Here is a 57,349-nt window from a genome sequence, read left to right on the forward strand (position 1 = left end):
CCGGCATCGGCGCCGCCAGTCACCTGCAGGCGGAGTGTCCGGGCCGGTCGTACGCGATCTTCGAGTCGCGCGGTGCGATCGGCGGCACCTGGGACCTCTTCCGCTATCCGGGCGTGCGCTCGGACTCGGACATGTTCACGCTCGGCTACTCGTTCGAGCCGTGGACCGACGCGAAGGCGATCGCCGACGGCCCGTCGATCCGCGAGTACGTGCAGCGCACCGCGCGCACCCGCGGCATCGACCGCAGGATCCGGTTCCACCACCGCGTGGTGCGGGCCGAGTGGTCCTCCGGCGAAGCACTGTGGACGGTCGAGGCGGAGCGCTCGGACACCGGTGAGCGCGTGCGGATCACCTGTGACTTCCTGTTCGTCAACTCCGGCTACTACCGCTACGACCAGGGCTACGCGCCCCAGTTCCCGGGGCAGGACGAGTTCACCGGGACCGTCGTGCACCCGCAGCACTGGCCGGAGGACCTGGACTACACCGGCAAGCGCGTCGTGGTGATCGGCAGCGGGGCCACGGCCGTGACGCTGCTGCCCGCGATGGCCGGCGACGCGGCGCACGTGACGATGCTGCAGCGCTCGCCCAGCTACGTGCTGTCCCTGCCGGGCACCGATCCGGTCGCCGACAAGCTGCGCGGGGTGCTGCCGGCCAAGGTCGCCTACCCGATCGTGCGGTGGAAGAACGTGGTGTCGGCGATGCTGTTCTTCCAGCTCAGCCGCCGCAGCCCGGGAGTTGTCCGGAAGTTCCTGCGCAAGGCCGTCTCCGCCCAGCTGCCGCGCGGTTTCGACGTGGACCGGCACTTCAACCCCAGCTACGACCCGTGGGACCAGCGGGTGTGCTTCGTCCCGGACGGCGACCTGTTCAAGGCCGTGCGCAGCGGGAAGGCGGACATCGTCACCGACACCATCGAGACGTTCACCGCAGACGGCATCCGGCTGTCCTCGGGGCGGGTGCTGGAGGCCGACATCGTCGTCACCGCCACCGGGCTGAACCTGCTGCCCTTCGGCGGGCTGGAGCTGGTGGTCGACGGCGAGCCGGTGGAGCTCGGCGAACGGCTGGCGTACAAGGGGATGATGCTCTCCGGCGTGCCGAACTACGCGTTCACCATCGGCTACACCAACGCGTCCTGGACGCTGAAGGCCGACCTCGTCGCCGGGTACGTGTGCCGCCTGCTCAACCACCTCGACGAGCACGGCTACACCACCTGCACCCCGGTGCCGCCGCCGTCGGTCACCGCGACCGAGCCGCTGATCGACCTCAAGTCCGGGTACGTGCTGCGCAGCCTGGACAAGCTGCCCAAGCAGGGCCCGGCCGCGCCGTGGCGGCTGTTCCAGAACTACCCGCGCGACGTGCTGCTGATGCGGCACGGGTCGCTGGAGGACGACGCCATGCGGTTCGCGCGCACCGCGAAGCAGGCGAAGGAGCGGGTGGCCTGATGCGGCGCTACACCTTCGACGGCGGCACGGCCGTGGTGACCGGTGCGGCGAGCGGGATCGGTGCGGCGCTCGCGCACGCCCTGGCCGCGCGGGGCTCGAACCTGGTGCTGCTGGACCGCGACGCCGACCGGCTGACCGCGGTGACCAAGGCCGTGGGATCCACTGTGGACGTATCGGCGCACGTGGTCGACCTGGCTTCGGCGGAGGAGACGGCCGCGGCCGCCGAGCGGGTGCTGGCCGAGAACCCGCGCCTGACGCTGCTGATCAACAACGCGGGCGTGGCGCTGGGCGGGCGGTTCGACCAGCTGACGCTGGAGGAGTTCGGCTGGGTCGTGGACGTCAACTTCCGCGCCCCGGTCCAGCTGACCCACGCGTTGCTGCCCGCGCTCAAGGCCGCGCCCGGCTCGCACATCGCCAACGTGTCCAGCCTGTTCGGGCTGATCGCGCCGCCCGGGCAGTCGGCGTACTCGGCGAGCAAGTTCGCCATCCGCGGGTTCACCGAGGCGATCCGGCACGAGCTGGCCGGGCAGGTCGGCGTCACGTCGGTGCATCCGGGCGGCATCCGCACCCGGATCGCGGAGTCGGCGCGCGTCGGCAGCGGCGTGCCCGGCGGGATGGACACCCGGCAGTGGGAACGCGTGCTGCGGATGGACCCGGCCAAGGCGGCGGCGGTCATCGTGGACGCGATCGAGCACCGCAAGCCGCGCGTGCTGATCGGCTGGGACGCGAAGATCCCGGACCTGCTGGTGCGGCTGCTGCCCGGCGCGCACAGCCGTCTGCTGGGAAGGCTTCGCTGACCGTGGACTTCGTGGACGTGCGCGGGCGGCGGGCCCGCTACCGGGTCGCGGGTGACGGGCCGCCGGTCCTGCTGCTGCACGGGATCGGCCGGAGCCTGCGGGACTGGTCGGAGCAGCAGGACCTGCTCGCCGACGAGTACCGCACCTACAGCGTCGACCTCGCCGGCTTCGGGATGTCGGAACCGTTGCCGGGCAAGCACACGCTGGCGGCGCTGGCCGGGTTCGCGGCGGACTTCCTGGACGCGGTGGGGGAGACCGGCCCGGTGCACGTGGCCGGCAACTCCCTCGGCGGCGCGGTCGCGATGCGGTTGTCGGTGGACGCGCCGGAGCGGGTGCGCAGCCTGGCGCTGGTGAACAGCGCCGGTTTCGGCCGCGAGGTGACGATGGCGCTGCGGCGGCTCGCGTTGCGGCCGCTGGGGAAGCTGCTGCTGCGCCCGAGCCGGTCGGCGGCGATGCGGGTGGAGCGGGCGTTGTTCCACGACCGCGCGTTCGCGACGCGGGAGCGGGTCGAGCACGCGCTGGAGATCGCCCGGCAGCCGCACGCGGCGCGGGTGATGCTGGAGACCGCCCGCGGACTGGGCGGTTTCCGCGGCGTGCGGGAGGACTGGCGTGCCGAGCTGATCCAGGCGGTGGCCGCGCGGGCCCTGCCGACGCTCGTCGTGTGGGGTGATCGGGACCTGATCCTGCCCGCCCTGCACCTGGATGCCGCCCGGCGCGCGTTGCCGCACGCGCAGACGCGGTTGTTCACCGGCACCGGGCACATGCCGCAGATCGAGCGGGCCAAGGAGTTCCACGACCTGGTGACGGAGTTCTGGGCGGAGCAGGTCACGACCAGGGCGTGACCTGCCGCGGCACCCGTTCCCCGTCCAGGACCACGCCGTCCAGGCTCAGCTGCAGCGCCATCCGCCCCGCCGAGCGCCGAGTCAACGACCCGGACCTCAGCGGCGCAGCGCCTTGCGCGCCAGCCAGTTGCCGAGGAACTGCGCGCCCTGCACCAGCACGATGATCGTGACGACCGCCAGCCACGTCACCACCCAGTCGAACCGGTGGTAGCCGTAGGTGATGGCGAAGTCGCCGAGCCCGCCGCCGCCGACCGCGCCCGCCACCGCCGTCATGTCGACGATCGCGACGAACACGAACGTGTAGCCCAGCACCAGCGGTCCGAGCGCCTCCGGCACCAGCAGCGTCAGGATGATCCGCAGCGGGCTCGCGCCCATCGCGCGCGCCGCCTCGATCACGCCCGGGTCGATGGTGACCAGGTTCTGCTCGACGATCCGGGAGATCCCGAACGTCGCGGCGAACACCAGCGCGAACGTCGCCGCCGCGGTTCCCAGCTGGGTGCCCACGACGAAGATCGTCACCGGCCCGATCGCGGTGATGAAGATGATGAACGGGATCGGCCGGATGATGTTGACCAGCACGTTGAGCACGGTGAACACGAACCGGTTCGCCAGCAGCCCGCCCGCGCGCGTGGTGTAGAGCAGGATGCCCAGCACCAGCCCGAGCGCGCCGCCGACGACGAGCGTGACCACGGCCATGCCCAGCGTCTGCGCGATCGCCTCCCAGAACACCGGGCCCAGGGTCTCCCAGTCCAGGCTCATGCCGCGATCTCCTCGATCTCGGTGGTGGCGCGCAGGTCCGCGATGAGCGCGTCCACGTCGGCGTCCGCGCCGATCAGCTCCAGCGTGAGACCGCCGAACGACCGGCCGGACAACGCGGTGATGCCGCCGTAGACGATCTCGAACCGCACGTTGTGCTTGCCGACCGCGTCGGACAGGACCGCGCCGAGCCGCCCGTCGTCGTGGACCTTCGCCGTCACCAGCCGCCCGCCGTGCCGCGCGCGGATGCGGTCGAGGTCGGCGCCCTCCGGGGTGTCCCGGACGACCGACCCGACGAACCGCTGCGCCGCGTGTGTCTTCGGCGACGAGAACACCTCGAACACGCTGCCCTGCTCGATGACCCGGCCCGAGTCGAGCACCGCCACCCGGTCGGCGATCTCCCGCACGACCTCCATCTCGTGGGTGATCACCACGATCGTCACGCCCAGCTCGGTGTTGACGCGCTCGAGCAGCCGCAGCACCTCGCCGGTGGTCTCCGGGTCGAGCGCGCTGGTGGACTCGTCGGCCAGCAGGATCTTTGGGTTCGTCGCGAGCGCCCGGGCGATCCCGACGCGCTGCTTCTGCCCGCCGGAGAGCTGGTCCGGGTAGTGCCACGCCTTGTCGGTGATGCCGACGAACTTCAGCAGCTCGGCCACCCGCGCCTTGCGGCGTTCCTTGTCCCACCCGGCGATCTTCAGCGGGTAGGCCACGTTGCCGAACACCGTTCGGGAGCGGAACAGGTTGAACTGCTGGAAGATCATCCCGATCCCGGCCCGCACCCGGCGCAGCTCCCGCTCGTTCAGCGTGGTCAGGTCCACACCGTCGACGAGCACCCGCCCGGAGGTGACCGGTTCGAGCGCGTTGACCAGCCGGACCAGCGTGCTCTTGCCGGCGCCGGAGTAGCCGATGATGCCGAAGACCTCACCCGCGCCGATCGTCAGGTCGACGTCCGCCAGCGCGGTGACGTCACCGAAGCGCTTGGTGACGCCCTGGAACTCGATGAGCGCGTTCACTTCTTCGCGGCCCGCACGGTCTGTTCGAGGCGGTCCAGGATCGCCTGCAGGTCGGTGTTGGGGCGCTCCACCAGCACGGCGGTGTTCTTCGACTCGGCCCGCACCTCGCCGGCCACGCGCGGATCCCGGTAGAGCTGGGCCAGCTTGAGGTAGGTCGGGTTGTCCTTGTCCTGGGCGCGGGTGACGAAGGTGTTGATGTAGGGCTCCGCGGACGGGTTCGCCGGGTCGTCGTTGAACAGCGCCGTCGACGGGTCGAGGTTCGCGTCCAGGGCGAAGTTGTTGTTGACGATCGCGCCGTCGACCGACGGGAGCGCGGCCACGGTCTGCGAGGCGTCCACCGGGGTCACGGTGACCTTCGAGGCGGCCTGGTCGATCTCGGCCGGGGTGGACAGCACGGTCCCGCCGCCGCGCAGCGAGATCAGGCCGGCCGACTGCAGCACCAGCAGGGCACGCGCCTGGTTGGTCGGGTCGTTCGGGATCGCGATCTGCCCGCCGCGCGGGATGTCGGCCACGGTGGCGTGCTTGCGCGAGTACAGGCTCAGCGGCACCACGTAGGTCGAGCCGACCGGGGTGAGGTCCTGGTTCGCGCTGACGTTGTAGTTGGCGAGGAACAGCAGGTGCTGGAACAGGTTCACGTCCAGCTGGCCCTGCGCGAGCGCCGGGTTGGCCTGCGTGTAGTCGGAGAAGTTGACCAGCTCCAGGTCGATCCCGTTCTCGGCGGCGACCTGCCGGAAGGCCTTCCAGTAGTCGGCGCTCGCGTCGGTGACCCCGATCTTCACGGTGGTGTGGCCGGCGCTGGTGCCGGAGTCCGACGTCGTGTTGACGACGATCAGGACCACGGCGACGAGGACGACGACCACGGCGAGGATGACGCCGGCCAGCGGGCCGCGTTTCCGGCGCGGCTTCTCGGGGAGGACGGCGTCGTCGGAGGAGTTTTCGGACATGGCGCCATCCTGCCGCCGGTCACCGGAACGGGGGACAACCGTCCCACATGGTGATCGGCGGCAGGATGGATTTGCCTTCGATCGTCAGGCTGTGCTAGCGGCCCGCCGTCGAATCATCCGCGGTAGCGGCCCTGGGTCTGGACGTTCAGCTCGTCCATCCGCACCGACTTCGCGCTCGCCGTGCGCGGGTCGTGCAGGGCGAACACGTCCAGGCCCTTCTGGATGTCGGAGGAGTAGATGTGGCCGTTGTAGTAGTAGGCCGACCACGACCCGCCGGTGATCAGCTGCTCGTTCGACAGCGGGCCGCGCTCCCAGTAGGCCAGCTCCTTCGGGTGGGCGGAGTCGGTGAAGTCCCACACCGAGATCCCGCCTTGGTACCAGGCCTGGACCATGATGTCGCGGCCCTTGACCGGGATCAGCGAGCCGTTGTGCGCCACGCAGTTCTCGGTCTGCGCCTGCTCCCGCGGGATCTTGAAGTAGCTCGCGAAGCGCAGGCTGCGGTCGTCGCCGCGGCCGGTGATGTCGTAGATCGCGTCCGCGCCGCGGACCGCGCCGATCGCCGCCGTGCACGCCGGCTGGCCGCCGCCGCCCAGCTCGTCGGTGAAGACGACCTTGGTGCCCTGGTTGTTGAACGTCGCCGAGTGCCAGAACGCGAAGTTCGTGTCGTCCTGGACCTGCTCGATGATCCGCGGCCGCTCCCGGTCGGAGATGTCGAACAGCACCCCGTCACCCATGCACGCGCCGGCCGCCAGGTCCTTCTCCGGGTAGGCGGTGATGTCGTGGCAGCCCGAGGTCTCGGTGACGTAGTGGTTCGGGAAGGTGCCCGGGATGCCGCGGTTGCCGCCGGCCTCGCCGAAGACCACCGGCTCGTTGACGACGGCCGCGGCCGCCGGGTTGTGCACCGGGACCTTGACCACCGAGATCAGGTCGTGCGGCGGCCGGCAGTCCGGGAACTCGGCACGCGGGCTGTAGGAGGAGACGTAGAGGTAGACGTCCTTGCCGTTCTTGCCCGGCACCAGCGTGTGGGTGTGCGAACCGCACTTCGTCTCGACCGCGGCCACGTACTTCGGGTTGGCCAGATCGCTGATGTCGAAGACCTTGATGCCCTCCCACGAGTTCTTCTCCGTGGCCGGCTGGCTGGTGCTGGCGCAGGAGTTGTCGCTGCGCGAGGAGTCGGTGGACAGGAACAGCAGGTCGCCGGACACCGAGACGTCGTTCTGCGAGCCGGGGCAGAGCACCTGGCTGACGATCGCCGGCTTGCTGGGCTTGCTGATGTCGTAGATCGTGAAGCCGCTGTAGTTGCCGACGATCGCGTGGTCATCGGTGAACGCGATGTCGGTCCCGAGGGCGTTCACGTTGTCGAACGGGGCCTGCTTCGGGATGTTCGCCAGGTGCTGGATGTTGCGGGACTGCCTGACCTCGTCGACCCCCGGGATGCCGGGCTCGGCCGACGCCGGTGCGGCGCCGAGCGTGGTCAGCGACAGGGCGAGCGCGCCGGTTAGCGCGAACAGCCGGCGTCTGCGTCGGTTCCCCAGAGCCACGTGGCCAACCCCTTTCGGTTCGGAAGAAAAACGAAGTATGACCGAATCTCCCGCCTCGGCGACAGCGCCGAAAGTAGGCTTTTTCCTGCGGTACGGTCGCGGGTACGGACGAGTGCGAGGAGGGCCCGTGCGGGGGTTCGTCGTGGGAACGTTGCTGGCAGCGGCGGTGCTGGGCGCGGCGTGCGCGCCGGAACCGGAGGCGCCGCCGGTCGTGGTGCCGGGCGCGCCCGGGGAGCCGGCCCGGACGCTGCCCGCGGACGAGGCGAGCGCGGCGGTGCCGTCGAACCGGCACAACGACGCCGACGTGTCGTACGTGCAGCGGATGATCATGCACCACCAGCAGGCGATCCGGATGGGCGAGCTGGTGCCGGCGCGGGCCGCGCGGGAGGACGTGAAGGGCCTGGCGGCCCGCATCGCGGCGACGCAGGGGCCGGAGATCACGTCGATGACCGCGTGGTTGCGGCAGCGGGGGCTGGAGGTGCCGGGGGAGCACTCCGGTCACCACGGCTCGCACGCCGAGCACGGCCCGATGCCGGGGATGGCGACCGAGGAGCAGCTGGCCGCGCTGGCGGCCGCGTCCGGGCCCGAGTTCGACCGGCTGTTCCTGCAGCTGATGACCGCGCACCACGAGGGCGCGATCACGATGGCGACCGAGGTGCTGGGCGCCGGGGCGGACGTGTTCGTGGAGGAGATGGCGACCGACGTGATCGCCTCGCAGACCGACGAGGTCCACCGGATGCGCGCGATGGCCGGCTGACGCCGGCCCCGGGAGGGCAGGACTCGCGCCCGCGAGCGTGGGACTCGCGTGCGGGAGGGTGGGACTCGCGTGCGGGAGGGTGGGACTCGCGTGCGCGAGCGTGGGACTCGCGTGCGGGAGCGTGGGACTCGCGTGCGGGAGGGTGGGACTCGCGTGCGGGAGGGTGGGACTCGCGTGCGGGAGGGTGGGACTCGCGTGCGGGAGGGTGGGACTCGCGCGCGGGAGGGTGGGACTCGCGTGCGGGAGGGTGGGACTCGCGTGCTGTCGCGAGTTCCACGTTCATTGCCGCGAGTTCTGCACTCGGTGCTGTGAGTTCTGCACTCGGAGTCGCGAGTTCTGCGGTTGGGGCTGCGAGTTCTGCGGCCGGGGCCCGGCGGGGTGCTCCGTGGAGGTGCGGCGCTCGCGACTCACCCGCGAGGTTGCACTTCGAGGGTGATTCCGCGTCCTCGTGGTGCGGGTGGCGCCGCCGAGGAGGATCGTGGACGTCATGGCGGAGCCGAACGTGTCGGGATGGGCCGCGGCCGGCGGCGTCCTCATCCTGGCGATCATCGCGTCCGCCGCCCTGGGCGACGCGTGGTACTTCCTGGCCGGCGTGATGGCGGGACTCGGCCTGCTGGCCGGCATGCGGTCCAGCACGCCCTCACCCTGAGGAGATCCCCCGCAGGCGGTTCAGCGCGCGGTGCTGCACGAGGCGCACCTGGTTCGCCGACAACCCCAGCGCCGAGGCGGTCTCCTCCGCCGACAGGCCGGCCGCCACGCGCAGCAGCATGATCTCCCGCTCCACGCCGGGCAGCGCCAGCACCGGTGAGTCGGCCTCGGGGGCGCGGGCGCCGGCCACCGTCTGGGCCGTCAGCTCGTACACGAGCGCGGGGAACGGGCCGGCCCAGCCGGGCAGCGCGTGCAGGATCGCCAGGCACGCCTCGTGCGCGACCTCGTCCGCGCCGTGCCGCAGCCGCGCCCGGCAGTACCGCACCACGACGGGCGTCACCGCGGCGACCAGCTCCCGGATCGCCCCCGGATCGCCACCGGCCGCGGACGCGACGAGGTCCGCGCCGGGAAGCCCCGTGCTCACCGCGTGCCGCGCCGCCATCGCGCTCCCCCTCCTCGACAGGTAGTACGCACGAGCCGCCCGGCGGGTTGCCTTCATGGTGGCCCCGGCCGGCCGCGCAACGGGCCGGCGTGGTGCAAGTCGGAGGAGGTTCCGCTCGGCGGCAGGTGGTGTGCGCACGAACCGCCCGGCGGGTTGCCTTCGCCGCTAGGGTGATCATCGTGCGGCTCGCAGTGGTGGTTCTCGCGGCGGTTCTGGCTCTCGGCGCGGCTCCGGCGGCCGCGGCGCACCGGCCGGGGCTCACCGTCGCCAGCTACAACATCCACGCCGGCGCCGGGCAGGACGGCGTCTTCGACCTCGCCCGCACCGCCGCCGCCATCCGGGACCTGCGCGCGGACGTCGTCGGGCTGCAGGAGGTCGACGTCCACTGGGACGCGCGCAGCCAGTACCGCGACGAGGCCACCGAACTCGCGCGCGCCCTGGGAATGCACGTGTTCTTCGCGCCGATCTACGACCTCGACCCGCCCGCGCCCGGTGCGCCACGCCGCCAGTACGGCGTCGCCGTGCTGAGCCGCTACCCGATCCTCGCCGCGCGAAACCTCGAGATCACCCGGTTGTCGACGCTCACCCCGGACGCGGCCCCCGCCCCGGCGCCAGGTTTCGCCGAAGTGACCGTGGCAGCGCACGGCGGGCCGGTCCGCGTCTACGCCACCCACCTGGACTACCGCGCCGATCCCGCCGTGCGGCAGGCGCAGGTCGCCGACATGCTCGCCGTCCTCGACCGGCTGCCCGGACCGGAGATCCTCACCGGCGACCTCAACGCCGAACCCACCGCCCCCGAACTCGCTCCACTGTGGACCAGCCTGGCCGACGCGGACCCGCGCGCGGGCACCTACCCGGCCGCGGAACCGGTGAAGCGCATCGACTTCGTGACCGCGTCCCGGCACTTCGCGGTCCGTTCCGCCTGGACGGTCGCCACGACGGCCTCCGACCACCGTCCGGTGGTAACGCGGCTGGAAAGGGTTCAGTCGATCTCCGTTCGGTCGTAGCATGAGCCGGGCGGGAGGGAGAGCCATGACCAGCAGTCCGCCGGAGCAGCCGAGCGAGTCGAAAACGCGCACCGCCACGGTGAACCTGCCGTTCGTGCGAGCCGAGTTCCGGGCGCCGCACGTGCCCGGCCGCGGCGAGGTCACCGCCGCGCTGCACACCGCACGGTCCTTCCTGCCACCGCCGCGCCAGCTCGCCTACTGGGGAGGTCTGGGCCTGCTCGCCGCGGTCGAGCTGATCGAGTGGCCGGTGGCCGTCGCGATCGGCGTCGGCACCGCGATCGCCGGGCGCGGCAAGGGCGCGGCGCCCCGGCAGGCCGAGGCCGACCCCGCCGAGGCCAAGCCCACCGAGGTCAAGCCCGCCGAGGCCAACCCCACCGAGGTCAAGCCCGCCGAGGCCAACCCCACCGAGGCGAAGCCCGCGAAGGCGCGGGCAGGCACGCAGAAGCGGGGTCCACGCGGCGGCGCCTAGGCCGGGGCGGGCGGACAGCCACCCGCGCTCCGCCCCGGAGTCAGGCCCCGTGGCGGGTGGAGGCTCGCACCACCAGCTCGGGCGTGAACACGACCTGCTGGTGCTCGTGCCCGGGATCCGTCTCCCGCAGCAGCAGCTCCGCCGCCGTCCGGCCGAGCCGGCGCCGTGGCTGCCGCACCGAGGTGAGGGGCACCGCGGCGGCCGCGGCGAAGTCGATGTCGTCGTAGCCCACCATCGCCAGGTCGTCGGGCACCCGCAGGCGCAGGCTGACGCACGTCTGGAGCAACCCGAGTGCCAGCAGGTCGTTCGCGCAGAACGCCGCCGTCGGGCGCAGTGACGACGGCAGCCCGGCCAGGCGCTGCCCCGCCGTCCGGCCCTCGGCCACGGTCAGCGCCGACGTCGTCAGGTCGACCAGGTTCTCCGGCCCCAGCCCGGCCTCCGCCAGCGCCCGCAACGCGCCCTCGCGCCGGTCGCGCACCTGCCCGAGCGTGTCGGGGCCGCCGATGAACGCCACCCGCCGATGTCCCAGCTCCAGCAGGTGCTGCACCGCGAGCCGCCCGCCCAGCACGTCGTCCACCGCCACCGAGCAGTGGTCGCCCGGCTGCCCGGTGCGGTCGACGATCACCAGCGGGATCCCGTGCGCCGCCGTCTCGGCCAGCACCGGTGAGCCCGGATCGACCGGCGTGATCAGGATTCCCTGCACCCGCTGCTGTTCCAGCCGGCTCAGGTAGTCGCGCTCGCGCTCGGCCCGGTTCGCGCTGTTGCACAGGAACAACGACAGGCCGGCCTCGTCCGCCGCGTCCTCCACGCCCTCGGCCACGTCGGTGAAGAACGGGTTGCTCCCGTCGAGCATCACGTAGGCCAGGATCCGGCTGCGGCCCGCCCGCAGCTGCCGCGCCGTCTCGTTGCGCACGAACTTCAGCTCGGCCATCGCCGCCTCGACCTTCGCGCGCGTGCGCGGGCTGACGCGATCGGGCCGGTTCAGCACGTTGGACACGGTCCCCAGTGACACGCCCGCCGCCGCCGCGACGTCCTTGATCCCCGCCGCCCGGGGCTCTCCCGCGGCGGCCCCCTCCGTGGTCGTGCGCGTCACGTGACTCCTCCGGTTGAAACGTGTAACAAGCGCCGATGTTATCGGATCGCGACCGAAAAAACCTCGCTGAACTGGGCTGGAAACTTGTCGTTGACTTCGTGATCCAGCGCATAGTAGCGTCAGCGCGCCAGGTTTGTGAAACCTTTCATTTCGGAGGTCGCGATGGTGCGGCAGGACCCGGGCGCTGTGCCCTTGCTGGAGGTCCGCGGCGTCACGAAGTCGTTCGGCGCGGTGGCCGCCGTGCAGGGGGTGTCGTTCCCCCTCCACTCCGGCGAGGCCCACGCACTGGTGGGCGAGAACGGCGCGGGCAAGTCGACCATCGTCAAGATGCTCGCCGGGGTCCACCGCCCGGACACCGGAACGCTGCTGGTCGACGGGCAGCCCGTCGAGTTCTCCTCGCCGGCCGACGCCAAGGCCGCCGGCATCGCGGTGATCTACCAGGAACCCACGCTGTTCCCCGACCTCACGGTCGAGGAGAACATCGTGATGGGCCGCCACCCGCGCAAGCGGCTGGGCATGATCGACCGCGGCGCCATCCGGGCCGAGGCGGAGAAGCTGTTCGCCCGCCTGGGCGTGCGGATCGACCCGGGCCGCCCGGCGCGTGGCCTGTCGATCGCCGACCAGCAGATCGTCGAGATCGCCAAGGCCCTCTCGGCCGACGCGCGCGTGCTGATCATGGACGAGCCGACCGCGGCGCTGTCGCTGGTCGAGGTCGAGCGCCTGTTCTCGGTGGCGCGCAACCTGCGCGACGAGGGCGCGGCGATCATGTTCATCTCGCACCGCTTCGAGGAGATCACCGAGCTGTGCCAGCGCGTGACGATCATGCGCGACGGCAAGCACGTCTCCACCGATCCGATGGCCGGCCTGACCGTGGACGAGATGGTCCGCCGCATGGTCGGCCGCGAGCTGGACGCGTTGTTCCCCAGGCAGGACGTCACCCCGGGCGAGGTCGTGCTCGAAGTGGACGGTCTCACCCGGGAAGGCGTGTTCCGCGACGTCTCGTTCCAGGTCCGGGCCGGCGAGATCGTCGCATTCGCCGGCCTGGTCGGCAGTGGACGGTCCGAAGTGGTCCAGGCCGTGTTCGGAGTGGACGACCGCGATGCGGGAACCGTGAAGCTGCGCGGGAAGAAGCTCAAGCCGGGCTCGCCGCGCGCCGCAATGGCCGCGGGCATGGCCCTGGTGCCGGAGGACCGGCGTCAGCAGGGCCTGGTCATGGACCTGTCCATCGAGCGGAACGTGACCCTGCCGCGCTCGGGCGCGCTGGCGAAGCTGGGTTTCCTGTTCGGCGGCAGCGAGCGCAAGGAGGCGCTGCGCTGGACCGGGCGCCTCCAGACCAAGTACGGCCGCCTCGGCGACGCCGTGGGCACGTTGTCCGGCGGCAACCAGCAGAAGGTCGTGCTGGCCAAGTGGCTGTCGATGGCGCCGAGCGTCCTGATCGTCGACGAGCCCACGCGCGGCATCGACGTCGGCACGAAGGCCGAGGTGCACCGGCTGATGTCGTCCCTGGCCGCGGAGGGCGTCGCCGTGATCATGGTGTCCTCCGAGCTGCCCGAGGTGCTCGGCATGGCCGACCGCGTGCTGGTGATGCGTGAGGGCCGGATCGTCGCGGAGATCGGCCGCGACGACGCGAGTGAGGACTCGGTGATGTTCGCGGCGATGGGTCAGGGAGCGGCGGCGTGAACGCGACGAAGGTGATGTCTCCCAAGATGAGCGGGCCGGCGCCCGCAGCCCGCAGGTTCTCCCTCGGCGGCCTGTTCCGGGCACGCGAAGCCGGGATCGTCCTCGCGCTGGTCGCGCTGGTCGCGTTCACGGCGACGCAGAACGCGCGCTTCCTGTCCGCGCAGAGCATCCGCGACATCCTGCTCGGCACCGCGATCCTGGCCGTCCTCGCGGTCGGCCAGGCGACGGTGATGATCACCCGCAACATCGACCTGTCGGTGGGCTCGGTGCTCGGCCTGTCCGCGTTCGCGGTCGGCTCGCTGCTGCAGGACAACCAGGGCATGCCGGTGATCGTCGCGCTGGTCGCCGGTCTCGCCGTCGGCGCGGCGTGCGGCCTGGTCAACGGGGTGCTGGTCCGGTTCGGCCAGGTGCCCGCGCTGGTGGTCACCCTCGGCACGCTCTACGCCTTCCGCGGCGCGGCCTACTTCTGGGCCGGTGGCGAGCAGATCAACGCCGACGAGCTGCCCGGCCACTTCCTGCGGTTCGGCAACTCCTCGATCCTGGGCATCCCGTGGCTGGTGCTGATCGCGGTGATCGTGCTGGTCGTCGCCGGGGTCGTGCTGCGCAACTACCGCGCCGGCCGCGAGCTGTACGCGATGGGGTCCAGCCCGCAGGCCGCCGAGCTGGCCGGGATCAAGGTCGGCCGCAACACGATCGCCGCGTTCCTGGTGAGCGGCGCGCTCGCGGGAGTGGCCGGGGTGCTGTTCGCCGCACGGTTCGGCACGATCGATGCGGCCGCGGGCAACGGTTACGAGCTGAACGTGGTCGCCGCCGCGGTGGTCGGCGGGGTCGCGGTGTTCGGCGGCAGCGGCACCGTGTGGGGCGCGGGCCTGGGCGCCTTGCTGCTCACCGTCATCGGCAGCTCACTCGCCGTCCTCGACATCAACCAGTTCTGGCAGCAGGCCATCGTCGGCGCGCTGATCCTGCTCGCGATCGGCGCCGACCGGCTGGTCGCCGTCCGGGTCGCCAAGTCACTGAAGAAGAGGGATTCCCATGTCTGACAAGCGGCCGGCCTGGCTGTCCCGCCTGGCGAGCTGGGACGCCGCCGTCATCGTGATCACGGTGCTGGTGCTGCTCATCGCCTCCGGGGCGGTGGAGAACTTCGGCAGCAGCCGCAACTTCACCTTCCTGCTGCTGGACCTGCTGCCGATCGCGCTGATCGCGCTGCCGATGACGCTGGTGATCGTGACCGGCGAGATCGACCTGTCGGTGGCGAGCACGCTCGGCCTCACCTCGGCCGTGATGGGCGACCTGTGGAACCGCGGCCTGCCCATCGAGACGATCATCCCGCTGTGCCTGGTGCTCGGCGCGGTGCTGGGCGCGCTCAACGGGTTCTTCGTGACCGTGCTGAAGCTGCCGTCGCTGGCGGTCACCATCGGCACGCTGGCGCTCTACCGCGGCCTGGCGTTCGTGGTGCTCGGCGACGGGGCGGTGGCGGACTTCCCGCGCGCCTACACCTCGTGGGTGACCGGGACGATCGGCGGCGGCCCGGTGCCGAACATGCTGATCCCGCTCGTGGTGCTGGCCGTGGTGTTCGGCCTGGTGCTGCACGCGACCCCGGTCGGCCGGTCGGTGTTCGCCGCCGGTGCCGGTGAGCAGGCGGCGCGCTTCGCCGGCATCCGCGTGGGACGGCTGAAGTTCTGGCTCTACGTGGTCAGCGGCTTGGTCGCCGGCCTGGCCGGGGTGCTGTGGACGCTGCGGTACTCCAGTGCCCGCGCCGACAACGGCCTGGGCATGGAACTGGCCGTCGTGGCGGCGGTCCTGCTCGGCGGTGTCTCGATCTTCGGTGGCAAGGGCACCCTGCCGGGGGTGCTCGCCGGGGTGGTCCTGCTGGCCACGCTGCAGAACGCGCTGCGGCTGCAGGACGTGTCGAACGAGGCGCTCAACATCGTCACCGGGGTGCTGCTGATCATCTCGGTGCTCCTGCCCAACATCGTCATCCGCTTCCGGGCTGCGCTGCGGCGCCGGGCGACCACATAGAAAGGCGAAAACGCCCCATGAAGAGACGACTCCTCGCCGGTGCGGTGTCGGCAGCCCTCGTGCTGACGGTGGCCGCGTGCGGTGGCACGACGAAGAACGACAGCAGCTCCGCCGGTGCCGGTGGCGCCCAGCCGACCGCGCAGGCCGACCCGAACGCCCCCACCAAGGAGGGCGTGAAGATGGCCTTCCTGCCCAAGCAGCTCAACAACCCGTACTCGGACATCGAGGTCGGCGGCGGCAAGACCGCCCTGGACGAGCTGAAGGGCGAGTACAAGCTGGTCGGCCCGAACGACGCCAGCGCCTCCTCGCAGGTCAGCTACATCAACACGCTGATCCAGCAGCAGCAGGACGTGATCGGCATCGCCGCGAACGACCCGAACGCGGTGTGCCCGTCGCTGAACCAGGCCCGCAGCTCCGGCATCAAGGTCGTGGCGTTCGACTCCGACGCGGCCAAGGACTGCCGCGACGTGTTCATCAACCAGGCCACCACGCAGGGCATCGGCGAGCAGCTGGCGAAGATGGCGAGCGAGCTGGCCGGCGGCTCGGGTGAGATCGCCATCCTGTCCGCGACCCCGAACGCCACCAACCAGAACGCCTGGATCGAGGTGTTCAAGCAGCAGCTGGCCAAGCCCGAGTACGCGAACCTGAAGCTGGTGAAGGTCGCCTACGGCAACGACGACGACCAGAAGTCGTTCCAGGAGGCCCAGGGCCTGCTGCAGTCGTACCCGAACCTGAAGGCCATCGTCGCGCCGACCACCGTCGGCATCGCCGCGGCCGCGCGCTACATCAGCTCGTCGGCCTACAAGGGCAAGGTCGCGGTGACCGGCCTGGGCACGCCGAACCAGATGCGCGAGTACGTCAAGGACGGCACGGTCACGAAGTTCGCGCTGTGGAACCCGGCCGACATCGGTTACCTGGCCGCCTACGCGGGTGTCGCGCTCGCCTCCGGCCAGATCACCGGTGCCCAGGGCCAGACGTTCAAGGCGGGCAAGCTCGGTGAGTACACCATCGGGGCGGACGGCGAGATCGTCCTCGGCCCGCCGACGGTGTTCGACGCGAGCAACATCGACCAGTACAACTTCTGATGCTCCCCGGCCGGGCCGCACCGGCGGCCCGGCCGGGTCTCCACCAAGGACGAACTGTGGCCCGATACTGCTTCTGCCTGCAGGTGAAACCCGAGCGGATGGCCGAGTACGCGCAGCGGCACCGCGCGGTGTGGCCGGAGATGCGGCAGGCGCTGACCGACACCGGATGGCGCAACTATTCGCTGTTCCTCCGCGACGACGGCCTGCTGATCGGCTACGTCGAGGCCGACGACCTGGACACCGCGCGGGCGGCGATGGCCCGCACCGAGGTCAACGCCCGCTGGCAGGCCGAGATGGCCGAGTTCTTCACCGGCCTGGAAGGGCGCGGCCCCGACGAGGGGTTCCAGTTGCTCACCGAGGTCTTCCACCTGGAAGGAAAGTGATCCCGTTGTCCGACCTGACCGCCGTGAAAGAAGCCCTGCGGGCTCAGCGGATCGAAACGCCTTCGTGGGCCTATGCCAACTCCGGCACGCGGTTCAAGGTGTTCCCGCAGCCCGGGGTGCCGCGGACGCCGGAGGAGAAGATCGCCGACGCGGCGAAGGTGCACGAGCTGACCGGCATCGCGCCGAGCGTGGCCCTGCACATCCCGTGGGACCGGGTCGACGACTACGGCGCTCTCGCCAAGTACGCGCGCGACCTCGGGATCGAGATCGGCGCCATCAACACCAACGTCTTCCAGGACGAGGACTACAAGCTCGGCTCGGTCACCAACCCCGACCCGCGGATCCGCCGCAAGGCCACCGATCACCTGCTCGAGGCGATCGACATCATGGACCCCACGGGCAGCAAGGACCTGAAGTTCTGGTTCTCCGACGGCATCAACTACCCGGGCCAGGACGATCTGCGCACCCGCCAGGACCGGCTGGCCGCTGCCCTGCGCGAGGCGTACGACCGGCTCGGCGACGACCAGCGGATCCTGCTGGAGTACAAGCTGTTCGAGCCCGCGTTCTACGCCACCGACGTGCCGGACTGGGGCACCTCGTACGCGCACTGCGTCGAGCTCGGTCCTAAAGCGACGGTGTGCATCGACACCGGCCACCACGCGCCGGGCACCAACATCGAGTTCATCGTCGCGTTCCTGCTGCGGCAGGGCAAGCTCGGCGCGTTCGACTTCAACTCGCGCTTCTACGCCGACGACGACCTGATGGCCGGCGCCGCCGACCCGTTCCAGCTCTTCCGCATCATGTGGGAGATCGTGCGCGCCGACGCGCTGGACCCGTCCTACGGCATCAACTTCATGCTCGACCAGTGCCACAACATCGAGGCGAAGATCCCGGCGATCATCCGCTCGGTGCTCAACGTGCAGGAGGCCACCGCGAAGGCCCTGCTGGTCGACAAGGCGGCCCTGTTCGCCGCGCAGCAGGCCGGGGACGTGCTCGGCGCCAACGCCGTGCTGATGGACGCCTACAACACCGACGTGCGGCCGCTGCTGGCCGAGCTGCGCGAGGAGTCCGGGCTGGACCCGGACCCGATCGCCGCCTACCACCGCAGCGGTTACCAGGACAAGATCGTCGCCGAACGAGCCGACGGCCGGCAGGCCGGTTGGGGAGCCTGAACCACCATGACGAACAATCCCGCCGCCGAACTCATCCAGCGCAGCAACGCCCTGGGCGCCGACCCGCGCAACACCAACTACGCCGGGGGCAACACCTCGGCCAAGGGCAACGAGACCGACCCGGTCACCGGGCAGCCGACGGAACTGTTGTGGGTCAAGGGTTCCGGGGGTGACCTGGGCACGCTGACCGAGGCCGGGCTGGCCGTGCTGCGGCTGGACCGCCTGCGCGCCCTGGTCGACGTGTACCCGGGGGTCGAGCGCGAGGACGAGATGGTCGCCGCGTTCGACTACTGCCTGCACGGCCGCGGCGGCGCCGCGCCGTCGATCGACACCGCGATGCACGGCCTGGTCGAGGCCACCCACGTGGACCACCTGCACCCGGACTCGGGCATCGCGCTGGCCACCGCCGCCGACGGCCCGGCGCTGACCAAGGAGTGCTTCGGCGACCGCGTGGTGTGGGTCGACTGGCGCCGCCCCGGGTTCCAGCTGGGCCTGGACATCGCCGCGGTCAAGAAGGCCAACCCGCAGGCGATCGGCGTGATCCTGGGCGGGCACGGCATCACCGCCTGGGGCGAGACGTCCGAGGAGTGCCAGAAGAACTCCTTGGAGATCATCCGGACCGCGGAGAAGTTCCTCGCCGAGCGCGGCAGCGCCGAGCCGTTCGGCGCGGTCGTGCCCGGGTTCGAGCCGCTGCCGGAGGCGGAGCGGCATGCCAGGGCCGCCGCACTCGCGCCGGTGATCCGCGGGCTGGCCTCGACCGACCAGCGCCAGGTCGGGCACTACACCGACAGCGACGTGGTGCTGGAGTTCCTGTCCCGGGAGAAGCTGCAGCCGCTGGCCGCGCTCGGCACGTCCTGCCCGGACCACTTCCTGCGCACCAAGGTCCGCCCGCTCGTGGTCGACCTGCCCGCGACCGCACCGCTGGAGGATGTCGTCGCGCGGCTGAAGGAACTGCACGAGGCCTACCGCGCGGATTACCGCGCCTACTACGAGCGGCACGCCACCCCGGACAGCCCGGCGATGCGCGGCGCCGACCCGGCGATCGTGCTCGTCCCGGGTGTCGGCATGTTCTCCTTCGGCAAGGACAAGCAGACCGCGCGCGTGGCCGGCGAGTTCTACGTCAACGCCATCAACGTGATGCGCGGCGCCGAGGCGGTCTCCCGCTACGCGCCGATTCCGGAGAGCGAGAAGTTCCGCATCGAGTACTGGGCGCTGGAGGAGGCCAAGCTCCAGCGCATGCCCAAGCCGAAGCCCCTCGCGGGCCGCGTCGCGCTGGTGACCGGCGCCGGTTCGGGCATCGGCCGGGCCATCGCCGAGCGGCTGGCCGCCGAGGGCGCCTGTGTCGCGATCGCCGACCTCAACGCGGACGCGGCCGAGGAGGTCGCCCGCGGCATCGGCAACACCGACAAGGCGGTTTCCGTGGTCGCGAACGTCGTCGATGCCGAGGCGGTCGCAGCCGCGGTGGACGCGACGGTGCTGGCGTTCGGCGGCATCGACCTGGTCGTCAACAACGCCGGCCTGTCGATCTCCAAGCCGCTGCTGGAGACCACCGAGAAGGACTGGGACCTGCAGCACGACGTGATGGCGAAGGGCTCGTTCCTGGTCTCCCAGGCCGCGGCGAAGGCGATGATCGCGCAGGGCCTCGGCGGGGACATCGTCTACATCTCGTCGAAGAACTCGGTGTTCGCCGGCCCGAACAACGTCGCCTACGGCGCGGCCAAGGCCGACCAGGCGCACCAGGTCCGGCTGCTGGCCGCCGAACTGGGCGAGCACGGCATCCGCGTCAACGGCGTCAACCCCGACGGTGTGGTGCGGGGTTCGGGCATCTTCGCCGGGGGCTGGGGCGCGCAGCGCGCCGCGGTCTACGGGGTGCCGGAGGAGGACCTGGGCAAGTTCTACGCCCAGCGCACCATCCTCAAGCGCGAGGTGCTGCCCGAGCACGTCGCCGCGGCGGTGTTCGCGCTCACCGGCGGCGACCTGACGCACACGACCGGCCTGCACGTGCCCGTGGACGCGGGTGTCGCGGCCGCTTTCCTCCGCTGACGCAGGAAGGACACATTCTGATGACCCTCGAGCGGATCACCCCGCGGCGCACGCGCGTCGGCCTCGTCGCCGGCGGGCTGGGCGCGTACTGGCCGCAGTTCCCGGAGCTGCTGCCGCAATTGCAGGCCTCCGCACGGCGCGTGGCCGAGCGTCTGTCCGCTTTGGACTGCGAGGTGGTGGACGCCGGGTTCGTCTCGGACGAGCGGGAGGGCGCGGCCGCGGCGGAGAAGCTGCGGGTCGCCGACTGCGACCTGATCATCGGCTTCCTCACCACCTACCTCACCTCGAGCATGCTCGCGCCGGTCGCGCAGCGCAGCGGCTCGCCGGTGCTGCTGCTCAACCTGCAGCCCACCGAGGCGATGGACCACGCGAACTTCGACACCGGGGCCTGGCTCGCCTACTGCGGCGCCTGCCCGCTGCCGGAGATGGCCAACGCGTTCCGCCGCGTGGGCGTCGAGTTCCGCTCGGTGTCCGGGTATCTGGAGGACGAGCGGGCCTGGACCCGCGTCGAGCGCTGGATCAAGGCCGCCGGGGTGCGCGCCGCGTTCCGGCACGGGCGGCACGGCCTGCTCGGCCACCTCTACCCGGGCATGATGGACGTCGCCACCGACCCGACCCTGGTGACCGCGCAGTTCGGCGGGCACGTGGAGATCCTGGAGATCGACGACCTGCGGGTGCGGGTCGAGAAGGTCACCGACGACGAGACCAAGGCGCGGATGGACCTCGCGAAGGAGATCTTCGAGCTGGACGACTCGGTCGTCGAGGAGGACTTCGCGTGGGGCGCCCGCGTCTCGGTGGCGCTGGACCGGCTGGTCGAGGACTTCTCCCTGGACACGCTGGCCTACTACCACCGCGGCCTGGACGGGGAGACCCACGAGCGGGTCGGCGCCGGGTTCATCCTCGGCGCGTCGCTGCTGACCGCCCGCGGCATCCCGGCGGCCGGGGAGTTCGAGCTGCGCAACTCGCTGGCGATGCTGGTGATGGACCGGCTCGGCGCGGGCGGTTCGTTCACCGAGCTGCAGGCGCTGAACTTCCGGGACAACGTGGTCGAAATGGGCCACGACGGCCCCGCGCACCTGGCGATCAGCGCGCGACGGCCGCTGCTGCGCGGGCTCGGCGTCTACCACGGCAAGCGCGGCTGGGGCGTGTCCGTCGAGTTCGACGTCAAGCACGGTCCGGTCACCCTGCTCGGCCTCGGCCAGGAACGGGACGGGCGGTTCACGCTCGTCGCGTCCGAGGGCGAGGTGGTGCCCGGGCCGCTGCTGGAGATCGGCAACACCACCTCCCGGGTGGACTTCGGCGGCAACCCGGGGGAGTGGACCGACGCGTGGTCGGCCGCCGGGGTGAACCACCACTGGGCGCTGGGCACCGGGCACCGCGTGCCGGAACTCGAAGCCGTGGCCGACCTGCTCGGCCTCGAACTGCGCCTGGTGCGGGTGTGATGCGCCTGGCGGCCGCCGACCTGGGCGCCTCCAGCGGGCGTGTCATGGCCGGGACGGTGGGGCCGGGCGTGCTCGCGGTCGAGGAGGTGCACCGGTTCCCCAACGGGGGCGTCCGGGTCGCCCGAGCGGGTGGATCGACCCTGTACTGGGACATCCTCGGCCTGTACCGGGAGCTGCTGACCGGCGTGCGGGCCGCGCACAAGGCCGGTGCGCTGGACGGTCTCGGCATAGACTCCTGGGCCGTGGACTACGGGTTGCTCGACGCCTCCGGGGCGCTGCTGGGCAACCCGGTCAACTACCGCGACGCCCGCACCGAAGGCGTGGCCGAGCGGGTGCTGGAGACGGTTCCGGCGCGCGAGCTGTTCGACGTCACCGGCCTGCAGCAGCTGCCGTTCAACACGCTCTACCAGCTGCTGGCCGAGCGTGATCTGAGCGCGGCCGAGACCCTGCTGCTCATCCCGGACCTGCTGAACTACTGGCTGACCGGGGTGCGCGGCGCCGAACGCACCAACGCCTCCACCACGCAGCTCTACGACGTGCGGTCGCGGGAGTGGGCGGTGGGCCTGGCGGAGCGGCTGGGCATCCCGGCCCGGTTGTTGCCGCTGCTGCGCGACCCGGGCACCGTGGTCGGCACGCTGCTGCCGGACCTGGCCGCCGAGCTGGCGTTGCCGGAGCTGCCGGTGGTCGCCGTCGGATCGCACGACACCGCCTCCGCCGTGGTGGGCGTGCCGGCCGAGCCGGGCACGAACTTCGCCTACATCTCGTCGGGCACCTGGTCGCTGGTCGGGCTGGAACTCGGCGAACCGGAGCTGGGCGACGCGGCGCTGGCGGCCAACTTCACCAACGAGGGCGGCGTCGACGGCACGATCCGGTTCCTGCGCAACGTGATGGGCCTGTGGGTGCTGTCCGAGTCGCTGCGGACCTGGGACGCGCAGGGCACGCCGGTGTCGCTGCCGTCGGTGCTGGCGCAGGCCGCGGAGGTGCCCGCGCTGTCGGCGGTCGTGGACATCGACGCGCCGGTCTTCCTGCCGCCGGGGGACATGCCATCCCGGATCCGGCAGGCCTGCGCCGAAACCGGTCAGCGCGTGCCGGAGACGCCCGGCGAGATCGTGCGGTGCGTGCTGGACAGCCTCGCGCTGGCCTATCGTCGGACCGTGCGCCAGGCATCGGAGCTGACCGGCAGGCCGGTCGACGTCGTGCACGTGGTCGGCGGCGGGGTGCGCAACGAGCTGCTGTGCCAGCTCACCGCGGACGCCTGCGGCGTGCCGGTGCTGGCCGGGCCGGTCGAGGCCGCCGCGCTGGGCAACGTGCTCGTGCAGGCCCGGGCGCTGGGCGCGGACCTGCCGGACCTCGCCGCGATGCGGGCGCTGATCCGGGACACGCACGAGCTGCGCCGCTACGAACCGTCCGGCCGCGAGGCCGACTGGGCGCGGGCGGCCGCGCGGATCGATCCGAGGGTGGTGGCATGAAGGTCGCCGTGCAGGTCACCTGCATCAACGACGCGATGTTCCCGGACACCGGCAAGGCGGTGTTCACGCTGCTGCGGCGGCTCGGCGTGGCGGCGGAGTTCCCGGCCGCGCAGACCTGCTGCGCGCAGCCCATGGTCAACACCGGCTACCTGGACGAGGCCGTGCCGGTGGTGCGCAACTTCGTCGGCGCGTTCGCCGGCTACGACGCGATCGTGACCCCGTCCGGGTCGTGCGCGGGCTCGGTGCGCCACCAGCACTCGATCGTGGCGCGCCGCAGCGGGGACGAGCGGTTGCAGGAGGTGGTCGCGGAGACCTCGCCGAAGGTGTACGAGCTGACCGAGTTCCTGGTCGACGTGCTCGGCGTGACCGACGTGGGCGCGTACTTCCCGCACCGCGTCACCTACCACCCGACCTGCCACTCGCTGCGGATGCTGGGCGTCGGCGACCGGCCGCTGCGGTTGCTGCGCGAGGTGCGCGGGCTCGACCTGGTGGAGCTGCCCGCCGCGAACGAATGCTGCGGCTTCGGCGGCACGTTCGCGGTGAAGAACGCCGAGACCTCGACCGCGATGGGCGCGGACAAGGCGCGGCACGTGCTGGACACCGGCGCCGAGGTGCTGGTGGCCGGGGACAACTCGTGCCTGCTGCACATCGGCGGGCTGCTGTCGCGGCAGCGCACCGGCGTGCGGGTGATGCACCTGGCCGAGGTGCTGGCGGGAACGGAGGATCGCTCGTGAGCGCCACTTTCGTGGGAATGCCCGCCTTTCCGAAGGCGGCGCGGGAGGCGTTGTCGGACACGCAGTTGCGCCGCAACCTCGCGCACGCCACCGGCACGATCCGCGCCAAGCGCGCGGCGGTCGTCGGCGAGGTCGGCGAGTGGGAGGAGCTGCGGCTGGCCGGCGCGGCGATCAAGGACAACACGCTGCGCCACCTCGACGAGCACCTGCTGACGCTGGAGAAGGCGCTGACCGGCCGCGGCGCCACCGTGCACTGGGCGCGGGACGCGGCCGAGGCGTGCGAGATCGTCGCGTCCATCGCGCGACAGCACGCCGTCGACGAGGTCGTCAAGGTCAAGTCGATGGCGACGCAGGAGATCGGTCTCAACGAAGCGCTCGCCGCGCAGGGGATCACCGCGTGGGAGACCGACCTGGCCGAGCTGATCGTGCAGCTCGGCGACGACCTGCCCTCGCACATCCTGGTGCCCGCGATCCACCGCAACCGCGCGGAAATCCGGGAAATCTTCCGGGACAAGATGGCCGCCGCCGGGCGCCCGGCACCCGACGACCTGTCGGACCGGCCGGCGGAGCTGGCGGGTGCGGCGCGGCTGCACCTGCGGGAGAAGTTCCTGCGGGCGCGCATGGCCGTGTCGGGTGCCAACTTCGCGGTCGCCGAGACCGGGACGCTGGTCGTGGTCGAGTCCGAGGGCAACGGCCGGATGTGCCTGACGCTGCCCGAGGTGCTGGTGTCGGTGGTCGGGATCGAGAAGATCGTGCCGACCTGGTCCGATCTGGACGTGTTCCTGCAGCTGCTGCCGCGGTCGAGCACGGGGGAGCGGATGAACCCCTACACCTCGACCTGGTCGGGCGCGACCGAGGGCCAGGAGATGCACGTGGTGCTGCTGGACAACGGCCGCACCCGTGCGCTGGCCGACGAGGTGGGGCGGCAGGCGCTGCGTTGCATCCGGTGCTCGGCCTGCCTGAACGTGTGCCCGGTCTACGAGCGCACCGGCGGACACGCCTACGGCTCGGTGTACCCGGGTCCGATCGGGGCGATCCTGAACCCGCTGCTGCGCGGTACCGGTGTGGACGAGCAGATCGATTCGCTGCCGTACGCCTCCAGCCTGTGCGGCGCGTGCTTCGAGGCGTGCCCGGTGCGGATCGACATCCCCGAGGTGCTGGTGCACCTGCGGTCCACAGTGGTCGACGCGCACCGGTCGTCGCCGAAGGCCGAGGCGGTGGCGATGAAGTCGGCGTCCTGGGTGCTCGCCGACGCGCGGCGCCTGGGCTGGGCCGAGTTTGGTCTCGGCGTCGCGGGCCGGGCGCTGAACCGGTTGGGGCGCAAGGTGATGCCCGGCGGGCGGCGCGCCCTGGGACGGCTGCCGTGGCCGGGTTCGCTGTGGAGCAACGCGCGGGACGTGCCGGCGCCGCCGGTGGAGTCGTTCCGGTCGTGGTGGCGGCGGGAGGGACGGCGATGAGCGCGCGCGAGGAAATCCTGGGCCGGGTGCGGTCCGCGCTGGCTTCGGCGGACCCGTCGGAGGCTCCGGTGCCCCGCGGCTACCGGTCGGCGGTGCCGTCAGGTGATGTGGTGGAACTGTTCGCCGAGCGGCTGGTGGACTACCGCGCCGAGCTGACGCGGTGCACTGTGGACACTCTGCCCGCGGCGCTGTCGTCGGCGCTGGGTGACGCGGAAGCGGTGCTGGTGCCGGACGGTTTCCCGTGGGAGGTGCCCGGTGCGGTGCCGGACACCGGGCAGTCCGCGGCGGAGCTGGACCGGCTGGACGCGGTGGTGACCCTGGCGGCGCTGGCGATCGCGACCACCGGCACGATCGTGCTGGACCACGGGCCGGGACAGGGGCGCCGCGCGGTGAGCCTGGTGCCCGACCGGCACGTGTGCGTGCTGCGGACCGACCAGATCGTGCCCGGCGTGCCCCAGGCTGTGGCCGCGTTGTCCCCGGACCGGCCGCAAACCTGGATCAGCGGCCCCAGCGCGACGAGCGACATCGAGCTGAACCGGGTCGAGGGCGTGCACGGGCCGCGGACGCTGCACGTGTTGCTGGTGTCGCCGTGACGACCGCGCAGCGCCCCGCCACGCTGCCCCAGGCGGATCTGGAGTTGCTGGAACTGCTCGCCGACGGCCTCCCGCTGGACGCCATCGCGCGCCGCCTGGACCTGTCGGAACGCACCGTCCGCCGACGGCTGCGTGCCCTCTGCGACCGGCTGGGCTTCGTGGCGCCGATCCAGGCGGTGGTGTGGGCCGCCCGGCGGGGCCTGCTGTGAGTTCCCCGCCGGGCGGGCCCGCTAGCTGACCATCCGGAGTTCGAGCAGCCAGCCGGGGCTGTCGAAGCTGCACCGGTAGTCGACGACGGCGCCGACGCCGATCATGTCCCGGCCCTGCTGCCGGCACTTTTCGTAGGTGGCGTAGACCTTCCACGGAACCCACACGTCCTGGGTCGTCACCGTCCCGGTGTCCGTGGGTGCGGGACTCGCGCCCGCCAGCGCCGTGGTCGCCGTCCAGCCGGTGAACGTCAGCGCGGCCGCCAGCGCCGACACCGTGGCCAGCCGTGTCAAGCTTCGTTGCATGATGAGCCTCCCAGTGGTGAAGGATTCATCGTCGCCCACCGGCTTGGCATGCCCCTGACGCGAACCGGAGCGCGCACGCAGGACGAACCCGTCCCCGCTACTGTTCCGCTACGGGGCGGCGGATCAGTGCGGGTGGCCGGGAATGGCCCGGTTGACCTGGTTTTCGGTGCCGGGCTCGACGATGACGAACTGGCCCATCATCCCGGAGTCCTCGTGCCGCAGGATGTGGCAGTGGTACATGTACGGCGACGTGGGATCGGTGAACTTCCCGAACTGGACCGCGAGCCGGACGACGCTCTTGCCGGGCACGTAGACGGTGTCCTTGTACCCGGTGGCGTAGGACGGCGGCGGGGCGCCGTCGGTGTCGAGGATCTGGAACGCGACCTCGTGGATGTGGAAGTTGTGCGAGTAGACGTTGTTCTCGATCTCCCAGATCTCGACGGCACCGGCCGGCACGACCTCGTCGATCCGGGTCAGGTCCATCTCCTTGCCGTTGATGGCGTCGTGGCCGTTGAGCGTGAACCGCCGCACGGTGGCGCCGGGCGGGGGAGTGACGGGGGCAGCTCGGTGAGCCGCGCGGGCAGTTCGGGTGACGGCGTGAGCCGTCCGGCGGCGACGATCTTCAGCACGTCGAAGTCGCCCGCGCCGATGTCGACACCGTTGTCGGTGTTGCGCAGCACGACCTGCTCGCCCGGCGCGAACGCGACGACGATCTCCGCGCGCTCACCGGGGGTGAGGGAGAACTGCTCGACCTCGACGGGAGCGCCGAGCAGCCCGCCGTCGGTGGCGACGACGTGGAAGCGGCGCCGGTCGCCGAAGCCGAGGGTGTACATGCGGGCGTTGGAGCCGTTGAGCACGCGGAACCGGACCCGCTCGGTGGTCACCTGCAGCACGGGACCGTAGGTGCCGTTCACCAGGACGTGGTCCCCCAGGATCCCGAACGTGCCGTCGAGCGGGTCACCGTCGAAGGAGCCGTCTTCGGCGAAGTTCTTGTCCTGCAGGATCAGCGGGATGTCGTCCACCCCGTAGTCCGAGGGCAGCCCGGGATCGGTCTCGTCGTCGACGATGAACATGCCGGCCAGCCCGCGGTAGACGTGCCGCGCGGTGGCGCCGTGCGGGTGCGGGTGGTACCAGGACGTGGCCGCGGGCTGGTCGATGGTCCACCGCGGGGACCAGAGCGCGCCCGGCTCGATGGGCTGGTGCGGCCCGCCGTCCATGGCGGCGGGCAGGCGCATGCCGTGCCAGTGCACCGTGCTGGTCTCGGGAAGCTCGTTGCGGACCGCCATCTGGACGACGTCGCCGCGCGCGGCGCGCAGGGTCGGTCCGAGGAACGTGCCGTTGAAGCCCCAGGTCGGCGTCTGTTTGCCGGGCAGGATCTGCGTCGTGCCGGTCCGCATCGCGAGGTCGAACCGGCGCACGCCACCGGCGTCCGGCTCCGGCCGCAGCAGCGGCGGTATCCGCAGCGGGGTGCCGAAGTCCGAGGGGGTGGCCGGGGCCGGGCCCGGGTCCGACCGCAGGCCACCGTCAGCCCGGACAGCACCGACAATCCGAGGAAAGCACGTCTTCTCACGCCCGAAAACCTACGGCCTGGGCGGAGATCCCCCGCGTGAGGGGCCGCGGGTGGCCGAAATCGGACACCGATCTTGTTCCGAACGTGAAGTCCACGTAACGTTCCCTCAGGTTTTGAAACGATTCACCGTCGAATCAGCGGCCGTTTCCCCACCGGCCGAGGAGGAGCAGCACCGATGCGCTCTCGTTCTCGTCTCCGCAGAATCCTGATCCCGGTCACCGTCGCCGCGGCGCTGGTGACCGGGCTCGCCCCGCCGGGCGTCGCGCAGGGCGGGCTCGTCTCCGTCACCGGCCTGCGCACCGCGCACCAGGACCGTCCACTGGGGACGGACGACACCGCGCCCGTCCTGTCCTGGCAGAACACCGCGCACGCACGCCAGCGCGAGCAGTCCGCCTACCAGATCCAGGCCGCCACCTCACCCGAAGCCCTCGGCCGGGGCCGCGCCGACCTGTGGGACACCGGCCGCGTCGCGAGCGCCGACGTCGAAGCCACCTACGCCGGCAAGACCCTCACCAGCCGTCAGCGCGTGTACTGGCGCGTGCGCACCTGGTCCGGCCCCGCGCCCTCGGCGTGGAGCGAGCCGACCTGGTTCGAAACCGGCCTCATCGACCGGGGAGACTGGACGGCCGGCTGGGTCACCAACCACGACTGGCAGCTGAGCCGCAAGCCCGCGCAGCCGGTGGTCGTCACCCTGCCGGGGCGGACCGCGCGGTACGTTCGCCTCGACGTCACCAAACTCGGCCTGCCGCTCGCCGAACAGCCCATCGACAGCAACAACCGCCTCGTCACCACCGGCACCGCGCGCCGCTTCCCGGATCTGACCCACCGGCTGCAGCTCGCCGAGATGCAGGTGCGCAACTCCGCCGACCCGTCGGTCAACTTCGCCGCCGGGCGGGACAAGTTCGTCACCGCCTCGGAGACGGAGACCATCCGCAAGGAGTGGGAGCCCGGCCTGATCGCCGACGGCCTGGTCACCTCCAACCCGGAGGAGGCGAGCAACGCCGGCTACCAGAGCGCCGCGCACGACACCCCGGACGCGCCGGTGTGGGTGACCATCGACCTCGGCGCCGACCGCACCTTCGACCAGGTCGTGCTCTACCCGCGCACCGACACCCGCACCGCCGACGGCAGGACCCCGAACTTCCCCGTCGACTACACGATCCAGACCGCGCCCGCCGCATCCGGCCCGTTCACCGTCGCCGCGACCGTCAAGGACCAGCCCACGCCGGAGAACTGGCTGCCCGAGGCCCTGCCGCTGTTCGCGAAGGACTTCACCGTCCACGGCCAGGTGAAGCAGGCCCGCCTGTACGTCAGCGGCCTCGGCGTGTACGTGCCGAGCCTCAACGGCGCCCGCGTCGGGGACGCCGTGCTCGAACCCGGCAACACCGACTACGCCGACCGGGTCACCTACGCCGCCTACGACGTCACCGGCCAGATCCGTGGCGGCGGCAACACGATCGGCATCGCGGTCGGCAACGGCACTGCCGACGCGCTGCACACCTCCGGCCGCTACCGCAAGTTCGCCCGCACCGCGAGCGACCCGCAGGTGATCGCGCAGCTCGAACTGACCATGGCCGACGGCAGCGTCCAGCGCGTCGGCACCGACACCTCGTGGCGCACCACGCTCGGCCCGACCACCGCGTCCAACTGGTACGGCGGCGAGGACTACGACGCCCGCCGCGAAATCCCGGGCTGGGACGCGCCGGGCGCGAACCGCGCCACCTGGACGCCGGTCACCGCCGTCGCCCCGCCCGCGCCGACCACGAAGCTCACCGCGCGCAGCGGCGAGCCCGTCCGCATCGTCGAGCAGCTGCCCGGCGCCGAGGTGTCCCGTCCCGCGCCCGGTGTGCGGGTCTTCGACGTCGGCCGCAACATCGCCGGCATCCCGCGGATCACGCTGACCGCCCCCGCCGGCACCACGGTCCGCGTCTTCCCGGCCGAGGCGCTGCGCAACGGGCGCGTCGACCAGTCGAAGTCGAACGTCGGCGCGCCGATCTGGGACAGCTTCACCGGCAAGGGCGGCGCCCAGACCTGGCACCCCGAGTTCTCCTACCACGGCTTCCGCTACCTGGAGGTCGTCGGCGTCCCGGACGACGCCCAGCTGTCGGTCACCGGCCTGCGCACCATGGCCGACAACGACTCCGCGGGCGAGTTCACCACGTCGAACGAGATCGTCAACGGCATCCACCGGCTCACCCGGCACGCGCTGGAGAACAACATGCAGAGCGTGCTCACCGACTGCCCGAGCCGGGAGAAGCTGGGCTGGCTGGAGCAGGACCACCTGGCCTTCGACACGATCGCCCGCAACTACGACGTCGAGGCCTACCTCGGCAAGATCGTCCAGGACATCGCCGACGGCCAGGAGTCCTCCGGTCTGGTGCCCAGCACCGTGCCGGACTACGTGACGCTGGCCGGCACCTACCGCGACGACCCGAACTGGGGCGGCGCGCTGGTCCTGCTGCCGCTCAAGGCCTACCGCACCTACGGCGACACCGACCTGCTGCGCACCCACTACCCGGCGATGCAGCGGTATCTGTCCTATCTGGAGGGACAGACCACCCGCTGGATCGACGGCGGGGTCTACGACTACAGCCTCGGCGACTGGATCACCACCGAGAAGCCCGTGATGCCGCGTGCGATCACCGGCACGTTCGGGGTGTGGGCCATCGCCGACGGGCTCGCGCAGGTCGCGCAGGCGCTGGGTCGCGACGCGGACGCGGCCACCTACCGCGCCCGCGCCGACGACCTCGCCCGCAAGGTGTGGGCGAAGTACTACAACCCGGCCACCGGCCTGTTCGGCGGCGGCGGGCAGGGCGCGACCGCACTGGCGCTGGACATGGGTGCGGTGCCCGCGGACCTGCGGGCCGCGCAGGTGCGGCACCTGGTGGACAGCATCCAGGCGACCGGCTGGCACCTGATCATGGGCGAGATCTCGTTCCCGTCCGTGCTGCGCGTGCTGTCCGAGGCCGGGCGCGACGACGTCGTGTACCTGATCGCGACCCGGACCACCAGCCCCAGCCTGGGTTTCCAGGTCAAGGCCGGGTTGACCGCGCTCGGCGAGACCTGGGACGGCGGCAGCGGCCAGTCGCAGAACCACTTCATGCTCGGCGCGATGGACGGCTGGCTGCAGACGCGGCTGACCGGCATCGAGCAGACGCCCGATTCCACCGGGTTCCGGCGCCTGCTGATCGACCCGGCCGTCGTCGGCGATCTGACCTCGGCCTCCGGCCGGTACGAGAGCACCTACGGCGAGATCCGCACCTCCTGGAGCCGCACCGGCGGCGAGTACCGGCTGGACGTCACCGTGCCGGTGGGCGCGACGGCCGAGGTGCACGTGCCGTTCACCGGTCACGTCCCGGTCGCCGACGGCGCTCGCTTCGTCCGCGTGGACGGCGCCGAGGCGGTTTTCGAGGCCGGCTCCGGTTCCTGGACCTTCCGCTCGCGCGTGGCCTGAGAGGACACCACCATGAGAAGGCTCGTCTCCGTCCTGCTCGCGGCTGTCACCGCGGTGGGCCTGGCCTCGGCACCCGCCGCCGCACAAAGCCCCGGCCCGGCCCCGACCACCGATCTGTCCCGGTTCGATCCGGCCGCCTTCGCCGACCCGCCGAAGGACAGCCGGCCGAGCGTCTACTGGTACTGGAACAACACGATCACGCCGGAGACCACCGACCGGCAGATGGCCGAGATGCGGGACAAGGGCATCTACGAGGCCGTCGTGTTCCCCTACGGTGGCGCGTCGATGCGGCCGGCCTTCCTCACCGAGGAGTGGTTCACGCTCATCGAGCACGTCCTGCGTGAGGCGCAGCGCACGGGCATGAAGATGTGGCTGTTCAACGACAACAACTTCCCGAGCGGCCGGGGTGGGCTGAAGGTCGCCGAGGAGCACCCCGAGCTGCGGCTCAAGGGACTGCTGCGGTCCAGCCGCATCGTGACCGGTCCGGCGACGCTGACGCTCGCCGAGACCACGGGTCTGTCGGTGGACGGCGGCAAGCTCGTCGTCGATCCGGCGACCAAGCCCGGCGGCGCGGCGCTGACCCCGGGCGGCGGCTGGACCGACTACACGGTGACCGGCAAGGTCACGCTCACCAGCGGCGGCACGCAGCTGATGGTGCGCAGCGACGGCACGAACGGCTACCTGGTCGACGTCGACGTGAAGGGCAACACGAGCGTGTGGCGGGTCGACGGGACCCAGCGGACCCGGCTGACGACCGGCATCCCGACGCCCGGCTTCTCCGCGACCCGCGCGCAGACGATCACGGTGACGGTCTCCGGCAACACGATCACGCCGAAGATCAACAACACCGTGCAGCCCGCGGCCACCGACTCGACGTACGCGAAGGGCTCGGTCGCGGTGTCGGCCGAGGGCACCCAGCGGTCGCAGTGGGACACCCTGTCGGTGACCGCGCCGGACGGCGGCGTGTTGTGGTCGTCGAACTTCGACGACGCGCGGGTGCTCACCGATTTCCCGGCGGCGCGGGTCACCCTGGCCGGGATCACCGCGGCGGCGGCGCGCCCGGCGGGCACGGCCGACTTCCGGACCGCGGTCGAGCTGGACCCGGCGCAGGGCGCCTGGTCGGTCCCGGCGGGGCAGTGGCAGGTGGACGTGTACGCGCAGGCGCTGCTGCGCGACGACTCCAGCGGTTACGTGCGCGGGTACCTGGACCTGCTCGACCCGGCGGCCACCGACGCGTTCCTGGACACCGTGCCGGGCGAGTACGTGCGGCGCTTCCCGTGGGCGATGGGCACCGTGGTGCCCGGGTTCTGGGACGACGAGCCGTTCCTCGCCTCCGCGCAGCCGCACCCGTTCAAGCGGCTGCCGGCCTCGCCGGGCCTGGCTCAGGCGATCGTCGCCGCCGGTGGCACCCCGGGCGTGGCGTACCTGGGCGCCGCGGACGGCCTGGACCCCACCGCCGATCCGGCCGCCGGCTACTACTGGCGCGCGGTGAACGATCTGTTCGCCACGAACTACTACCAGCGTCAGGCCGAGTGGATGGCGCGGCACGGGCTGCAGCTGCTGACCAACCCGCTGCTGGACGAGGAGGGCCCGCAGCAGCGCATGCACTCCACCGGTGACCTGAGCAAGGACAACCAGTGGGCGCAGGTGCCCGGCAGCGACATGATCACCGGCGACTACACGCTCGGCGAGCAGACCATGCTGGGCCGCAACGCCGCGTCCGCCGCGCACCAGAGCGGCGCGCCGCGCGTGGTGATGGAGACGTTCGGCAACTCGGGCTGGCAGGTCGCGCCGGAATTCATGCACGCGACCACCGGTGCGCTCGCCGCGCGCGGCGTGAACCTGACGTTCCTGCACGCCATGTGGACCGACGAGAACTCGGTCAACTTCCCGCCACCGTTCGGGCCGCGCAGCACGTTCTGGGCGGACATGCCCGCGGTCGACGCGTGGATCGGCCGGGTGATGGAGCTGGGCCGGGGCGAGAACCTGGCGCGGACCGTGCTCGTGCAGCCGCAGCGGGCGGCCGAGCAGACCCGGGTGGCCGACGCCGAGCACACGCTGGACGGGCACTTCGCGGACGCCGCGTACGCGCTGGAGCGGGGCCAGGTCGATTTCGACCTGGTGAGTGACTCGTCGCTGTCCGGCGATCCGGTGGCGCGGTTCCAGGCCGTGGCGCGGGCCGGTGAGCTGCACGTCGGCCAGGCGTCCTACCAGCTCGTGGTGCTGCCGCGGACGCCGGTGCTGGACCTGGAAACGGTGCGCACGCTGGCGCGGTTCGTGCAGGTCGGCGGGCACGTCGCGGCGGTCGGCCCGCTGCCGGCGCGGGAGGCGCGTGGCCGGGACGCCGAGCTGGCGGGTGAACTGAGCCGCCTGTTCGGCGACGCGGGTGCCGCCTGGCAGCGGCGTGGTGCCGGTTCCGTCGCGGTGGTGGGCGACGCCGAGGCGCTGCCCGGGCTGGCCCGGGCGTACGCGGCGGCTCGCTTGGAGCCCGCGGCGCCGAGCGTGCGGGTGTCGCGGACCGCGCGCGGCCAGGATGTCGCGTACTTGCTGAACAACGAGAGCGACCAGGTCGTGACGACGACCGCGACGTTCCCCAGCGGGGGCGTCCCGGAGATCTGGGACCCGCGCACCGGTTCGGCCCGCACCGCGACGGCGTACCGCGCGGACCGGGACGGTGTGGCGGTGCCGGTGCGGTTGCAGCCGTACGAGACGCTCGCGGTGGTGTTCCGCCACGGCGTCCGGGAGACCCCGCACCTGACCGATGGCACGCTGCCGGCCGACGCGGTCACTGTGGACGGACGGTCCCTGCGGGCCACGGTGGTCGCCGGCGCGCCCGGCGAGTACCACCTGTCCGGCGCGGCGAACGGCCGCAGCTACGGCGGCGTGGCTTCGGTGACGGACGCGCTGACCCCGATCCCGCTGGCGGGCCCGTGGCAGGTGCGGCTGGAGAAGCCGGGCGCGGTGGAGGCGGAACGCCCGCTCGGTTCGTGGACGAGCTTCGACCCGACGTTCTCCGGAAGCGCCGTCTACACGACGACGGTGTCGCTGACCGCGCGGGACCTGGCCGGCCGCCGGTTGGTGCTGGACCTGGGCGCGGTGCACGACCTGGCGACGGTGACCGTGAACGGCGCGGTGTTGCCCACGGCGTTGTGGCGTCCGTACACAGTGGACGCCACAGCACTGCTGAAGCCCGGCGAGAACACGATCGCGGTGCGGGTGACCAACACGCTGGCCAACTCGCGCAACAAGATCCTCCCGTCGGGCCTGGTGGGCCCGGTGGTGCTGCGGCCGCAGGCCGTGGTGACCGCGCGGCTGGACCAGTGCCGCTGAGCGGCTCGTGCCACAGGATCCTTCCGTCGGGCCTGGTGGGCCCGGTGGTGCTGCGGCCGCAGGCCGTGGTGACCGCGCGGCTGGACCAGTGCCGCTGACTGGCTCGTGCCACAGGATCCTTCCGTCGGGCCTGGTGGGCCCGGTGGTGCTGCGGCCGCAGGCCGTGGTGACCGCGCGGCTGGACCAGTGCCGCTGACTGGCTCGTCGCGCTCAGCCGGTGCTGCCCCGCTGTCATCGGGGCAGCACCGTGCCGCTCGTTTTCCCCATCCCCCTCCCCAGTCCCCGGAGTTTCCCCATGACCAGACTCACCCGGCGCACCTTCCTCGGCGCCAGCGCCGCCCTCGGCCTGGCCGCCGCGTTGCCGTCCGCGCCGCCCGCCCTGGCCGCACCCGGCAGGCCGTTCGCGCAGCGGTTCGCCGCCCCGGGCCCCGACACCGCCGCGAAGTTCCGCTGGTGGTGGCCGCACGGATTGGTCGACCTCGGCGAGATCGCCCGCGAGGTCGACCAGATCGCCGACGCCGGGTTCGGCGGCGTCGAGATCCAGGACGTGCACCACAGCGTCCGCGCCGACCTCGACCCGGCCGGCCACGGCTGGGGCACCCCGGCCTGGCTCGCCGCCGTGGAGACCGCCCTGCGCCGCGCCAGGGACCGCAAGCTGCGCGTCGACCTCGCGCTCGGGCCGTGCTGGCCGACCGCCGTGCCCACCATCACCCCGGACCACCCGGCCGCCTGCAAGGAACTCGCGCACGGCGTGACGTTCGTCCAGGGCGGCACCGTCTACTCCGGACCGCCGCCCGCCGCCGTCGAGCCGCCCGAGGAGGGCGTGCACCGGCAGGACCTCGTGGCCGTGCAGGTCGCGAAGGTCATCGGCGCCACCACGGCCGCCACCGTCACCCTCGACCCGGCGACCGTCCGCACGCTCGGTTCCGGCGAGACCTGGACCGCTCCCGAGGGCACCTGGGCGATCATCGCCTACTGGCTGCGAGGCTCCGCGCAGCAACCGGAAGCCGGGCCGCACACCGAGCCGCCGGCCTACGTCGTCGACCACTTCAGCCGCGCCGGCGCCCAGGCGGTGATCGACGTGTGGCACAGCACGATCCTCACCCCGGCGATCCGCCGCCTGCTGCGCGAGACCGGCGGCGACCTGTTCGAGGACTCGCTGGAGATCGAGACCGAGGCGACGCCCTGGACGCCGGATCACCTCGCCGAGTTCCGCCGCCGCGCCGGCTACGACCTGCTGCCGTACTTGCCGGTGATCGTGCAGCGCAACGAGAAGTACCCGTTCACCTTCGACAGCGAGACCACCAACCACGTCCGCGACGACCACAACCAGGTCCTTTCCGACCTCTACCACGAAAACCACCTGCTCCCGCTGCGCGACTTCGCGCACGGCCTGGGCATGACCCTGCGCGTGCAGCCCTACGGCCTGCCCACCGACGCCATCCGCAGCGCCGCGCTGCTCGACGTGCCGGAAAGCGAGTCGCTGGGCTTCAAGAACCTCGACGACTACCGCGTGCTCGCGTCCGGCCGCGACATGGGCGGACGGCGGCTGCTGTCGTGTGAGTCCGCCGCCTACGCCAACGGCGCCTACAGCACCACCTGGGACAAGGTGCTGCAGACCATGGGCAGCGTCTTCGCCGGCGGCGTCAACCAGGCCGTCCTGCACGGTTTCTCCTACGCGTCGGCGCCCGGCGCGGCGTGGCCGGGCTTCGCGGCGTTCTCGCCCTACAACGGCACCGGCATCGGCTACGCCGAGGCATGGGGCCCGCGCCAGCCGACCTGGGGCCACGTCCCGGACATCGCCGGTTGGTTCGCCCGCACGCAGCTCGTGCTGCGCGCCGGTGTCCAGAAGACCGATCTGGCGTTCTTCCGGCAGAAGGGCTGGACCTCCACCGGCATCGGCGCGCCGTGGGCGACCAACGACGGCATCCCGGTCGGCTGGACGCACGGCTTCCTCAGCGAGCCGATGCTGGACCTGCCCAGCGCGGTCGTGCGCGACGGCCGCCTCGCCCCGGACGGCCCGGCCTACAAGGCGCTGATCCTCGACGGCGACATCTTCCGCAACCGGGAACACACCCTGTCCGTGCACGCCGCGCGCCGGCTGCTCGACCTGGCCCGCGCCGGGCTGGCCGTCGTGGTGGTCGGCAGCTGGACCGACGTGCACTCGGTCGGCATCGCCCAGCCCGGCGAGAACGACCAGCTCCGGACGCTGCTCGCCCAGCTCGTCGCCCTGCCGCGGGTGCGGGTGGCCGCCGACGCCAACGGCATCCCCGGCGCGCTCGCCGACCTCGGCGTGACCCGCGACGTCGAATACGCCCGCTCCACGATCATGACCGTGCACCGGGTCGATGACGGCGTCGACTACTACTACCTCGCCAACGCCCGGCACGCCGAGAACCGCCGCATCACCGCGGTGGACCAGGACGTCTGGCTCACTTCCCGCGACCGCTCCGCCGAGCCGTACCTGTTCGACGCGTGGACCGGCCGCGTGGAACGGATCGGCACCTACGAGCGCGCCGGCGACAAGGTGCGGGTGCGGGTCGCCCTCAACCCCGGCCAGTCGATGCTGATCGGCTTCGGCCCGGGCGCCCGCACGCCGCACGCCACCGCCTCCGACGCGGACGTCCGGTTCGACGACGGCAAGCTGGTGCTGCGTGCCACCGCGGCCGGCACCTACTCGACCACGCTGTCCACCGGTCGCGTCGTGCGCACCACCGTGGACGCTGTGCCCGCGCCGGTGCCGCTCACCGCGTGGGACCTCGAGGTCGAGGACTGGCAGCCCGGCGCGACCCCCACCGAGACGGTGAAGACCACCCACCGGCTCACCCTGACCGCCCTGGCCGCCTGGCCGGCGATCCCCGAGCTGCGGGACGTCTCCGGCGTCGGCCGCTACCGCACCACGGTCGACCTCGGCTCGTGGCGTCCCGGTCTCGGCGCCTACCTCGAACTCGGCGAGGTGTTCGACACCTACCGCGTCACGGTCAACGGCCGCGCCCTGCCGCCCGCCGACGTGCTCGACCCGGTGGTCGACGTCGGGCCGTGGCTGCGCCCGGGCCGCAACACCCTCGAGGTCGAGGTCGCCACCACGCTGCTGAACCGGCTGCGGGTGAGCAACCCGGCCGTCTTCGGCATCGCCACCCGGCAGGCGTACGGCCTGGCCGGGCCCGCCCGCCTCGTGCCGTACCGCCAGGAGGAGATCCGATGACCGGCCTGACCCGCCGGGGCGTGTTCGGGCTGGCCGCGGCAGCGGGGCTGGTCGCGGCGCTGCCCGCCACGGCGGCCGCCGCCGCGGAACCGGCCCGGCCGCGGCCGCTCGAGCTGGGCCGCGTCCGGCTGCTCGGCTCGCGCTACCGGCAGAACATGGAACGGACCGTCGCGTACCTGCGGTTCGTCGACGCCGACCGGCTTGAGCTCGACCTGGGACCACTGACCGAGACCATGCAGGAGCTTGCCGCCGCCGCGGGACTTCCACTCAGCAATTCGCGCAAGCTCCCGCATCATTGGGCCGAGGCGCTGCGCGGGGGACGGCGGCTACCAAGGGATGCGCCGCCGTGGGTCAAGCACTACCGGTTTGACGCGAAGAAGGATGCCTTCATCCTCAGACCGGGTTGTTTCTGGCACTGTCCCCTCCGTCTTCACCCCGACGACCCGACTCTGACTGACAAGCAGTGGGAACACGTCACCGAGCGACTGATGAAGGCAACCGGGATTCACCAGGCCGGGGCTCGATGGATCGCCGTGCGGCACGCTGACGACCACATTCACTTGATGGCGATCCTGGTCTCCGAGCAGACTGGCAAACGTATCTACCCATACCGGGACTATCCAAGGCTGCGCGCGGAGTGTCGGACGCTCGAGCATGAACTTGGACTGCGGAGCACAGCGACTTCAGACAAGACGGCTACACAGGCGCTGTCTCGTCGCGAGCGGGGCAAGGCCGACCGGAAGGGCTGGGAGTTGACTGCGCGGCAGCAGCTTCGGCGAGCGGTCTCTCAGTGTGCCGCGAGCGCAAGCAGCGGTGATGAGTTTCTGCGCGAGCTCCGCCGCGAGGGCCTCAACCCGCGAACGACGGTCGGCGGCGACGGCGAGATCCGCGGTTACACGGTGTCTCTTCCAGGTGACGTCACAGCCGACGGCCGTCCAGTCGCGTTCTCGGGTTCGGAAACTTGCCGCCGACCTGACGTGGCCGAAGCTAATCGCCCGCTGGTCAACCGCACCTCCGGTCGACCACCCGATCGTCTACACCGATGACGGCCGCGCCACGCGCGCGGACCGCCATCGAGCGATCGAGGTGGCTACTGACGCCGTCGAACGGGCAAACTCCGCAGTCCGCCGCGGCAGCAAGGATGTCGAGGGGGTCATCCACGCGACGAGCGAGGTACTCGCGACGCTAGCCCGTGGTAGAGAGGGCCATGATGCCGGAGCCCTTGCAGCAAGCACTGAGCGGTACGACCGTGCAGCACGCACACCACACCGGGTCCTGCCTCAGCGCATCGGGTCAGTCGCACGAGACCTGCGGCAGGCGTCGCGACGTTGGCAGCCGTGGGTGCGCTGTCCGGACGTGGCAGGGAGAAGTTCGCCGGGCTTGCACTGCTTGTCGCCCTAGCTGTACTTGGCCAGGACGTTGGTAGCGGCTGGCTGGTGTTGACATGGGGAGAGCCTCCGGTTGGGGTGTGGCTTGTCTAGGACCCACGCCAGGCCGGAGGCTCTCGTGTCACACCGTAATGCCCGTACGACGTTCTTGGGCAGGTTGCTGATCGTCCAGCGGCATCGTCAGGGGTGGCCACAGGCACATATCGCGAAGGCAATGGGCATTTCACGCAAGTGCGTGAAGACCTGGTTGGACCGGCACGCCGCCGAGGGCGAAGCCGGCCTGCACGACCGGTCCTCACGTCCCCATTCCTCACCGCGGCGGACCAGTGCCGAGACCGAGCGGCAGATCCTCGAGCTGCGGCAGCGGGAGCGTCGCGGTCCGGACTGGCTGGGGGCGCAGCTGGGAGTGCCGGCGCGGACGGTGTCGCGCGTGCTGGCCCGCCACAACGCGCCTCGGCTGTCGGCGCTGGACCCACTCACCGGGCAGGTCATCCGGGCCAGCAAGACCACCGCGGTGCGGTATGAGCGCAATACCCCGGGCGAGCTAGTGCACATGGACGTGAAGAAAATCGGTCGGATCCCCGAGGGCGGCGGCTGGCGAGCGCATGGCCGCGCTCACCGGGACGCCACGCGCGACCGCAACGCCAGAATCGGTTTCGACTTCGTCCACTCGTTGGTCGACGATCACTCCCGGCTGGCCTACTCCGAGATCCTGCCCGACGAGAAGGGCGGCACCTGCGCCGCTTTCCTCGCCCGGGCCATCGCCTACTTCGCCAAGCATGGCATCACCAGAATCGAGCGGTTGATGACCGACAACGCCTGGGCCTATCGCTGGTCACTCCGGCACGTCTGTGCCGAGCACAGCATCCGGCAGAAGTTCATCAAGCCCCACTGCCCCTGGCAAAACGGCAAGGTCGAGCGCTACAACCGCACCCTGCAAACCGAGTGGGCCTACCGGCAGGTGTTCACCAGCAACACCGAACGAGCCGCCGCGCTTGCGCCCTGGCTCGAGCACTACAACACTCAACGCCGCCACAACGCACTCGGCGGCCACCCACCCACCAGCCGACTGCCACCAACCTAACGGCCAAGTACACCTAGCCGGTCTGATCGCTGAAATCGCCGCGTGGCAGCAGTCGCAGGGCCGCACGCACCAAGCTGCGGCTGCCCGTCGTGTCGCGGACGCGTTGCCGATGCTCGCGCGGCGTGCCGCCGATCCGCGCCGGTTCGGAACCGGTCCGATCTCGCGGCTACTGTTGGCCCGGCCATCGGAGAGCTCGGCTAGCCGGAAGCGGGTGACAAAGTCCCGCCCTCTTCGGTGAGCACAACGGCAGGCACGCCTCGTGCGTCGAGTCGCCCGGCAGCTCAGACACCAACCCGAGTCGTTGAGCGGCCGCGAGGTGCGTCCTGAACCCGAGCACGCTCCCGAAGTGTTTCTCCACGTCGCCGTCCGCACGCGCGGCACCCTTGAGGATCGCCAAGACATGAGTCGGGCTCAGCATGGCGCTCAAGCTACTCGAACTGGTGAGGAAGCCACCACGCTTGCCGTGCTCGACGAGCGCGTACTTCGCTCGCTGCCAAAAAGATTGCCTGGCGACGACGCTCTCACCCGCCGATGACGCGACATCCCCTCGGGACGGGATATGGATTACTTTGGCCGGGTCGCGGTCGGGGCGCAGGCCGTGCCAGGGCCGACGTGTCCGGCGTAGAGCAGACGGCCTCGGTCGTCGTGCACGCCGAACAGCAAAGCTCCGAGGGTACCGGTACGGCGGCCCTCGCCGGGGGTCAGTGTCCATGATGCTGTAAGGCGGGCTGGACTGAGGTGGTCGCCTCAACCAGCCGAGTCACGTGTCCAACGGCAGCGGTGCGACGTCCAGTCGGACCACGCATCACGACCCCAGGCGCCCCACCATGCCCTTGGTGGCGGTGAGGACCCCGGCCCACAGCATCGGCGTCTTGCTCAGGCCGACGGTGTTGACCGCATAGGACAGCGCGTAGACGGTGAAGATGGTGCTGACGGAGGCGCTCAGCGCGGCGACGATCACCCCGAGCACGTGGCCCAGTGCTCGCGCAGCAGCACGATCAGCGGCAGCTTGGTGACCTCGCCGGTGCGGACCTCCTGCTCGAACACCGGGGTCTCCTCGACCGTGCGGCGCACCAGGTAGCCGACGAGAACCCATCAGCGCGCTGCCCCAAAACGGCACGCGCCACCCCAGGACAGCAGGACGTCCTGCGGCAGCGCGGCGACCGGGAGGAACACGGCGGTGGCGACGATCTGCCCGGCCTGGGTGCCGCTGAGGGTGAAGCTGGTGTAGTAGGCGCGCTGGTTCTCCGGCGCGTGTTCCAGCGGCATCGAGTTCGCGCTCGCCTGCTCGCCGCCCGCGGACAGCCCCTGCAGCAGCCGCAGCGCGACGAGCATGACCGGCGCGGCGACCCCGGCGGTCTGGTAGCTGGGCAGACAGCCGACCAGCACCGTCGACACGCCCATCAGGAGCAGGGTGAGCACGAGCACCCGCTTGCGCCCGAACCGGTCGCCGAGGTGGCCGAGCAGGATCGCGCCCAACGGCCGCGACACGTAGCCCACGCCGAACGTGGACAGGGCCAGCAACGTGCCGGTCGCCGGGTCCGAGACCGGGAAGAAGATCTTGCCGAACACCAGCGCCGCGGCCGTGCCGTAGATGAAGAAGGCGTAGTACTCGAGAGCGCTGCCGACCCAGGCGGCGAGTGCCGCCTTCCTCGACCGCGCCATGTCGGGCCCTGGCGGGGAAGCCCCCACTGCGACTACGCGGACGTGCGTGAGGGTCGCTCCCTGCGCGGCGTCGCGGTCCTTCTGGCCGGGCGGGCCGGCTTCCCGCCAGGAGAAGCCGGCCCCTCTCGACATCAGGCTTTCCAGGTCGCCTCGTCCGCGTAGGCGTAGGAGGTACCGGATTTCGACAACCAGATTTCGAAGGTGTAGTAGCGCCCGTCCCGGAGACTCCTCACCCCGAACTCGGTTGCGACGCGCTCGACGCAGTTGCCGTTCGTGCCGACCGACGACTCGTCGACCACGGCGTCGTACTCGTCCCAGATCCTCAGGTTCACCTTCCACCCGTCGGCCTCGATGTCGCAGAGCCTGAACCGGTCGCCGTCCACCCGGAACTGCACCCGGCCGCCGGGGTCACTGTCATTCGTGCTCATGCTGTGGTCCCAGGTGGCCGCCGAGGCAGGCGTAGCCAGCACCACCGGTGCTGCCAGCGCAGCCGTCGTCATGGCGAGCAGAGCAGCCCTTCTGCCGGAAATCATCGTGTTCCTTTCATCGCGTACGTCAGTGCACCACATTCCTATCCCCCGACGTCGACGATCCGCTGACGCGCCGCCCGAGCCGCTCACGGAGAAGACCCAGGTCACGGAGTTGAACGAAACCGGTACGGAGCAGCTACGGTTCGCGAAACGAGATCAAGAGGACGAAGCCGCTGATTCACCCGAAGGGAGGAGCTGGCTGCTGTATCAAGTCGCGCTCCGGATGCGTACTGATAAGCAGAAACTTCCTCCGGGAGGTGAGCCATGCGGAGGTATCACGGTGCGCTGCTGATCGGCGCGGCCCTCGCGGGGTGCGCGGGTGGGTCGCCGATTCCCGGCGAACAGCCGGCGGACAGCCCGGCCGAAATCACCACCACGGCAGAGACGACCGGCACGGCCGCGGACCCGACGACGACCCGCACGTCGAAGAGGGAACCGCCGGGGGTTCCGGGCAGCCCGATCGACTACGACAGCACGGTCCGCGCGGCAGGGCCGACCAGCGCGCAGGGTGCGATCCTGCGCCAGCTCGCGCAGTTCTGCGGGCCGGACCGGTGTGGTGTGCGGGTGCGGATCGTCGGTTCCGGCGACTGCGCGACGGACATCTCGCCGGATCCGGTGTACCCGGGCGGGACGATCACCATCACGGCCGCCCCGTGCGAGACCACGGACGAGACGACCACGGAAGAGTCCACTTCGGACACAACTGACTCCGGTGGCTAGGACCCGGCTGTCACCACCCCGCTCCCGGACGCCGCCGCAGTCCGGGCCGGCCAGGGCGCTGCGGGTGGTCGCACCCTGGCCGCGAACGCGACGCTGCTGACCGGCCTGCTGTACTACTTCGGTTTCCTGACCACGCAGGTGTTCTTCAGCTACTTCCGCGTGCACCCGACGACGACCCTGTGCCGTACGGCCGGAGCCCGAGTAATGTACGTCAGGTCAGCGACGGCCGTCGAGGTTCATCCGTGCCTGGAGCCGGCCGAAGTCCGGTCGCCCGTGGGTGTCGAGGTGACCAGTTCGCCGTCGAGCAGCACCGGCTCCGTGACCAGGCCGGGCAGAGTCTGCAGTTCGGGGTAGGCGGCCACGACCGCGGGGATGCCGTCCCACTTCCACTTGAAGGCCCACCGGGGACCCTCCGGTGGCTGGCGGTCGGTGGCCAGCATCGGGGCGACCAGCGCGGGCAGCGGCATGACAGCATCCTCAGCCGCTACGAGCCGCAGTGCACGGGCACTTCCCACGATCGGGTCAACCTAAGACTGGCCCGTCAGCCAGCGGCGGGGTGTGCTCTGCCGTCCGTGGTGTCGGGCTCGGCTCCGACGGCGCGCAGCGCGTCGCCCGGGGTCATGGTCGTGGGGACCAAGCCGATGAGCCCGGCCCGTTCGAGCTGGCGCTGCACCGGTCCGCGGATCGCGGTCAGCACCACCTTCCCGCTGACGTTGCCGGCCAGGTGGTGCAGGTCCTGGAACACGCCGGTGCCCGTGGAGTCGCAGGACGGGACCTCGGTGAGGTCGAGCACGAGGTTGCGACGGCCGGTGTCGATCAGCGCGACGCCCTCGGTGAGCAGGGACGGTGCGGTGACCGGGGTGAGTGCCCCGGTCACCGTCACCACGGCGACGGTGACGCCGACGTGTCTGATGGTGAGCTGCAGCTTCTACCTCATGCTCAAAGTGGGAACGTTACTGCCACTTGCGCACGGGTAGTGGGCCATCGGGCTGACCATGCCGGTCGGTACCGGCGAGCTGGCGGCGCTTGTCCCTGATGTGGCGCAGGCTTTCCTCGAGGGCGGCGACCTCGCCGAGCCACTGTCGGCCGCGGGCTTCGGTGAGCCGGCCGCGGGTGTTGGCTTCGATGCTGTCCAGCGGCGGGGGTCTGGGCCGGGTCCAGGCGCAGGAACGGGCAGCGGATGCAGGCGTGTTCGTGCACGCAGGGGGTGCCGTAGGGGCGGAAGCAGCCGCCGAGCGCGACCCGGCGAAGCTGGAAGTGCGCCTCGAATTCGGCCCACTCGTCGGGGGTGACCTCGCGGTATTCGGCGGAGTCCCGCAGGCTGCGGCGGGGGTCGATCATCTTCCGGTGGGCGGTGAGACGTCGGCGGGGAAGACGGCGGTGTAGCCGCGGGTGGTGTCCAGGTCCAGGTGACCGAGCAGGGTGGCGGCGATGTGCAGGGGCAGGCCGGCGCCGACGAGTTCGGTGGTGAACAGGCGACGGAAGTCGTGCGGGGTGAACCGGACCGGTTCGCCGTTGTCCTCCAGCCCGGCGGCCTCGGCCGTGACGTTGAGGATGGTGCGGATGCAGCTGCCGGAGAGCACCTCCTGGCGGGCACCGACCGGGCGGGAGAACAGGTGCGGTAGGGGCGCGCCGTGGACGCGGTCCTGGGTGTCGTAGCGGATGGACAGCGGGATCCGCCCGTCGGTGCCGCGGACCCGGCGCACGATGGTGAGCAGCACCGTGACCAGTTCCGGGGCCATCGGGATGAGCCGCTCGATGTCGAGTTTGGAGGGCACGATGTGCAGCAGCGGCACCACGGTGCCGGTGGTCGGCGGGGTGTAGTGGCGCAGCGAGAGCTGGGTCAGCTCCATCGCCTCCTCGATCCGGCAGCCGGTCAGCCGCAGCGTCTCGATCAGCGCCCAGGCCCAGAAGCAGTCCGCTTCCAGAGCGGTGACGTCCAGGTGTGTGCCGTCCGGTCCGCGCAGCCAGATGCGGGAACGCCGTTGGCGCAGGTACAGCGGCGGCGGGTCGTGGCGGACGTAGGTGACGCCGTCGACCACGACCTGTTCGTCGTGGCCGGTGCCTCCGGCGGCGGCCAGCAGCCGCACCGACCAGTCCCGCCGTGCCGTTGCGGTGGCGACCAGCTTCGGCAGCAGCGGGGTGAGCACGCGGGTGCGTTGCTGGGTACGGGCCTGCTGGTGACGTTTGGCCTTACGCAGCGCCCGCACGTCGGTGTCCCGCACTGGGGACGGGGCGGCCCACACACCCCAGCGAGCCGGCTCGTCCAGGGCCCGTCGCTGTAGGTCCCGGTAGAACCCGCGGACCCGGAACAGCAGGCTGTGCACGTCGCGGCGGGGCTGCCCGGTCGCGGTCAGCTTGATGCGGCGTCGCCACTCGGTGACCACCTCGGGGGCCAGGCGCAGATCCTGCTGGTCGGGGTTGGTCTGCAGGATCTCCCACCAGAACGCCCGGCCGAGGGTGTGGGCGTAGCGCAGCCAGCTGCCGTAGTCCAGACCCGGCCGGACCTCGGTGAGGTAGTCGATCAGCACGTCCCGCACCGGGCTGGGCGGCAGCCCGTAGCGGGCCAGGATCCCGGCCGGGTCGTGCTGGCGGCTGTTGCCCTTGGCCGTCCACACCGCGCGCAGCGTCGGGGGTTCCCCGGCCAGCGGGCCGAGCGCGACGAGCAGCTCCCACGCCAGGTGCTCGCGCCGGTGCCGCCCGGAGGTGCGCACCAGATCGGCGTAGGTCAGCAGGTCCTCACCGGACAGTTGCCGGCATCACCCGCACCACGGCGAACTCGCCTGCGTCGTGCAGCACCGGGAACTTGCGAACAACGTGCTGAAATGGGAGTTGAGCAGGAACGAATACGACGGCCGCAGTACCCGGCCCAGCAGCAGCCACAACAGCCCCGCCGCTCCCGATACCGGTTCGCGCCAACCCCCGCGGCGACCGCGTGGTCCAGCCAGGACCGCGGCGCCTCGTCCGCGCCGCTGGCCAGCCACCGCTGCTCCCAGTCCTGGCCGGGAAACTGCGCCAGCCACCGAGCAGCCGACGCGTCGCGGTGGCCTGTGGGACCACCGTGGCCGGCTGCGGCAGAACCGGTCCCAACCGCTGCCGCAGCACCTCGACCACCACCTCGGGCTCGGCCGTGAGCAGGTCCGCCCCGGGAGAACCAGGCGGCCGCGGCGGCGGGGTGCGTCCGGCATCGTAGGCGGGCAGCGGGTGAACGCTGCCGTTGACCGCGAACCGCTCGTCGGCGGCCAGCGGCGGCACCGTCGGCGGCGCCGCGGACACGGTCGTCGCCGGTCCGGTCACTGGTCCAGCCCCAGTAACTCGGCCAGCTCGGTCTCGTCGTAGCCCGCCGGCACGGCCAGCGGCTGCGCCGCGGCCGCCCGGCGGCGCTCGTGCAGGTCGGCCAACTTCGCGATCAGGTCCTGCAGTCGGGGTTGCAGGTAGATCTGGGTGCTGGTCACCGAGGCGTGCCGCAGAATGGTCTGCACCTCCACCAGCGAGAAGTTCGGATCGTTGGCCATCCGGATCGCTGCGGTGTGGCGCAGGTCGTGCAGCGAGTAGTTCGTGCCCAGCAGCGCGTTCGCCCGCACCAGCACCGCCCTGGTGGCGTGAAGGTCAACGGCCGCCGCGGCTGCCGCAGCGTCCACCACACCGGCCCCGTCACCGGGCCGTCCTGCCCGCTCTCAGCCAGATACAGTGCCAGCCACACGAACGCGTCCGCTGACGCCGGCACCTCCTCCAGGCTCCGCGAGCCCTTCGAGATCACCTTGATCGTCTTGCAGCCGTAGTCGATCCACTCGTGCCGCAGCCCCAGCAACTCCGAGGCGCGCACGCCGCTGGACAACCACATCGCCACCATCGCCCGGTCCCGGTGACACCGCAGCGCCGAGAACAACGCCTCCGCCGCGCCGTCGGGCAGGCTGCGCGGCAACGTCTTGGGCACCTTCTGCCGGTAGGCCGCCCGCCGCTGCCGCCGCACCGGCTCCAGCGGGCTCTGGTGCGCCGGCAGCCGGCCACCACTCGGCCCGCGTTGCTGCGGCACCGGATTCACCAACGGTCCCAGGTCCATGTCCAGCGCGAAGGCGTAGAACGCGTGCAGCACCGTCAACTGGTGGTTGATCGTGCGCGGCGCGTACCCGCGGGGTACGGCTTGCCCGTCACCGCGTTGACCGTCCCCAGCGGAGCGAATTCTCGCCGGGGAAGGCGAGCCCGTGCCGGGAGGCCGGCGCCGGGTGCGGGCACGCCCGATGGGGCGAGGCGCGCTGCCGCGACTGCGCCTGTGGCGCTCATCTGCGAGCGGCCCCCGCGGCGTGCAGCCGTGCGGGCCCGGCCGGCCGCCCCTACGATCGCGGCATGCGCCTTGATCTGAGTGGGAAGACGGCCCTGGTCACCGGTTCGACGCAGGGGATCGGCGCGGCGATCGCGCTCGGACTGGCCCGCGCCGGCGCCCGGGTGGGCGTCAACGGCCGCAACGCGGACAAGGTCACGAAGGCGATCGAGCAGCTGACCGCCGAGGTGCCCGACGCGCAGGTGGTGCCGGTGGTCGCCGACATCGCGAGCGAGCGGGGTGCGCGGGAGGTCACCGAGCAGTTGCCGCGCACCGACATCCTGGTCAACAACCTGGGCATCTTCGGCTCGGCCGACCCGCTGGAGATCAGCGACGACGAGTGGCGCCGGTACTTCGAGGTGAATGTGCTCGCCGCGGTGCGGCTCACCCGCGCCTACCTGCCGGGCATGACCGAGCGGGGATGGGGCCGCATCCAGTACATCGCGAGCGACTCGGCGATCGTGATCCCCGCCGAGATGATCCACTACGGCATGTCGAAAACGGCTCTGCTGGGCGTTTCCCGCGGTTTCGCCAAGGCTGCCGCCGGAACCGGGGTGACCGTGAACGCCGTCCTCGCCGGACCCACGCACACCGGCGGCGTCGAGGACTTCGTGTACGAACTCGTCGACCGCGACCTGCCGTGGGACCAGGCGCAGCAGGAGTTCATGCGGAAGCACCGGCCGCAGTCGTTGCTGCAGCGCCTGATCGAGCCCGAGGAGATCGCGAACATGGTGGTGTACCTCAGCTCGCCGCAAGCCTCGGCGACAACGGGAGCGGCGGTGCGAGTGGACGGCGGCTACGTGGACTCGATCGTGCCCTGATCCATCGTGCCCTGACCGTGCGTGCCCGGACCCTCGTGCCCGGACCGCGGGGAGGCACCACGCCCGAGCCGATCGCAGCCCGGGCGCCGCGCGGCGGGCTGTGGCGACCAGTGGCCTCTCCCCACCGGACAGCAGTGCGAAACGCCGTCGAGGCAACGAAAGTCGTGGCAGACGCATGGTGGTGGATCCCTTCCCCCGGTTGGTGCGATCAGGCTAGCGGGACCCACCGACAAAAACCGGGCGCGCGGATCGTCACGACGCGGGTGCAGGCTTTTTGAGCACTTCGGTCAGGGCCGCGATGCTGTGGTCCGCGTGGCCGGCGTCGACGGCCCGTTGCAGCAGTTCGTGGAACGGCGCCTGCCAGGACACGTCGATGTTCGCCTCCGCGCCCAGTTCCGCGTCGTGCGCCGCACCCGCCAGGAAGAGCGCGACGGTCGACATCGGCTTCGTGTAGTCCCCGCTGTCGATCTCCCGCGCGAACACCGGCAGAACGGAACCGATCATCTCGAACCACTTGACCGTGAACCGCACCAGCGTGCTCGCGTCGAGTCCGCGCGCCTGCACGGCGGCCGCACCCTGGAAGAAACCGACGAGCGCCGGGAGCAGGGTTCCACCGACCGCCATCTCGTACAGCGCGGCCAGGTCGGGTTCGTCGCCCAGGTGCACGGTGTCGCCGCCCAGCACTTCCAGCGTCGTCCGGTGTTCGTCGAAGACGGCCTTGTCCCCGGCGTAGTACAGGAGCGTGCCCGGTTTCCCGACCGCCGGAGGTACGTCCTTGACCGCCCCGTCGAGGAACCGCGCGCCGTGACCGCCGGCCCAGGCGGCCATCTCGCGGGCGCCGGCCGGGGAACCGCTGTTCAGGGTGACCAGCGCCCGGCCCCGCAGCGCCGGGCCTGCCGGGGCCAGGGCCGCGACGGTGTCGTCGTAGGTGGTCAGGCAGGCGATGACCAACGGACTGGCGGCGATCGCGTCCTCGATCGCCGCCGCGTGCACGGCGCCCTTCGCGACCAGGGGTGCCGCCCGGGCGGCGGTCCTGTTCCACACGGTGGTCGGGTGTCCCGCGGCGACGAACGCCCCGGCCAGCGCCGTCCCCATCGAACCCAGGCCGATGACGGTGACGGGGGTGCGTGCGTGCTCGGTCATGTGCTTCCTCCAGTGCTCGTGGTGTGGCACCGCGATCCTGGGTTTTCGCGTACATTTCCTCAAGTACCGACATTTTTCGCGGGTACTGACAAATGTGTCTGTGAGGATGTGAATGAAGACACCGACCTTCACCTGCGGGCTCGATGCCGCCATCGCCGTCATGGGAGGGAAGTGGAAGGGGCTGATCCTGTTCGCGCTCCAGGACGGGCCGTTGCGGTTCGGCGAGCTGCGACGCGCCGTGGCGGGGATCAGTGAGCGGGTGCTGATCCTGCAGCTCCGCGAGATGGAGGCGACCGGTCTGCTGCATCGCGAGGTCTACCACCAGGTTCCGCCGAAGGTCGAGTACTCCCTCACCGGCTTCGGCCGTTCGCTCAACAGCGCGCTCGCCCCGCTCGGGGAGTGGGGCGAGGCACACCTCGACCGCATCGAGGCCATCCCCTGGGACCAGGTTCGCTGATCCCGCGGCCCGGCGCCCTTGCGCATACCTCGTTGCCGTAGCCGGACCTCACCTCCTAGACTGACGGCGTGATCACCGGAACGGCCGCGCGCCACACACGGGAAGGCGATCCGGTGACGGTCTGATCGGCTCGCGTGGACCGCCGGGAGCATTCGCTTCCGCGCTGTTCACCCAACCGATCGAAAGGACTCCCTTGACCGTCACCTTCAACCACACCATCATCGCCGCCAAGGATCGCCACGAGTCGGCCCGCTTCTTCCGCGAACTGCTGGAAGTCGCCGAAGCCCCGTCGTGGGGGCCGTTCGTCAACGTCATGCTCGACGGGGGTGTGTTGCTGCAGTTCGCCGAACCGCCGGTGGAGATTCAGATGCAGCACTACGCCTTCCTCGTCGACGACGAGCTGTTCGACCGCGCCTACGCGCGGCTCGTCGAGCGGGGGATCGAGCACTGGGCGGATCCGCAGACGACCCGCCCCGGGCAGATCAACCACGAGCACGGCGGGCGGGGTGTCTACTTCAAGGACCCCGCCGGGCACGCGATCGAGATCATCACGCGGCCGTACCTCTAGCGTCGTGGTGGGGCGGGCGTGCCGGCCGGAGCCGAGCACGCCCGCCGTCCGCGCCGGCAGCCGGACCGCGGCGAGACCGGCCGAGCTGCGCAGGAAGGGCTGGGCGGCCACCGATCAGCAACAATGGCGCCATGGGCTTCTACGCGAACCGGATCCGGCCCCGCATCATCGACCTGGCCTGTGGCGCCGCGCCGGCGCGGCCGCACCGGGAACGCACCTGCGCCGGGTTGCGGGGCCGGGTGCTGGAAATCGGCTTCGGATCGGGCCGCAACGTGCCCTTCTACCCGGCGGCGGTGACCGAGGTCGTCGCCATCGAGCCCCTGGACGCCGCTTGGCGGCTCGCGAGCGGACGGCTGGACGGTTCCACCGTGCCGGTCGAGCGGGCCGGCCTGGACGGGCAGTCGCTGCCGGTGCCCGCGCACAGTTGCGACACGGCGCTGTCCACCTGGACGCTGTGCGCGATCCCGGACGCCGGCGCCGCGTTGCGCGAGGTCCGGCGAGTCCTCAAACCCGAGGGCACCCTGCACTTCGCCGAACACGGCCTCGCCCCCGACGCGGACGTCCGGCGCCGGCAGCGCCGGCTGGACCCGGTGCAGCGGGCGGTGTTCGGCTGCCGGCTCACCAACCCGGTCGCAGACCTGCTGACCGGGGCCGGTTTCCTGATCCGGGAGATCGACGTGTTCTACGAGCAGGGCGCACCGCGGCCGTTCGGCGCGCAGTCGGTCGGGGTCGCCGTTTCGCCCTGATCAGGCGGTCAGCCGTGCCACCAGCTCCGTCAGCGCCCGGCCCAGCGGCAGGTCCACCCGCACGGTCGCGTACTTGTCGCCGCGCGTGGGGCCCTGGTTGATGATCGCCACGGGCTTGCCGGCCTCGGCGGCGCGGCGCACGAACCGCAGGCCCGACATGACCGTCAGGGACGAGCCCAGCACCAGCAGTGCGGACGCCTGCTCCACCAGCCGGTAGCAACGGTCCACACGCGACGGTTCGACGTTCTCGCCGAAGAAGACCACGTCCGGTTTCAGCACCCCGGCGCAGTCGCGGCACGGCACCACCCGGAAGCCCCGCACGTCGTCGTCGGACAGGTCGGCGTCGCCGTCCGGGTTGACCCGCGTCGCGGTGGCCGTGAAGTCCGGGTTCGCCGCGCGCAGGCGGCGGTCCAGCTCCTCGCGCGGCGTCCGCGACCGGCAGGACAGGCACACCACCCGGTCCAGGCTGCCGTGCAGCTCGACCACGTCCGGCGTGCCGGCGGCCTGGTGCAGACCGTCCACGTTCTGCGTGATCACACCCCCGACCACGCCCACGGCCCGCAGCGCCGCGACCGCGCGGTGACCGTCGTTGGGCCGCGCCCGGGCGATCGTGCGCCAGCCGAGGTGGCTGCGCGCCCAGTACCGGCGCCGCGCGTGCTCCGCCGCGACGAACTCCTGGTACGTCATCGGCGTGTGCCGCCGCAGGCTGCCGGTCTCGCCGCGGTAGTCCGGGATCCCCGACTCGGTGGACAGCCCGGCGCCGCTCAGCACGACCGCACCGCCCGTGCCGGCGATGCGGACCACGTCGTCCAGGCTGGTCGTGCGGGGCAGCGGCTCGCCCGCCGGCGTCCAGCTCAGGGTCGGTCGCGTCCGCACCCCACGAGTGTACGTGCGGGAAATCCGGTTGGCCGCCGCGCGCGGGCGCTGCGATCATCCGGCCGTGTCCCTCCTGCGCTGGCAGTTCGACCTGACCTGGTCCCTCGCGGACCTGCACCTGAGCGCGCTCACCCCGGCGGACTTCCGCTGGGAGCCCGGCCCGCTGACCTGGCACGTCCGCCCGCCGCGGACGGGTGGACGATCGACTGGGCCGACACCGAACCCGACCCCGTGCCGGTGCCCACCATCGCCTGGATCACCTGGCACGTCGGCTGGTGGTGGAGCGTGGCCCTGGACCACGCGCACGGCCGCCCGCCCCGCGAGCGCGAGGCGGTCGGCTGGCCCGGCGACGAGAACGCCGTGGCCTGGCTGCGTGAGCTGGCCGCCGACTGGGGCGGTGTCCTCGACCGGCTGTCCGAAATGGACGCTCCGGCGGCCTTCCCGTGGCCTCCCGAGGCCGGGCTGACCGTGGCGCACCAGGCCGCGTGGGTCAACGCCGAGCTGATGAAGAACGTCGCCGAGATCGGGCAGCTGCGCCTGCTGCGGGCGGCTCAGGCCACGTCGGGCTGAAGCCCCCGACGGACGATGTCCAGGTACTCGCTGATGGCGTCCCGGTTGCGGGTGAGGCAGTCGATGCGGCGGGTCATCCGGTCGCGCTCGCGTTCCAGCGTCGCCAGCATCTCCGGGGTGGCTTCTGGGAAGTAGATGGTGCGTGGCTTGTCCAGGCACGGCAGGATCTGGTTGATGATGCGCGTGGGCAGCCCGGCGTCGAGCAGGCCGCGGATCTGCAGCACCCGGTCGACGTTGTATTCGTCGTAGTCGCGGTAGCCGTTCGGCAATCGCCGGGACACGATGAGCCCCTGCTCCTCGTAGTACCGCAGCAGGCGGCGGGGCGTTTCGGTGCGTTGCGACAGCTCCCCGATGCGCATGTGGTTCCCCTCACAGCGATTTGACCTTCACATCTGTGTGATGGTTTCAGCATAACGCCGTGATCGATGTCCTGACTCCCACCAGACTCCCGCTGCGGTCCCTGCTGGCGCTGACGACCGCGGCGTTCATCACCGTCCTCACCGAAGCCCTGCCCGCCGGCGTCCTGCCGGCGATGAGCGCGGACCTGCGCGTCGGCGAGTCCGCGATGGGGCAGGCCGTCACGATCTACGCGATCGGCACCGCGCTCGCCGCGATCCCGCTGTCCGCCGCGACGGCCGGCTGGAGCCGCAAGCGCCTGCTGCTCGCCGGGGTGGCCGGGTTCGCCGTCGCCAACACCGTCACGGCTGTCTCCGGTGTCTACGCGCTGACCATGGCCGGCCGGTTCGCCGCCGGGGTGGCCGCCGGGGTGGTGTGGGCGCTGCTCGCCGGCTACGCGCGGCGGGTGGCGCCGGAACACCTGCAGGGCAAGGCGATCGCGGTCGTGATGGCCGGGATCCCGCTGGCGCTGTCGCTGGGCGTGCCGGCCGGCACCTTCCTCGGCGAGGCCGTCGGCTGGCGGGTGACGTTCGGCGTGATGTCGGTGATCGCCGTCGTGCTGATCGCCTGGATCCTCGCGGCCGTGCCCGACCAGCCGGGGCAGCGCGACGGCTCCCGGATCCCGGTGCGGCGCGCGGTCGCGGTGCCGGGTGTGGCCTCGGTCCTGGTCGTCACGCTCGTGTTCGTGCTGGCGCACAACGTCCTCTACACCTACCTCGCGACGTTCCTGCACGGCGTCCGCGTCGACGCGGTGCTGCTCGTGTTCGGGATCGCGTCGGTGCTGAGCATCGTGATCGTCGGCGCGCGCATCGACCGGCAGCTGCGGGAGCTGACGATCGTCGCGACGGTGCTGGTCGCCGTCGCCGCGGCGATGCTGGCCGTGCTGTCCGGCAGCGCGGTCCTCGTCTACCTCGCGGCCGCGCTGTGGGGCCTGGGCTGGGGCGGCGTGCCGACGCTGCTGCAGACCGCCGCCGGGAACGCGGGCGGCGAGGCGGCCGACACGGCGCAGGCCGCGCTGGTGACGCTGTGGAACGCGGCCATGGCCGGGGGCGGCGTGGTCGGCGGGATCCTGCTCGACGCGTTCGGGCCCGGTGTGTTCCCGTGGACCGTGCTGGTGCTGCTCGTGCCCGTGCTGGTCGTCGTCCTCGGCGCCCGCAGGCACGGCTTCCCGGCTAGTTCGTGATCGTCACGTCCTCCGTCGCGAGGACGAGTTCGCAGCGCACCGGACCGTCGCCGACCCGCACCGGGACGGCGACGGTCCGGTAGCCGTGCTTGGCGACGGCGAGCGCGTAGCGGCCCGGCAGCAGGCCGGTCACCTCGAACGAGCCGTCCGCGCGGGAGGTGACGCTGCCCGCGACCTCGCCGCGCTCGTCGGCGGCGATCAGCAGCGCGCCGGCCACGCCGACGGTGCCGGTGATGCGGCCGGTCGCCGACAGCGTGAAACCGGCTTCGCCCGGTCCGCTCACCGGCGCCGCCTCCGGCTGGTAACCGGCGGCCGAGCAGACCAGCACGTGCTCGCCGCCCGGGATGTTCAGCGAGTACCGGCCGTTCGCGTCCGTGGCGGTGGTGCCGGTCTGCTGCCCGTCCTTGCTGATCAGGGTCACCGCCGCGCCTTCCAGGACACCGCGCGCGGAGCGCACCACGCCGGTCAGCAGCGTCTCCGCCGGACGCGCGCGGCCCGGGATGAAGCACGCGATGAGCAGCGCGGCCACGCACGCGGCGCAGCCGATCAGGAACGTGGCGCGGAACCCGGTCAGGCTGGGCACCGGGGTGCCGCCGAAGTCGATCGTCATGCCCGCGAGCACCATGCCGACCACGGCGCTCGACGACGACGTGCCGATCGAGCGCATCAGCGTGTTGAGGCCGTTGGCCGCCGCGGTCTCGGTGGCCGGCACTGCGCTCATGATCAGGCTCGGCATGGCCGCGTAGGCGAGGCCGACACCCGCCCCGGCCATCGCGGAGAAGATCGCCATCTGCCAGCCCGCGCCCATCAGCATCAGGCCCAGCCCGTAGCCGGCGCCGAGCACGGTGATGCCGCACAGCAGCGACACCTTCGGCCCGCGCGCGGCGATCAGCCGGGCGGCCACCGGGGACATCGCCATCATCAGCAGGCCCGACGGCGCGACGCACAGCCCGGCGACCACCATCGACAACCCGAGTCCGTAGCCGGTGCCCGCGGGCAGCTGCAGCAGCTGCGGCGGCACCAGCTGGGTCGCGTAGAGCGCGAAGCCGACCATGATCGAGGTCAGGTTGGTGAGCAGGACCGGGCGGCGCGCGGTCGTGCGCAGGTCGACCAGTGGTTCGGCGGTGCGCAGCTGCAGGAAGCCCCACGCGACGAACAGCACCACCGCCGCGACGCCGAAACCCAGGGTGCGCGTGCTGCCCCAGCCCCAGTCGCCGCCCTTGGAGATCGCCAGCAGCAGGCACACCAGCGCCGCGGACAGCCCGATCGCGCCGGGCAGGTCGAAGCGGCCGGGGGAGCGGACCGCCGACTCCGGCACCACGAGCACGATCAGCACGAGGCTGACCAGCCCGAGCGCGGCCGCGCCGAGGAACAGGATGTGCCAGTCGAAGTGCTCGGCGACCAGTGCCGCGGCCGGGAGCGCGAGCGCGCCGCCGATGCCCAGCGACGAGCTCATCAGGCCGACCGCGCCGCCCAGCCGCTCCGGCGGCAGCTCGTCGCGCATGATGCTGATGCCCAGGGGGATCGCGCCGATCGCGAAGCCCTGCAACCCGCGGCCGATCATCATCGGCAGCAGCTCGGTCGTCAGGCCGCACACCAGGGAGCCCGCGACCTGCAACGACAGCGCGACGATCATCATCCGGCGCTTGCCGTACATGTCGCCGAGGCGGCCCAGCACCGGGGTGGCGACCGCGCCGGTGAGCAGGGTGATCGTGATGACCCACGCGGTGTCGGAGCTGGAGCTGCGCAGCAGCGACGGCAGGTCGGCCAGCAGGGGCACCATGAGCGTCTGCATGACGGCGACGACGACACCGCCCAGCGCGAGCACCGCGGTGAGGCGGCCGGGAGACGGGGACATGCGGCTCCGGAGTTCGTGCGCGGATGGTTGCTTGCTGAAAGTACCTTCCGGAACGTCCGGTGCCGAGTGAGTTGTCCCGAAGCTCACTGGAAACCCCGGCGGCGGGCCCGTCCGCGCGCAGCCCGCCGCCGGGGTGGCTCAGCTCTTCGGCACGCCGAGGGCGCGCTCGAAGCCCGGGGGGACCACCACGTCGTCGCGGGTGAGGTCGTGGATCGAGGACTTGCCGAGGCCGAGGATGGCCGAGTCGATGCCGCCGCGGAGGATGTCCAGCACGTTCTCCACCCCGGCCTGCCCGTTGGCGGCCAGGCCCCACAGGTAGGCGCGGCCGATCAGCACCGCCTTCGCGCCCAGGGCGAGCGCCTTGACGACGTCGCTGCCGCGCCGGATGCCGCCGTCCAGCAGCACCTCGACGTCACCGCCCACGGCGTCCGCGATCGCCGGCAGCGCGCGGATCGGGGCCGGGGTGCCGTCGAGGTTGTTGCCGCCGTGGTTGGACACCGAGATCGCGGTGACCCCCGCGTCCACGGCCCGCTTGGCGTCGTCCACGCGCATGACGCCCTTGAGCATGAACGGCCCGCCCCACTGCTCGCGCAGCCACGCCACGTCCTCCCAGGTCGGCAGCGGCGTCTGCATCCACTCGCCGTACGCGCCGAAGAACGTGGGCGCCGTGCCGCCGGGCGGGGTCAGGTTCGGCGTGGTCAGGTCGGGCAGCTTGCGGGTCTTCGCGAAGTCCCACAGCCACTTCGGCCGGGTGATGCCCTCCGGCGCGAACCGCACCATCGCCTTGAGGTCCAGCCGCTCCGGGATGACCGGGCTGCCCCAGTCGCGGCCGTTGGAGAACGACCAGTCCAGCGTCATGATCAGCCCGACCGCCCCCGCGGCGCGGGCGCGCTCCATGCGCTGCACGAGCACGTCGCGGCTGCCGACCCAGTACATCTGGAAGAAGGTCTGCGGGTTGACCGTCGCGACCTCCTCGATGGACTTGCTGGCGAACGAGCTGAGGCTCATCGCGGTGCCGCGCGCGGCCGCGGCACGGGCCACGGCCACCTCGCCCTCGGGGTGCACGGCCTGGACGCCGGTGGGGGAGATGATCACCGGCAGCGCGACCGGCTGGCCCATCACGGTGG

Annotated in this window: 51 protein-coding genes and 1 pseudogene (2 of these 52 only partly in view); 32 read left to right on the top strand and 20 right to left on the bottom strand. The window is 71.6% G+C overall.

Annotated elements, in window-relative coordinates; genetic code table 11:
- The 3 genes in view from L1857_RS13135 to L1857_RS13145 are tightly spaced (at most 2 nt apart) and all read left to right on the top strand, a layout consistent with a single transcriptional unit that may run on beyond the window.
- On the top strand, window positions 1-1,439 hold the 3' portion of the coding sequence (locus L1857_RS13135; RefSeq protein WP_116115315.1) for a flavin-containing monooxygenase. It extends 46 nt beyond the left edge of the window; only the last 1,439 of its 1,485 coding nucleotides appear in the window; its start codon lies beyond the left edge, outside the window; it ends in the stop codon at window positions 1,437-1,439.
- Window positions 1,439-2,236: an SDR family NAD(P)-dependent oxidoreductase gene (locus L1857_RS13140; protein WP_094004951.1), complete on the top strand. Its 798-nt coding sequence runs from the start codon at window positions 1,439-1,441 to the stop codon at window positions 2,234-2,236. The genes L1857_RS13135 and L1857_RS13140 overlap by 1 nt, the downstream gene beginning before the upstream one ends.
- A 2-nt stretch (window positions 2,237-2,238) precedes the next feature.
- Window positions 2,239-3,078 (top strand): alpha/beta fold hydrolase, encoded by an 840-nt coding sequence (locus L1857_RS13145; protein WP_240323466.1) that lies wholly within the window; start codon window positions 2,239-2,241, stop codon window positions 3,076-3,078.
- A gap of 96 nt (window positions 3,079-3,174) precedes the next feature.
- Here the strand turns inward: L1857_RS13145 and L1857_RS13150 are convergent, their stop codons facing one another.
- From L1857_RS13150 to L1857_RS13165, 4 genes are all read right to left on the bottom strand, one after another.
- A complete protein-coding gene (locus L1857_RS13150) occupies window positions 3,175-3,837 on the bottom strand; it encodes a methionine ABC transporter permease (RefSeq protein ID WP_020423486.1) in 663 nt (220 codons plus the stop codon).
- The gene (locus tag L1857_RS13155; RefSeq protein WP_116115311.1) at window positions 3,834-4,847 is read right to left on the bottom strand and encodes a methionine ABC transporter ATP-binding protein; all 1,014 of its coding nucleotides are present in this window, start codon (window positions 4,845-4,847) and stop codon (window positions 3,834-3,836) included. Before L1857_RS13155 ends, L1857_RS13150 begins: the two co-directional genes overlap by 4 nt.
- Window positions 4,844-5,791 carry a MetQ/NlpA family ABC transporter substrate-binding protein gene (locus tag L1857_RS13160; protein WP_116115309.1) on the bottom strand — a complete coding sequence of 316 codons (948 nt, stop codon included), beginning with the start codon at window positions 5,789-5,791 and terminating at the stop codon, window positions 4,844-4,846. The genes L1857_RS13155 and L1857_RS13160 overlap by 4 nt, the downstream gene beginning before the upstream one ends.
- A gap of 113 nt (window positions 5,792-5,904) precedes the next feature.
- Complete coding sequence (locus tag L1857_RS13165; RefSeq protein ID WP_116115307.1) at window positions 5,905-7,332, bottom strand: LVIVD repeat-containing protein; 1,428 nt, start codon at window positions 7,330-7,332, stop codon at window positions 5,905-5,907.
- Between the two features lie 127 nt (window positions 7,333-7,459).
- Here L1857_RS13165 and L1857_RS13170 point away from each other — a divergent pair, with 127 nt between their 5' ends.
- Both L1857_RS13170 and L1857_RS13175 read left to right on the top strand, forming a co-directional pair.
- Window positions 7,460-8,089: a DUF305 domain-containing protein gene (locus L1857_RS13170; protein ID WP_094004956.1), complete on the top strand. Its 630-nt coding sequence runs from the start codon at window positions 7,460-7,462 to the stop codon at window positions 8,087-8,089.
- A 487-nt stretch (window positions 8,090-8,576) separates the two neighbouring features.
- The gene (locus tag L1857_RS13175) at window positions 8,577-8,738 is read left to right on the top strand and encodes a hypothetical protein (protein ID WP_167481552.1); all 162 of its coding nucleotides are present in this window, start codon (window positions 8,577-8,579) and stop codon (window positions 8,736-8,738) included.
- Here L1857_RS13175 and L1857_RS13180 read toward each other — a convergent pair.
- Entirely contained in the window at window positions 8,730-9,179 is a 450-nt protein-coding gene (locus L1857_RS13180) for a sigma factor-like helix-turn-helix DNA-binding protein (RefSeq protein WP_116114022.1), read from the bottom strand. The genes L1857_RS13175 and L1857_RS13180 overlap by 9 nt on opposite strands.
- Window positions 9,180-9,349: 170 nt before the next feature.
- Between L1857_RS13180 and L1857_RS13185 the strand changes: the two genes are divergently transcribed.
- A complete protein-coding gene (locus L1857_RS13185) occupies window positions 9,350-10,186 on the top strand; it encodes an endonuclease/exonuclease/phosphatase family protein (RefSeq protein WP_094004958.1) in 837 nt (278 codons plus the stop codon).
- 25 nt (window positions 10,187-10,211) lie between these two features.
- A complete protein-coding gene (locus L1857_RS13190) occupies window positions 10,212-10,655 on the top strand; it encodes a hypothetical protein (RefSeq protein WP_205413388.1) in 444 nt (147 codons plus the stop codon).
- A gap of 40 nt (window positions 10,656-10,695) precedes the next feature.
- Here L1857_RS13190 and L1857_RS13195 read toward each other — a convergent pair whose 3' ends face one another.
- Window positions 10,696-11,694 carry a LacI family DNA-binding transcriptional regulator gene (locus L1857_RS13195; protein ID WP_116114028.1) on the bottom strand — a complete coding sequence of 333 codons (999 nt, stop codon included), beginning with the start codon at window positions 11,692-11,694 and terminating at the stop codon, window positions 10,696-10,698.
- Between the two features lie 216 nt (window positions 11,695-11,910).
- Here L1857_RS13195 and L1857_RS13200 point away from each other — a divergent pair, with 216 nt between their 5' ends.
- The 13 genes from L1857_RS13200 to L1857_RS13260 are packed head-to-tail and all read left to right on the top strand — an operon-like array spanning window position 11,911 to window position 26,034.
- Window positions 11,911-13,428, top strand: a complete 1,518-nt coding sequence (locus tag L1857_RS13200) for a sugar ABC transporter ATP-binding protein (RefSeq protein ID WP_116114020.1) — start codon at window positions 11,911-11,913, stop codon at window positions 13,426-13,428.
- Entirely contained in the window at window positions 13,425-14,468 is a 1,044-nt protein-coding gene (locus L1857_RS13205; RefSeq protein WP_429727757.1) for an ABC transporter permease, read from the top strand. The genes L1857_RS13200 and L1857_RS13205 overlap by 4 nt, the downstream gene beginning before the upstream one ends.
- Window positions 14,461-15,447, top strand: a complete 987-nt coding sequence (locus L1857_RS13210; RefSeq protein WP_116114015.1) for an ABC transporter permease — start codon at window positions 14,461-14,463, stop codon at window positions 15,445-15,447. The genes L1857_RS13205 and L1857_RS13210 overlap by 8 nt, the downstream gene beginning before the upstream one ends.
- Window positions 15,448-15,464: 17 nt before the next feature.
- Window positions 15,465-16,532, top strand: coding sequence for a rhamnose ABC transporter substrate-binding protein (gene rhaS / locus L1857_RS13215; protein WP_116114012.1), 1,068 nt, complete (start codon window positions 15,465-15,467; stop codon window positions 16,530-16,532).
- Between the two features lie 56 nt (window positions 16,533-16,588).
- A complete protein-coding gene (locus tag L1857_RS13220; protein ID WP_094004964.1) occupies window positions 16,589-16,915 on the top strand; it encodes an L-rhamnose mutarotase in 327 nt (108 codons plus the stop codon).
- Entirely contained in the window at window positions 16,912-18,087 is a 1,176-nt protein-coding gene (rhaI, locus tag L1857_RS13225) for an L-rhamnose isomerase (protein ID WP_116114009.1), read from the top strand. Before L1857_RS13220 ends, rhaI begins: the two co-directional genes overlap by 4 nt.
- A 6-nt stretch (window positions 18,088-18,093) precedes the next feature.
- On the top strand, window positions 18,094-20,130 hold the full coding sequence (locus L1857_RS13230; RefSeq protein ID WP_094004966.1) for a bifunctional aldolase/short-chain dehydrogenase: 2,037 nt from the start codon (window positions 18,094-18,096) through the stop codon (window positions 20,128-20,130).
- A 20-nt stretch (window positions 20,131-20,150) separates the two neighbouring features.
- Entirely contained in the window at window positions 20,151-21,572 is a 1,422-nt protein-coding gene (locus tag L1857_RS13235; RefSeq protein ID WP_116114003.1) for an L-fucose/L-arabinose isomerase family protein, read from the top strand.
- A complete protein-coding gene (locus L1857_RS13240) occupies window positions 21,572-23,041 on the top strand; it encodes a rhamnulokinase (protein WP_249467415.1) in 1,470 nt (489 codons plus the stop codon). Before L1857_RS13235 ends, L1857_RS13240 begins: the two co-directional genes overlap by 1 nt.
- Entirely contained in the window at window positions 23,038-23,775 is a 738-nt protein-coding gene (locus L1857_RS13245) for a (Fe-S)-binding protein (protein ID WP_116114001.1), read from the top strand. Before L1857_RS13240 ends, L1857_RS13245 begins: the two co-directional genes overlap by 4 nt.
- 17 nt (window positions 23,776-23,792) lie before the next feature.
- Window positions 23,793-25,232: a lactate utilization protein B gene (locus L1857_RS13250; RefSeq protein ID WP_116113998.1), complete on the top strand. Its 1,440-nt coding sequence runs from the start codon at window positions 23,793-23,795 to the stop codon at window positions 25,230-25,232.
- Window positions 25,229-25,825, top strand: coding sequence for a LutC/YkgG family protein (locus L1857_RS13255; RefSeq protein WP_094005010.1), 597 nt, complete (start codon window positions 25,229-25,231; stop codon window positions 25,823-25,825). Before L1857_RS13250 ends, L1857_RS13255 begins: the two co-directional genes overlap by 4 nt.
- Window positions 25,822-26,034, top strand: coding sequence for a helix-turn-helix domain-containing protein (locus tag L1857_RS13260; RefSeq protein ID WP_094004970.1), 213 nt, complete (start codon window positions 25,822-25,824; stop codon window positions 26,032-26,034). Before L1857_RS13255 ends, L1857_RS13260 begins: the two co-directional genes overlap by 4 nt.
- A 21-nt stretch (window positions 26,035-26,055) precedes the next feature.
- On the opposite strand, the gene L1857_RS13265 is transcribed toward L1857_RS13260, so the two are convergent.
- The 3 genes from L1857_RS13265 to L1857_RS13275 all read right to left on the bottom strand — a co-directional run bounded on the left by L1857_RS13265 (window position 26,056) and on the right by L1857_RS13275 (window position 27,755).
- The gene (locus L1857_RS13265; RefSeq protein WP_143266175.1) at window positions 26,056-26,337 is read right to left on the bottom strand and encodes a hypothetical protein; all 282 of its coding nucleotides are present in this window, start codon (window positions 26,335-26,337) and stop codon (window positions 26,056-26,058) included.
- A gap of 123 nt (window positions 26,338-26,460) precedes the next feature.
- A complete protein-coding gene (locus L1857_RS13270; protein ID WP_233157203.1) occupies window positions 26,461-26,868 on the bottom strand; it encodes a multicopper oxidase domain-containing protein in 408 nt (135 codons plus the stop codon).
- Entirely contained in the window at window positions 26,811-27,755 is a 945-nt protein-coding gene (locus tag L1857_RS13275; protein ID WP_240323392.1) for a multicopper oxidase family protein, read from the bottom strand. Before L1857_RS13275 ends, L1857_RS13270 begins: the two co-directional genes overlap by 58 nt.
- Window positions 27,756-28,082: 327 nt before the next feature.
- On the opposite strand from L1857_RS13275, the gene L1857_RS13280 reads away from it, so the two are divergent.
- From L1857_RS13280 to L1857_RS13300, 5 genes are all read left to right on the top strand, one after another.
- Window positions 28,083-31,361, top strand: coding sequence for a family 78 glycoside hydrolase catalytic domain (locus tag L1857_RS13280; protein WP_249465203.1), 3,279 nt, complete (start codon window positions 28,083-28,085; stop codon window positions 31,359-31,361).
- Between the two features lie 12 nt (window positions 31,362-31,373).
- The gene (locus L1857_RS13285; protein WP_116113993.1) at window positions 31,374-34,691 is read left to right on the top strand and encodes a glycosyl hydrolase; all 3,318 of its coding nucleotides are present in this window, start codon (window positions 31,374-31,376) and stop codon (window positions 34,689-34,691) included.
- Window positions 34,692-34,986: 295 nt separating this feature from the next.
- The gene (locus L1857_RS13290) at window positions 34,987-37,896 is read left to right on the top strand and encodes a glycosyl hydrolase (RefSeq protein WP_249465205.1); all 2,910 of its coding nucleotides are present in this window, start codon (window positions 34,987-34,989) and stop codon (window positions 37,894-37,896) included.
- A complete protein-coding gene (locus L1857_RS13295) occupies window positions 37,893-38,942 on the top strand; it encodes a relaxase/mobilization nuclease domain-containing protein (RefSeq protein WP_249465207.1) in 1,050 nt (349 codons plus the stop codon). The genes L1857_RS13290 and L1857_RS13295 overlap by 4 nt, the downstream gene beginning before the upstream one ends.
- Window positions 38,943-39,402: 460 nt before the next feature.
- Window positions 39,403-40,368: an IS481 family transposase gene (locus tag L1857_RS13300; RefSeq protein WP_116115564.1), complete on the top strand. Its 966-nt coding sequence runs from the start codon at window positions 39,403-39,405 to the stop codon at window positions 40,366-40,368.
- Between the two features lie 844 nt (window positions 40,369-41,212).
- On the opposite strand, the pseudogene L1857_RS13310 reads toward L1857_RS13300, so the two are convergent.
- A pseudogene (locus tag L1857_RS13310) lies at window positions 41,213-42,033 on the bottom strand (MFS transporter); the annotation flags it as partial.
- Window positions 42,034-42,164: 131 nt separating this feature from the next.
- On the bottom strand, window positions 42,165-42,533 hold the full coding sequence (locus tag L1857_RS13315; protein ID WP_198958186.1) for a hypothetical protein: 369 nt from the start codon (window positions 42,531-42,533) through the stop codon (window positions 42,165-42,167).
- Window positions 42,534-42,827: 294 nt separating this feature from the next.
- Between L1857_RS13315 and L1857_RS13320 the strand changes: the two genes are divergently transcribed.
- On the top strand, window positions 42,828-43,283 hold the full coding sequence (locus L1857_RS13320; protein WP_116113238.1) for a hypothetical protein: 456 nt from the start codon (window positions 42,828-42,830) through the stop codon (window positions 43,281-43,283).
- Between the two features lie 236 nt (window positions 43,284-43,519).
- Here L1857_RS13320 and L1857_RS13325 read toward each other — a convergent pair whose 3' ends face one another.
- The 4 genes from L1857_RS13325 to L1857_RS13340 form a co-directional block, all read right to left on the bottom strand.
- On the bottom strand, window positions 43,520-43,750 hold the full coding sequence (locus L1857_RS13325; RefSeq protein WP_162831198.1) for a DNA ligase-like domain-containing protein: 231 nt from the start codon (window positions 43,748-43,750) through the stop codon (window positions 43,520-43,522).
- Between the two features lie 74 nt (window positions 43,751-43,824).
- Window positions 43,825-44,166, bottom strand: coding sequence for an STAS domain-containing protein (locus L1857_RS13330; protein WP_162831197.1), 342 nt, complete (start codon window positions 44,164-44,166; stop codon window positions 43,825-43,827).
- 454 nt (window positions 44,167-44,620) lie between these two features.
- The gene (locus tag L1857_RS13335; protein WP_205413361.1) at window positions 44,621-45,997 is read right to left on the bottom strand and encodes a tyrosine-type recombinase/integrase; all 1,377 of its coding nucleotides are present in this window, start codon (window positions 45,995-45,997) and stop codon (window positions 44,621-44,623) included.
- A gap of 579 nt (window positions 45,998-46,576) precedes the next feature.
- Window positions 46,577-46,924, bottom strand: a complete 348-nt coding sequence (locus L1857_RS13340; RefSeq protein ID WP_198958188.1) for a tyrosine-type recombinase/integrase — start codon at window positions 46,922-46,924, stop codon at window positions 46,577-46,579.
- 706 nt (window positions 46,925-47,630) lie between these two features.
- On the opposite strand from L1857_RS13340, the gene L1857_RS13345 reads away from it, so the two are divergent.
- Window positions 47,631-48,425 carry an SDR family NAD(P)-dependent oxidoreductase gene (locus L1857_RS13345; protein WP_116113234.1) on the top strand — a complete coding sequence of 265 codons (795 nt, stop codon included), beginning with the start codon at window positions 47,631-47,633 and terminating at the stop codon, window positions 48,423-48,425.
- A gap of 252 nt (window positions 48,426-48,677) precedes the next feature.
- Here the strand turns inward: L1857_RS13345 and L1857_RS13350 are convergent, their stop codons facing one another.
- Window positions 48,678-49,568: an NAD(P)-dependent oxidoreductase gene (locus tag L1857_RS13350; RefSeq protein ID WP_116113231.1), complete on the bottom strand. Its 891-nt coding sequence runs from the start codon at window positions 49,566-49,568 to the stop codon at window positions 48,678-48,680.
- Window positions 49,569-49,680: 112 nt separating this feature from the next.
- On the opposite strand from L1857_RS13350, the gene L1857_RS13355 reads away from it, so the two are divergent.
- The 3 genes from L1857_RS13355 (at window position 49,681) to L1857_RS13365 (ending at window position 51,339) form a co-directional block, all read left to right on the top strand.
- A complete protein-coding gene (locus L1857_RS13355; RefSeq protein WP_094004984.1) occupies window positions 49,681-50,025 on the top strand; it encodes a winged helix-turn-helix transcriptional regulator in 345 nt (114 codons plus the stop codon).
- 193 nt (window positions 50,026-50,218) lie between these two features.
- On the top strand, window positions 50,219-50,593 hold the full coding sequence (locus L1857_RS13360) for a VOC family protein (RefSeq protein ID WP_094004985.1): 375 nt from the start codon (window positions 50,219-50,221) through the stop codon (window positions 50,591-50,593).
- A 131-nt stretch (window positions 50,594-50,724) separates the two neighbouring features.
- Complete coding sequence (locus tag L1857_RS13365) at window positions 50,725-51,339, top strand: class I SAM-dependent methyltransferase (protein ID WP_116113229.1); 615 nt, start codon at window positions 50,725-50,727, stop codon at window positions 51,337-51,339.
- Here the strand turns inward: L1857_RS13365 and L1857_RS13370 are convergent, their stop codons facing one another.
- A complete protein-coding gene (locus tag L1857_RS13370) occupies window positions 51,340-52,215 on the bottom strand; it encodes an NAD-dependent protein deacetylase (protein ID WP_116113226.1) in 876 nt (291 codons plus the stop codon).
- A gap of 237 nt (window positions 52,216-52,452) precedes the next feature.
- Here L1857_RS13370 and L1857_RS35565 point away from each other — a divergent pair, with 237 nt between their 5' ends.
- On the top strand, window positions 52,453-52,785 hold the full coding sequence (locus tag L1857_RS35565; RefSeq protein WP_346731870.1) for a DinB family protein: 333 nt from the start codon (window positions 52,453-52,455) through the stop codon (window positions 52,783-52,785).
- On the opposite strand, the gene L1857_RS13380 is transcribed toward L1857_RS35565, so the two are convergent.
- Window positions 52,767-53,144, bottom strand: coding sequence for a MerR family transcriptional regulator (locus L1857_RS13380; protein ID WP_116113224.1), 378 nt, complete (start codon window positions 53,142-53,144; stop codon window positions 52,767-52,769). The two genes, L1857_RS35565 and L1857_RS13380, sit on opposite strands and share 19 nt — an antisense overlap.
- A 59-nt stretch (window positions 53,145-53,203) precedes the next feature.
- Between L1857_RS13380 and L1857_RS13385 the strand changes: the two genes are divergently transcribed.
- Window positions 53,204-54,364: an MFS transporter gene (locus tag L1857_RS13385; RefSeq protein WP_249465209.1), complete on the top strand. Its 1,161-nt coding sequence runs from the start codon at window positions 53,204-53,206 to the stop codon at window positions 54,362-54,364.
- Here L1857_RS13385 and L1857_RS13390 read toward each other — a convergent pair.
- A complete protein-coding gene (locus L1857_RS13390; RefSeq protein WP_249465214.1) occupies window positions 54,354-56,222 on the bottom strand; it encodes an MFS transporter in 1,869 nt (622 codons plus the stop codon). The genes L1857_RS13385 and L1857_RS13390 overlap by 11 nt on opposite strands.
- Before the next feature lie 138 nt (window positions 56,223-56,360).
- On the bottom strand, window positions 56,361-57,349 hold the 3' portion of the coding sequence (gene mftD, locus L1857_RS13395; protein WP_249465218.1) for a pre-mycofactocin synthase MftD. 193 nt of this gene lie beyond the right edge of the window; 989 of the gene's 1,182 nt are visible here — the last part of the coding sequence; its start codon lies off the right edge, out of view — the gene reads right to left on this strand; it ends in the stop codon at window positions 56,361-56,363.

Origin of the sequence: Amycolatopsis thermalba, from assembly GCF_023376025.1 — a bacterium.
Classification (GTDB): domain Bacteria; phylum Actinomycetota; class Actinomycetes; order Mycobacteriales; family Pseudonocardiaceae; genus Amycolatopsis_E; species Amycolatopsis_E thermalba.

Bases quoted from the DNA above. Each gene is read 5' to 3' on its own strand.
- L1857_RS13140 (WP_094004951.1), top strand. From the start codon at position 1,439: ATGCGGCGCTACACCTTCGACGGCGGCACGGCCGTGGTGACCGGTGCG.
- L1857_RS13150 (WP_020423486.1), bottom strand. From the start codon at position 3,837: ATGAGCCTGGACTGGGAGACCCTGGGCCCGGTGTTCTGGGAGGCGATC.
- L1857_RS13160 (WP_116115309.1), bottom strand. From the start codon at position 5,791: ATGTCCGAAAACTCCTCCGACGACGCCGTCCTCCCCGAGAAGCCGCGC.
- L1857_RS13175 (WP_167481552.1), top strand. From the start codon at position 8,577: ATGGCGGAGCCGAACGTGTCGGGATGGGCCGCGGCCGGCGGCGTCCTC.
- L1857_RS13180 (WP_116114022.1), bottom strand. From the start codon at position 9,179: ATGGCGGCGCGGCACGCGGTGAGCACGGGGCTTCCCGGCGCGGACCTC.
- L1857_RS13190 (WP_205413388.1), top strand. From the start codon at position 10,212: ATGACCAGCAGTCCGCCGGAGCAGCCGAGCGAGTCGAAAACGCGCACC.
- L1857_RS13200 (WP_116114020.1), top strand. From the start codon at position 11,911: ATGGTGCGGCAGGACCCGGGCGCTGTGCCCTTGCTGGAGGTCCGCGGC.
- L1857_RS13210 (WP_116114015.1), top strand. From the start codon at position 14,461: ATGTCTGACAAGCGGCCGGCCTGGCTGTCCCGCCTGGCGAGCTGGGAC.
- rhaS (WP_116114012.1), top strand. From the start codon at position 15,465: ATGAAGAGACGACTCCTCGCCGGTGCGGTGTCGGCAGCCCTCGTGCTG.
- L1857_RS13230 (WP_094004966.1), top strand. From the start codon at position 18,094: ATGACGAACAATCCCGCCGCCGAACTCATCCAGCGCAGCAACGCCCTG.
- L1857_RS13235 (WP_116114003.1), top strand. From the start codon at position 20,151: ATGACCCTCGAGCGGATCACCCCGCGGCGCACGCGCGTCGGCCTCGTC.
- L1857_RS13240 (WP_249467415.1), top strand. From the start codon at position 21,572: ATGCGCCTGGCGGCCGCCGACCTGGGCGCCTCCAGCGGGCGTGTCATG.
- L1857_RS13245 (WP_116114001.1), top strand. From the start codon at position 23,038: ATGAAGGTCGCCGTGCAGGTCACCTGCATCAACGACGCGATGTTCCCG.
- L1857_RS13250 (WP_116113998.1), top strand. From the start codon at position 23,793: ATGCCCGCCTTTCCGAAGGCGGCGCGGGAGGCGTTGTCGGACACGCAG.
- L1857_RS13255 (WP_094005010.1), top strand. From the start codon at position 25,229: ATGAGCGCGCGCGAGGAAATCCTGGGCCGGGTGCGGTCCGCGCTGGCT.
- L1857_RS13265 (WP_143266175.1), bottom strand. From the start codon at position 26,337: ATGCAACGAAGCTTGACACGGCTGGCCACGGTGTCGGCGCTGGCGGCC.
- L1857_RS13280 (WP_249465203.1), top strand. From the start codon at position 28,083: ATGCGCTCTCGTTCTCGTCTCCGCAGAATCCTGATCCCGGTCACCGTC.
- L1857_RS13285 (WP_116113993.1), top strand. From the start codon at position 31,374: ATGAGAAGGCTCGTCTCCGTCCTGCTCGCGGCTGTCACCGCGGTGGGC.
- L1857_RS13290 (WP_249465205.1), top strand. From the start codon at position 34,987: ATGACCAGACTCACCCGGCGCACCTTCCTCGGCGCCAGCGCCGCCCTC.
- L1857_RS13295 (WP_249465207.1), top strand. From the start codon at position 37,893: ATGACCGGCCTGACCCGCCGGGGCGTGTTCGGGCTGGCCGCGGCAGCG.
- L1857_RS13315 (WP_198958186.1), bottom strand. From the start codon at position 42,533: ATGACGACGGCTGCGCTGGCAGCACCGGTGGTGCTGGCTACGCCTGCC.
- L1857_RS13320 (WP_116113238.1), top strand. From the start codon at position 42,828: ATGCGGAGGTATCACGGTGCGCTGCTGATCGGCGCGGCCCTCGCGGGG.
- L1857_RS13325 (WP_162831198.1), bottom strand. From the start codon at position 43,750: ATGCCGCTGCCCGCGCTGGTCGCCCCGATGCTGGCCACCGACCGCCAG.
- L1857_RS13345 (WP_116113234.1), top strand. From the start codon at position 47,631: ATGCGCCTTGATCTGAGTGGGAAGACGGCCCTGGTCACCGGTTCGACG.
- L1857_RS13350 (WP_116113231.1), bottom strand. From the start codon at position 49,568: ATGACCGAGCACGCACGCACCCCCGTCACCGTCATCGGCCTGGGTTCG.
- L1857_RS13355 (WP_094004984.1), top strand. From the start codon at position 49,681: ATGAAGACACCGACCTTCACCTGCGGGCTCGATGCCGCCATCGCCGTC.
- L1857_RS13365 (WP_116113229.1), top strand. From the start codon at position 50,725: ATGGGCTTCTACGCGAACCGGATCCGGCCCCGCATCATCGACCTGGCC.
- L1857_RS13380 (WP_116113224.1), bottom strand. From the start codon at position 53,144: ATGCGCATCGGGGAGCTGTCGCAACGCACCGAAACGCCCCGCCGCCTG.
- L1857_RS13390 (WP_249465214.1), bottom strand. From the start codon at position 56,222: ATGTCCCCGTCTCCCGGCCGCCTCACCGCGGTGCTCGCGCTGGGCGGT.